The sequence below is a fragment of the Micromonospora noduli genome, assembly GCF_003264475.1.
Lineage (GTDB): Bacteria > Actinomycetota > Actinomycetes > Mycobacteriales > Micromonosporaceae > Micromonospora > Micromonospora noduli.
In genome coordinates this window covers 171,331-227,415 of sequence record NZ_PYAC01000008.1, presented here as the reverse complement: position 1 = coordinate 227,415, position 56,085 = coordinate 171,331, and the positions used below count along the sequence as shown (strand labels likewise).

Here is a 56,085-nt window from a genome sequence, read left to right as displayed (position 1 = left end):
TGACCGCAGCGAGCAGCGCGGTGCGCATCCGGTCGGCGGCGGCCAGGGGCCGGGCGGTGGCGGCCTCCTCGGCGAGCCGTTCCTGGCGCAGCGCGACGGCGGCCTGGGCGGCGAACGCCTCGACGATCCGACGGTCGGCGGCCTCCAACCGTCGGCCACAGAGCACGACGGTGATCCGGTCGTCGACCGGCACCGTCGTCTCACCACCTTCGGGGGTGCATGGCGGGCTCTCGCCGACGCTGGCCGCGACACGCCAGGCGTGCTCCTCGCGGGCCCGTTCGGGGCGCCCGCTGGCGTCCTCGGCCAGCTCCAGGACGCTCACCGCACGCAGCCCGAAGGTCTCCCGGAGCTGTTCCAGCAGTGCGGGAAGTGGTCGTTCGCCGCGCAGCACGCCACCGGCGAGAGCGGCGAGGGTCTGCGCGTCGGCGGTGGCGCGGGCGGCCTCCCGGGTACGCCGGGCGGCCACGTCGACGACCCAGCTCACCGCCAGCGCCACGGCGACGAAGACGGCCAGGGCGAGCAGGTTGTCGGCCTCCGCGATGGTCAGCGTGCGGTAGGGCGGGGTGAAGAACCAGTTGAGCAGCAGCGAGCCGCCGAGCGCGGCCACCAGGGCCGGCCACACCCCGCCGACCAGCGCGACCCCGACGACCCCGGCGAGGAACAGCAGGATGTCGTTTGTCAACGTCAGGTCGGGCAGGGTCTTCAGCAGCACTGTGAGCAGCGGCATGCCCAGCACCGCCAGGCCGAAGCCGAGCAGCCGGCGGCGTCGGGACAGCGCCGCCGGAACCGCCGCCGCCCGGCGGCCCTTGCCGGCCTGCTTGTGGGTGACCAGGTGCACGTCGATCGAGCCGGACAGCGCGGTGGTGGTCACCCCGACGCCCCGGGCGAAGATCTGCGCGAGGCGACCCCGCCGGCTGGCTCCCAGCACCAACTGGGTGGCGTTCACGCCCTGGGCGAAGTCCAGCAGCGCGGCCGGCACGTCGGTGCCGAGCACCTGGTGGTACGTGCCGCCCAGGCTCTCCACCAGCACTCGTTGCCGGGCCAGCTGGGCCGGGTCGGCACCGGCCAGGCCGTCGCTGCGGGCCACGTGCACGGCGAGCAGGTCGGCGCCCTTGCTGCGGGCCGCGACCCGGGCCGCCCGACGGATCAGCGTCTCACCCTCCGGGCCACCGGTCAGCGCGACCACCACCCGTTCCCGGGCCTCCCAGGTGGCCGCGATCCCCTGCTGGCTGCGGTAGCGGTCGAGTTGCTCGTCGACCTTGTCGGCCAGCCAGAGCAGCGCCAGCTCGCGCAGCGCGGTGAGGTTGCCGACCCGGAAGTAGTTGCCCAACGCGGCGTCGATCTTGTCGGGTCGGTAGATGTTGCCGTGCGCCATCCGCCGACGCAGCGCCTCCGGGGTCATGTCGACCAGCTCGACCTGCTCGGCGGCGCGGACGATCTCGTCCGGCACGGTCTCCCGCTGGGTGGTGCCGGTGATCTGCGCGACGACGTCGTTCACCGACTCCAGGTGCTGCACGTTGACGGTGGACAGCACGTCGATCCCCGCGTCGAGCAGCTCCTGGATGTCCTGCCAGCGCTTGTCGTGCCGGGAACCGGGCACGTTGCTGTGCGCCAACTCGTCGACCACCGCGATCTGTGGCCGGCGGGCCAGCACCGCGTCCAGGTCCATCTCGGTGAACGCCGCGCCCCGGTAGTTCATGGTCCGGCGGGGCACCTGCTCCAGGTCGCCGAGCATCGCGGCGGTGTGGTGACGGCCGTGGGTCTCCACGAAACCGATCACCACGTCGGTGCCGCGCGCGGCCCGCCGCTGGGCCTCCTCCAACATGGCGTACGTCTTGCCGACGCCGGGGGCAGCCCCGAGATAGATGCGCAGTTCTCCGCGTGGCACGGGGACCATCCTCCCTGCTCAGATCGGCGGGCGGGGCCGTGCCGGTCGGCACGGCCCCGCCCGCCAGGGTGCTCAGCGTGCGGCGAACTGCTTGTCGAGGGCGAGGTTGAGTTCCAGCACGTTGACACCGGGCGCACCCAGGAAGCCCAGCCCGCGCCCGTCGGTGTGCTCCTCGACCAGCTTGCGGACCGCCGCCGGGTCCGCGCCGCGCTCCCGCGCGACCCGGTTCACCTGCAACTCGGCGTACGCCGGGCTGATCTGCGGGTCGAGACCGCTGGCGCTGGCGGTGACCGCGTCGGCGGGCACCGCCGGCTCGGCGGGCGCGTCGCCCCGGATCGGGGTGACCACCCCGCCGGCGGCCACGTAGTCCTCGCCGGGCTGGGCCGGCTCCACCGCGACACCCTGGTACTCGCTGACGAACGGCGTCGCCGGGGCGGCCTGGTTGACGCTGACCACCCGGGTGACAGTGCCGGTCAGACCGTCGGCGCGGAAGACCGCGAGCACGGCGCCCACCCCGTCGTCGGTGCAGTACGGACGCCGACCGTCGACGCCGTTGAGCTCGCCGACCGACTTGCTGCGCCCGCACACCTGGGTGAGCAGGCTCTCGCTGGATTCCTCCGGGTCGGTGGCGATGGTGTCGACAACGCTCTCCGGGCCCAGGTTGCTGGCCGAGGTGGCCGTCGGGTCGTAGCCGTCGCCAGCGGCGGAGGGGCGGGACTGGAAGTACCGGGCGACGGGGTTGCCGTCCTCGTCGGTGAAGGACTGGCCGATCAGCGCGCTGCCGACTGTCGTCCCGCCCGACGAGATCAGCGAGCCGTCGGTCTTGTGGTTGAGGCCGGGTAGCTGACCGACCGCTACCAGGGCCAGCGGGTAGACCAGGCCGAGCAGCACGGTGAAGACGAGTACGGCGCGCAGCGCGGCGAGGTGTTGGGCGATCCAGGTGGGTAGGCGCATCACGAAATCCCCGGGATGAACTGGATGAGCAGGTCGATGAGCTTGATCCCGATGAACGGCACGATGATGCCGCCCAGCCCGTACACCAGCAGGTTGCGGCTGAGCAGCTTCGACGCGGCCGCCGGCCGGTACCGCACGCCCCGCAGGGCGAGCGGGATCAGCGCGATGATCACCAGGGCGTTGAAGATGACAGCGGACAGGATCGCCGACTCCGGGCTGGACAACCGCATGACGTTCAGCGCGTCCAGGCTCGGGTAGAGGCCGGCGAACATGGCCGGGATGATCGCGAAGTACTTCGCGATGTCGTTGGCGATGCTGAAGGTGGTCAGCGCGCCACGGGTGATCAGCAACTGCTTGCCGATCTCCACGATCTCGATCAGCTTGGTCGGGTCGGAGTCGAGGTCGACCATGTTGCCGGCCTCCTTGGCGGCCGACGTGCCGGTGTTCATCGCCACCCCGACGTCGGCCTGCGCGAGCGCCGGCGCGTCGTTGGTGCCGTCACCGGTCATCGCGACCAGCCGGCCACCCTCCTGCTCCCGCTTGATCAGCGCGAGCTTGTCCTCCGGTGTCGCCTCGGCCAGGAAGTCGTCCACCCCGGCCTCGTCGGCGATCGCCTTCGCGGTCCGCGGGTTGTCGCCGGTGATCATCACGGTTCGGATGCCCATCCGGCGCATCTCGTCGAACCGCTCCCGCATGCCGGACTTGACCACGTCCTTGAGGTGGATGACGCCCAGGGCGCGGGCGGGCGCACCGTCGACGTGCTCGGCGACGACCAGCGGGGTGCCGCCGGTGCCGCTGATCCCGTCCACGATCTCGCCGACCTGCTCGGTCGGGTGGCCGCCGTTCTCCCGTACCCACTTCATCACCGCGGCGGCGGCGCCCTTGCGGACCCGGCGGGCCGTGCCCACCGCGCCGGCGTCCACGCTGGCGTCCGGGGTGAGGTCGACGCCGCTCATCCGGGTCTGCGCGGTGAACGGTACGAAGGTGGCGTGCGGCATCACGCCGGGCTCGCGCTCGCGCAGCCCGAACTCGTTCTTGGCCAGGACGACCACCGAGCGCCCCTCCGGGGTCTCGTCGGCCAGGCTGGACAGCTGCGCGGCGTCGGCCAGCGCCGCGGGGTCGACCCCCTCGACCGGTACGAACTCGGCGGCCTGCCGGTTGCCCAGCGTGATGGTGCCGGTCTTGTCCAGCAGCAGGGTGTTGACGTCGCCGGCCGCCTCGACGGCCCGGCCGCTCATGGCCAGGACGTTGCGCTGCACCAGCCGGTCCATGCCGGCGATGCCGATGGCGGAGAGCAGCGCGCCGATGGTGGTGGGGATCAGGCAGACCAGCAGCGAGATCAGCACCACGCCGGTGACACCGGCGTCGGTGATCGCCCCGCTGTTCGGTGCGGCCGCCTGGTACGCCTTGGAGAAGATGGCCAGCGGCTGGAGGGTGACCACGGCCAGCAGGAAGATGACAGTGAGCGCGGCGAGCAGGATGTTCAGCGCGATCTCGTTCGGTGTCTTCTGCCGGTTGGCCCCCTCGACCAGGGCGATCATCCGGTCGATGAAGCTCTCCCCCGGCTTCTGGGTGATCTTCACGATGATCTGGTCGGAGAGCACCCTGGTGCCGCCGGTGACCGCGCTGCGGTCGCCGCCGGACTCCCGGATCACCGGGGCCGACTCGCCGGTGATGGCCGACTCGTCGACGCTGGCGATGCCCTCGACGATGTCGCCGTCGCCGGGGATGATGCCGCCCGCCTCGACGAGCACGACGTCGCCCTGACGCAGGTCCGGCGCCGGCACCGCCTCGTCGCGGTAGGTGTTGGCCCTCGCGCCCGGCTTCCAGTCGATCAGCCGGGTGGCGATGGTGTCCTTCTTCGCCTGCCGCAGGGTCGCGGCCTGGGCCTTGCCCCGACCCTCGGCGACCGCCTCGGCCAGGTTGGCGAAGACCACTGTCAGCCAGAGCCAGATGGTGATCGCCCAGGCGAACACCGACGGGTCGATCACCGCCAGGACGGTGGTAAAGGCCGCACCGACCTCCACGATCAGCATCACCGGGTTGCGCCACAGCGTGCTGGGGTTGAGCTTGCGTACCGCGTCCGGCAGGGACCGGATCAACTGCTTGGGGTCGAGCAGGCCCCCGCCGATCCGGTTGCCCTGGGTGGCGGGCGTGCCGGGGAGTTGCTCGGTTGGGGCGGACGTGACGGACATGTCCTCGTTCCTCATGATGGTCAGAGCCCCTCTGCCAGCGGACCGAGCGCGAGCGCGGGCAGGAAGGTCAGCGCGACGAGGACCACAGTGACGCCGACGACCATGCCGATGAACAGCGGTCGGTGGGTCGGCAGGGTGCCCTCGGACGCGGGGGTGGGTGCCTGGCGGGCCAGCGAGCCGGCCAACGCGAGCACGAAGATCAGCGGCAGGAACCGGCCCAGCAGCATGCACAACCCCAGCGCGGTGTCCCACCAGGTCGTGTTGACGGTGATGCCGCCGAAGGCCGAGCCGTTGTTGTTGCTGGCCGAGGTGAACGCGTACAGCACCTCGGAGAGGCCGTGCGGGCCGACGTTGAGCGCCGTGGAGTTGTTGCCGGTGGCGAACGCCGCCGCCGTACCGACGAGCACCAGGATCGGCGTGATCAGGAAGTAGAGCGAGGCGAACTTGATCTCGCGAGACCCGATCTTCTTGCCCAGGTACTCAGGGGTGCGGCCCACCATCAGCCCGGCCACGAAGACCGTGATCACCGCGAGGATGAGCAGGCCGTACAGCCCCGAGCCGGTGCCGCCCGGCGCGACCTCGCCGAGCATCATGTTGACCATCGTCATCATGCCGCCTAGCGAGGTGAACGAGTCGTGGAACGAGTTCACCGCACCTGTCGAGGTGAGCGTGGTGGCGGCGGCGAAGGTGGCCGAGTTCGACACGTCGAACCGCACCTCCTTGCCCTCCATCGCCGCGCCGACCGCCTGCGGCACCGTGCCGTGGCCGGCCAGCTCGAAGATGTTGGTGATGGCGACGCTGAGGAACGCGAGGATGCCCATCACCGCGGCGATGGCGTAGCCCTGCCGGTTCTGGCCGACCATCCGGCCGAAGACCCGGGGCAGACTGAACGGGATCAGGAAGATCAGGAAAATCTCCAGCCAGTTCGTCCAGGTGGTGGGGTTCTCGAACGGGTGCGCGCTGTTGACGTTGTAGAAGCCGCCACCGTTGGTGCCCAGCTCCTTGATCACTTCCTGGCTGGCGACCGGACCACCGGTGATGGTCTGGGTGCCGCCGGTCAGCGTGCTCACGTCGGTGCCGCCGGAAAGGTTCTGCACCACCCCGCCGATCATCAGCGCGATGGCGCCGAGCACCGCGATCGGCAGCAGGATCCGCAGCACGATCCGGGTCAGGTCGACCCAGAAGTTGCCGAGCTGCCCGGTGCGGCTGCGGGCGAAGCCGCGTACCAGCGCGACCGCCACCGCGATGCCGACCGCCGCCGAGACGAAGTTCTGCACGGCCAGACCGGCCATCTGCACCAGGTGGCCCATCGTCGACTCACCCGAGTACGACTGCCAGTTCGTGTTGGTCACGAACGACACTGCCGTGTTCCACGCGCCGTGCGGCACCACCGGGTCGAATCCCAGCGACAGCCACAGGTGGTTCTGCACCCGCTGGAACAGGTACAGGAACAGGATCGAGACCGCGGAGAACGCCAGCACGCTGCGGGCGTACACGCCCCAGGACTGCTCGGCCGCCGGGTTGACCCCGACCAGTCGGAAGATGCCCCGCTCGACCCGCGACTGCTTCGTGCCGGAGACCGCCCGGAACATGTGGTCGCCGAACGGCTTGTAGACGGCGACCAGGGCCGCCACCAGCGTCAACACGAAGATGACGCCCGCTGTTGTCATGGTCATCAGAAGCGCTCCGGAAACAGCAGGGCGAACACCAGGAACGCGCCCAGGACGACCGCGAGCACCAGACCGACGGCGTTGACCGCGTTCACAGCTTCTCCACCGCCCGGACCACCAGGGCGAGCACTGCGAACAGCACCACCGTCAGGACCACGAACACCACGTCAGACACGCTGACTCCTCAGCCGGAAAGGTTCGTCGCGACCGCCTTCCGGTCGCGCCGGGCAATCAAAGCCCCACCACCCGCCGAACGACATGGGTCATAACGCGACCATGACGGCGGCGAACCTTTTCTTGACGTGGTTTTCACACCGAGCGGCTGATCAGGTGAAACGCGGCACAGGGCCTCGGTGGTCCGCGAGGCCAAGACGAGAGAAACCATGCGCGACCCGGACGGGGTGGCTCATGGTGCGGTGCGGCGGGGCTAGGCCCTTCAGGCCGGGCGGCGGGCCACCAGCACGTCCCGCATGATCGACTGGTCCACCCGGTGCCGCAGCGCACGGTAGGGCTCGGCGTCGACCACTGTCAGGCCGGCGTCGGCCAACGCCGCCGCCGCGTCGTCCCGGCTGGCGACGTGGGTGTTCCAGGAGATCCCGAGCGCACCGCCGGGGCGCAACAACCGGGCCCAGACCGGCGCGGCGTCCGCGAGCAACGCCAGCGGGTCGCGGGTCAACCCCTGCCCAGCGGTACGACTACCGTGCTGCACGCCGTACGGCGCGTCGGCGACGACCAGGTCCACGGTCTCCGGGCGGAAGAACTCCGCCGAGCGGGCGGTGTCGGCGTTGACCACGTCCAGCAACTGCGTCTGGCCAGCCTTGTGCTCCTCGCGGGTCGGCGCCAACTCGATCCGCACCCGCCGGCCGACCACCTTGCGCTCCCGCCGCACCGGCCCCGACTCCAGCACCCGGTGCTTGACCCGCTTCTGCTTCAGCCAGGTGGTGATGAACGCCCGGTACGCCTCGACGTCCTTCTGGTCGCGCTCGATCCCGGCGGCGTCGAAGCCGTACATCAGCGCCTGGTTGAGGGTGGTGCCCCGACCGCAGAGCGGGTCGAGCACCCGGAACCGGCGGCTGGTCATCTCGGCGGCCCAGTCCGAGGCGAGCAGTGTGACGTTGAGCAGCAGCTTGGTGAACTGCTCATTGGTCTTGCCCGGGTACTTCTGGATGGTGAGCAGATCGTCGTCGTAGCGGTCCAGACGACTCCACTCGATCGGCCGCAACAGCTCACCGACGATCTCGAACAACGCGTACCCGGCGGAGAGGTTGCCCAGGACGGCAAGGTCACGCTCGGTCAGCCCGTCGCCTGTGAACGTGATGTAGGACGCCCCTCCGACAACCTCGGTGTCCAGCTCGCCGATCCGACCGTCCAGCGCCGAGCGGCCGAAGATCTCCAGCTCGGCTCGGGTGAGGTCGACGGCGGCGCGGGCGTACACCCGGTTGGTGGCGGGCAGGATCAGCAGGCCGTAACGCGTCATGATCCGGCGAGTATTCCACAACCAGTCACGGTCGCCGGGAACCGGAGCGGCTGCCGGAGCGACTACCGATACATGGGGTGTGAGCAGTGGCGGGAGGTCCTGTCCGCGCAGCTGGACGGGGAGGAGACCGCCGCCGAACTGACGGCGGTGCAGGGGCACCTCGACGGGTGTGCCGAGTGTCGGGCCTGGTTCACGGCGGCGGCCGCGGTGACCCGTCGGGTTCGTACCCGACTGGTGGTTGAGGTGCCCGACCGGACGGCGGCCATCCTTGCCGCCGCCAGCGCGGCCCCGGCCCGCCGGTCGCGGTGGCGGCGTTCGGACGGACGTGGCCCGCTGGTCGCCGGCCTGCGGAAGGTGCCCGGACAGGGCCGGCTCGCCGCCGGGTTGCGCGCGGCGTTCGGACGTGGCCCGCTCGTCGCCGGCCTGCGGTCGGCGCTCGGGTTGCTCGGCGCGGTGCAACTGGTGCTCGGCCTGGCCCAGGTGGGCCGGGGCGCGACCGCCGACCACCTGCACCCCACCGGCCAGCACCTGTGGCACGAGTCGGCGGCGTGGAACGTGGCCGTGGGCGCGGGCTTCCTCTTCGTGGCGCTGCGCCGCAGCCCACCCGCCGGGCTGCTGCCGATGCTCAGCGCGTTCGTCGGCACGTTGCTGCTGCTGTCGGTCAACGACCTGGCCACCGGCTCGGTGGGCGGGGAACGGCTGATCAGCCACGGCTTCCTGGTGGTCGGCTATCTGATCACCGTGCTGCTGTCCCGTCCCGGGCTGCGTCCCGGCGGCCCGGCACCACAGCGGCAGCCGACACCGTCACGCTGGCGGTTCGGGGCCGACGAGGTGGATCGCCCGCTGCGGGTGGTACGCCCCGAGTCCTATCCAGCACGAGCCGCCGACCGGTACGCCGCACCGGCAGCGCAGGGCGGGGATGCCACGCGTACCGACCAGGCCGGCGGGCGCCGCGCCGCCTGATCTCCGGCAGCCTCGACCAGCCGGCGTGCGCTCAGCTCGTGGGCCTGGTCGGGCCCTCGCTGTGGCGCGTTCCGGCGACGCCGACGCCACTGCTGGGTAGCAGCTCGGGATCCGGCGTCTCGTCGGTGTGGCACCGGGGATCATGGGCCGCGTAGAGCAGTGACAACTGTCGGTGCAGCTGGCGCTGGTCGTCCTCGCCGAGGGGAGCGAGGAAGTCGTCCTCGGTCAGGCGCATCGCCGTGAGGGCTTCCGACAAGATGGTGCGGCCGTCCGCGGTGACGTTGATGAACTGTTTACGGCGGTCGCTGGGGCTGCGCTCGCGCCGGACGTATCCGTTGCGCTCAATTTCGTCGATGACCGCGACCATCGTGGTGCGGTCGAGCCCGGTTCGCTCACACAGATCGCGCTGGGACAACTCCCCGTCCTCGACGAAGGCCAGCACCCGCAGGTCCCGGCCGCGCAGGCGGAAGGGCAGGAGCGCCTCTTCCATCCGGGTGCTGGCGAGGTTGGCCAACTTCAGCAGCAGGTATCCGGTGGCGGAGGCGATGGTTTCGGATGAGCGCATAGGCCACAGCCTAGTCTTCCGCTGAGCTGATTATCAGCTACGCTGACTGTCAGCGAGCCGGCCTCACTGGGAGAGTCGAATGAAGATGCGCGTCATCCTCACCATCGTCGGCGTGATCACCGCGACGCCCGCACTTGCCCTGTTCTGGCCACAACTGCTGACCAGCAGTTATGGATTGGCCGACCCCGACCGCATGACCGTTGCGCTGCTCCAGCACCGAGGGGTGCTGCAGGCGGCTCTTGGCGCGGCCATCATCTGGGGAGCCTTCCACCTTCCGGCGAGAGTGCCGGCGGCGGCGACCGCCATCATCACCAAGTCGGTGTTCCTCGCCCTGACCGTCGTCGACGTCGGCATGCGAGCCGACATGAACCTCATCTCGTTGGTGTTCGACCCGATCGCCATCGTCATCCTGACCATCGTGATCGTGCTCCACTTCCGCCAATCGGTCCCCACCGCCGCGCCAGCCTGAAAGCTCGGCACTGGTTGGCTCGGTGGCGGAGCGTGGGTTCCGTCAACGGCGGCGCGGCCGTGCGACCAGGGCAGGGCAGGGCAACTCAAGCGGGAGGCGCTGGCCGTGTCGAAACGTCGCCGTCGAGGACCTGCGGGATGACCTGTTCGACGATGGTCAGCAGGGTCGTGGTGAGCAGCAGGTGCACCTGGGCGCGGGTCAGGGCGCCACGCTGGAGCCATTCGCGGGCGGTCGAGGTGGCCAGACCCCCATACGCCCGGACCATCCCGCGCAACTCCTCGCGGTGCTCCGCCTCGCCGGCCAGCCCGACGGCGACCAGCATGCGGTCCGCGGCGACCTCCTCGGCCTCGGCGAGCACCCGCTCCACGTCGGCGTCGCCGCCCATCCCCCGGGCGGTGACCGCCGCCAGCCACGAGGTGCTGTGCCGGGAAACCACGTCGAGGAACCAGGTGACGCTGGCGTCGACCCGGGTCCGGAGATCACCCTTGGGCAGCCGCTCCAGAGCAACCTCGGGGATGGTCACCATGACCCGGACGACCTCCAGGTAGAGGTCCTTCTTCGCACCGAAGTAGTGGTTGACCAGGCCGCGAGCGACACCTGCCTCGCGGGCGACGTCGGTGGTCGACACGTCCGCGTACGAGCGCTCACCGAACAGCCGGACCGCGCAGGCCAGGATCTGCCCACGCCGGGCGTCCGGCTCCAAACGGCGGCGGCGCGGAGCCGTCTCGACACTCATCTGCCCGACCCTATCGACAGCTCACCGGTCGGCCGCCGTTCCGCACCTTGATCACTTGATGCTGATCAGTCGCAAGAGCCGCCTCATGAGCGCAAGGCTGCGCCAACCTGGTCAGCGGCCGAACTTCTCAATCGCGTCTGGGGTCACCGGGGTGAAGAAGTTGACCAGGTTGCCGTCGGGGTCGCGGAAGAGCAGAGCTCGGTTACCCCAGGGCATGGTCGTGGGCTCGTTCACGAAGTCCTCCACCAAATTCTTCAGCTTCTCGTAGAGCACGTCCACGTCTGTCACGAGGAACTCGATGATCACGGTGTGGTTGTCGGCCGGGCGGGCCGACCCTGGCGCGAACAGGGGGACCGTGCGGGTGCTGCCAATCGCCAGCGTGCCGTGGGCAGTGCGCAACTCGGCGAAGTCCTCGTTGCCCCAGGCCGCCTGCACGCCGGTGATCTTCTCGTAGAAGCCGACCAGGCGGTTGATGTCGCCAGTGATGATGCGGATCGAAACAAAATCCACTGTCTTCTCCCTGTTCTGTACGGTCGGGACCGGTCTGTCGTCAGGACGCTAACCCGAATACCGGACAGATCTGGTCCAGTATTCGGATTAGATTCAGACCATGGCACGACCGACAGCCCAGGTGCTCGCACTGCTGGGGCTCTTGCAGTCCGGCGGCGTCCGGACAATGGCCGAGCTTGCCGAGCGCCTCGGTGTCGAACCGCGCACGGTGCGGCGCTACGTGAGTCACCTGGTCGACCTCGACGTCCCAGTGGAGTCGGTGCGCGGTCGCTACGGCGGGTATCGGCTCGCCGCCGGCTATCGTCTGCCGCCGCTGATGTTCAGCGACGACGAAGCCTTGGCCGTCCTGCTCGGTCTGGTTGCCGGCCGCCGTGCCGGGCTGGCGACGGCTACAGGTACGGCGGGTGAGACTGCCGCCGCGAAAATCCGGCGCGTCCTGCCGTCGCGGATCGCGGACCGGCTGGATGCCGTACTCCAGTCCCTCGCCTTCACCACCGAACCCGACGACTTCCCTGCGCCGCAGGCAGATGTACTACTCACCGTCGCCGAGGCGGTCCGTCAGCACCGGCCGATTTCACTCCAGTACACCTCGCGCAACGGCAGGCGTAGCGTCCGCGCCCTGCATCCGTTCGGGCTGGTCAACCATGCGGGCCGGTGGTACGTCATCGGGGCCGACCCGGATATCGGTGAGGATAGAACCCTTCGGCTCGACCGCATCGCGGACGCGAGAACGCTGCCTGGCTCGTTCGAGCCGCCCGCCGGGAACGATCCCGCAGGGCACCTCCTCACCTCGATGGCACAGGCGCCCTACCGGCATGCGGTGTCGCTACGGATACAAGGAACACATGAGCAGATCCGCAGGCAGCTACCGGCCAGCATCGCCGAGGTGCGAGAGGGCGCGGACGAAGGCTGGCATGACGTGGAGATCCGGGCAGAGAGTCTCGACTGGTTGCCTACTGTGCTCGCCGCGCTCGACCTGCCGTTCGTCATCGAACGCCCGGACGAACTCCGCGATCGTGTCGTCGCACTCGCTGAGCGGTTGGCGGCCTCCGGACGACGCGGGTCGCCCCGCAGCTAGTTGCCCTATTGATAACTGGTGTCCCGTCCGCCGATCACGACTTATTGACATGCCGCCAACAGCGCGCGAGGGTGGTGCACATGCCGACCCCCCCGCCCGACGGCTCCTCCTCACAGTGGCGCGAGCCGGAGCACGACGACCTGGCCGAGCTGGCCCGCACCTTCTTCACCAAGGAGGTGTTGCCGCACGCCGACCGCCTTCAGGAGCAGGGTCACCCGGACCGCGAGCACTACCGGCGCGCCGGTGAGCTGGGGCTGCTCGGCCTGTCGGTCCCGGAGGAGTACGGCGGCGGGGGCGGCGGATTCACCCACGAGGCGGTGCTGCTGCACGAGCAGGCGTACGCCGGGGAGGGCAGCCTCGGCCTGGCCGTCCACAGTGGCATCGTCACGGGCTACCTGGTGGCGTACGGCAGCGAGGAGCAGAAGCGGCGCTGGCTGCCCGGTCTGTGCAGCGGTGAGCTGGTTGGCGCGATCGCGATGACCGAGCCGGACGGTGGCTCCGATCTTCAGGCGATGCGCACCCGGGCGGTCCGCGACGGCGACGACTACCTGGTGACCGGCGCGAAGACGTTCATCACCAACGGCGGCCTGGCCGACCTGATCATCGTGGCCGTAAAGACGGACCCCGAGCAGCGGGCCGCCGGCGTCTCACTGCTGATCTGCGAGGTGGGCGGCGACCCGGAGGGCTTCCGCCGGGGCCGGCTGCTGTCCAAGATCGGGCTGCACGCCAACGACACCGCTGAGTTGTTCTTCGACGAGTTCCGGGTGCCGGCGGCGAACCTGCTCGGCGGCGCCGAAGGGCTGGGCTTCATCCAGCTCATGCAGCAACTCCCGCAGGAACGGCTGGTCATCGGCGTCGGCGCGGTCGCGGCCATGGAACGGGCCGTCGCGCTGACCGTCGCGTACGCCAAGGAGCGCACCGCCTTCGGCAAGACCCTGATGGGCCACCAGAACACCCGGATGGTGCTCGCCGAGTGCGCGACCCGCGCCCGGGTCAGCCGGGTCTTCCTGGACGACTGCATCGTCCGACATACGCGTGGCGACCTGGACGTCTCCACCGCGGCGATGGCGAAGTCGTGGCTCACCGATGGGCAGTGCGAGGTCATCGACCGGTGCCTGCAACTGTTCGGCGGCTACGGCTACACGACGGAGTATCCGATCGCCCGGATGTACGCCGATGCCCGCGTCCAGAAGATCTACGGCGGCACCAACGAGATCATGAAGGAGTTGATCGCCCGTGCCCTCTGAGGCGTACGTCTATGACGCGGTCCGCACCCCGCGCGGACGCGGCCGGGACACCGGCGCGCTGCACGGGGTCAAGCCCATCTCCCTGGTGGTCGGCCTTATCGACGCGTTGCGGGAGCGCAACCCCGGCCTGGACGTCGGTCGGCTGGAGGATCTGCTGCTCGGCATCGTGACCCCGGTCGGCGAGCAGGGCGGCGACCTGGCCCGGGCGGCCGCGCTGTTGGCCGGGCTGCCCGACCAGGTGGGCGGGGTGCAGCTCAACCGGTTCTGCGCCTCCGGGTTGGAGGCGGTCAACTCCGCCGCCGCGCGGATCCGCTCCGGCTGGGAGCATCTGCTGCTCGCCGGCGGGGTCGAGTCGATGTCCCGGGTCGCGATGGGCTCCGACGGCGCGGCCTGGGCCACCGACCCGCAGACCGCACTGGCCACGTCGTTCGTGCCGCAGGGCGTCAGCGCCGACCTGATAGCCACACTGGAGGGCTTCACCCGCGACGACGTGGACGGCTACGCGCTGCGGTCGCAGGAGCGGGCCGCCAAGGCGTGGGCCGGCGGGTACTTCGCCCGCTCCGTGGTGCCGGTCCGCGACAGCAACGGGTTGGACATCCTCACCGTCGACGAGCACCCGCGCCCGGAGACCACCCGGGAGGCGCTGGCGAAGCTCACCCCGTCCTTCGCCACGATGGGCGAGGCGGCCGGCTTCGACGCTGTCGCGTTGCAGAAGTTCCACTGGCTGGAGGCCATTGAGCACGTCCACCACGCGGGCAACTCGTCCGGCATCGTGGACGGCGCGGCGCTGACGCTGATCGGTTCGGAGCAGGTTGGCCGGGATCTCGGCCTCATCCCGCGCGCCCGGATCGTCGGCGCGGCGGTCACCGGCGCGGACCCGACGCTGATGTTGACCGGCCCGATCCCGGCCACCCACAAGGCGCTCGCCGTCGCCGGACTGACCCTCGACGACATCGACCTGTTCGAGATCAACGAGGCGTTCGCCGCGGTGGTGCTCAAGTACGTCCGCGACCTGGGCCTCGACCCGGACCGGGTGAACGTCAACGGCGGCGCGATCGCGCTCGGCCATCCGCTCGGCGCGACCGGAGCGATGCTGCTCGGTACGGCGTTGGACGAGTTGGAGCGCCGCGACCTGCGCCGCGCCGTGGTGACCCTCTGCATCGGCGGCGGCATGGGCGTCGCCACCGTTCTCGAGCGCTGCTGACCCGGAGGACGACCATGACCAACACCATCCGGTACGACCGCGGCGCCGACGGCATCGTCACACTCACAGTGGACGACCCCACCCAGTCCGCCAACACCATGAACCGGGCGTACGCCGCCTCGATGAGCGCCGTGCTGGACCGGCTGGAGGCCGAGAGCGATCTCGTCGGCGTCATCGTGACCAGCGCGAAGTCGACCTTCTTCGCCGGCGGCGACCTGCCCGAGATGATCCGGGCCACCCGCGCCGACGCGCCCGACCTGGCCGACCTGCTCGGCACCATCAAGCGGGACCTGCGCCGCCTGGAGACGCTGGGCCGACCGGTGGTCGCCGCGGTCAACGGCTCCGCGCTCGGCGGTGGCCTGGAGATCGCACTCGCCTGCCACCACCGGATCGCACTGGACGCGCCCGGCAGCCGGCTCGGGCTGCCCGAGGTGACCCTGGGCCTGCTGCCCGGGGCGGGCGGCGTCACCCGGACCGTACGGATGCTCGGCCTGGCCGGCGCGCTGACCACGGTGCTGCTCACCGGCCGGCGGATGCGCCCGACCGAGGCGCTGTCCGTCGGGCTGGTCGACGAGGTGGTCGCCACGCCCGCCGAGCTGCTGGAGCGGGCGCGGGCCTGGATCGCGGCGAACCCGCGCCCGGCACAACCGTGGGACCGGCCGGACTATCGGATGCCCGGCGGCACCCCCGCCAGCCGCTCACTGGCCGCACAGCTGCCCGCCTTCCCAGCGACGCTGCGCAAGCAGCTCAAGGGTGCCCGGCTGCCCGCGCCCGAGGCGATCCTGGCCGCCGCCGTCGAGGGCGCACAGGTCGACCTGGAGACCGCCCTGACCGTGGAGACCCGGCACCTGATCGGGCTGCTCACCGGGCAGGTCGCCAAGAACATGATCGGGGCGTTCTTCTTCGACCTGAAGGCCGTCAACGGTGGCGCGGCCCGACCGGCCGATGTGGACGTCGATCCGGTACGCCGGGTGGCGGTGCTCGGGGCCGGCATGATGGGCGCGGGCATCGCGTACGCCTGCGCCGAAGCCGGGCTGGACGTCGTGGTCAAGGACGTCACGCCGGAGGCCGCCGGCCGGGCGCGGGAGCACGCAGAGCGGTTGCTGGCCCGCGCGGTACGCAAGGGTCGCACTACCGAGGCGGACGCCCGCGCCGTACTGGACCGGATCATCACCACCGACCAGGTGGACGCGCTGGCCGGCTGCGCCGCGGTCATCGAGGCCGTCTTCGAGGACCCGGCGCTGAAACAGCAGGTCTTCGCCGAGGTGCTGCCCGTACTGGCGCCCGACGCGCTGCTCGCCTCCAACACCTCCACCCTGCCGATCACCGGGCTGGCCACCGGCGTGGACCGGCCGGCGAACTTCATCGGCATGCACTTCTTCTCTCCGGTGGACCGGATGCCGTTGCTGGAGATCGTGGTGGGCGAGCGGACCGGGGACGTGGCGCTGGCCCGGGCGTTCGACCTGGGCCGGCGGATCGGCAAGACCCCGATCGTGGTCAACGACGGCCGGGGTTTCTTCACGAGCCGGGTGATCGGCAGGTTCATCGACGAGGCGGTCGGCATGGTCGCCGAGGGTGTCCCCGCCGCATCGGTGGAGCAGGCCGCCCTTCAGGCCGGCTACCCGACCGGGCCGCTGGCGCTGGCCGACGAGGTCAGTCTCACGTTGATCCAGCGGATTCGCCGCCAGTTCGAGGCGGCCAGCGAGGAGTTCCGCCCGCTGCCGGCGCACCGCCTGGTGGACGAGCTGGTCGACGCGTACGACCGGCCGGGGCGCGCCGCCGGACGCGGCTTCTACTCCTACGACGACGGCACCCGGGGCCGGCTGTGGTCCGGCCTCGCCGATCTGACCACCGACGCGGGTCGGGCGGTGCCGTTCACCGACCTCCAGGAGCGGATGCTCTTCGCGGAGGCGCTGGACGCGCTGCGCTGCCTCGACGAGGGGGTGCTGCGCACCGAGGCCGACGCCAACATCGGCTCGATCTTCGGCATCGGCTTCCCGGCGTGGACGGGCGGGGTGATCCGCTACGTCCGGCAGTACACGGGCGGCCCGGCCGGCTTCGCGGCCCGTGCCACCGAGTTGGCCGGCCGCTACGGCGACCGGTTCACACCCCCCGCCGACCTGGCCGACCGGCTCGCCGCCTCGGCCGACCGCCCCGCCGAGCCGGCTGGCGTCGCGTGACGGCGGCGCGCGGCGGGCCGCTGGCCGGGGTACGGGTCGTCGAACTGGCCAGCCTTGCGCCGGCGCCGTTCGGCTGCATGGTGCTCGCCGACCTCGGCGCGGACGTGGTGCGGGTGGACCGGCCGGGCGCACCGGGAGCGGGCCGGCTCGCCGCACCGACCAGCGGACCGTTGCAACGCGGCCGGCGGGTCACCGCACTGGACCTGAAGTCCCCGGCCGGGGTGGCGGACCTGCTGCGCCTCGCCGAGCGGACGGACGTGCTGGTCGAGGCGTACCGGCCGGGGGTGGCCGAGCGGCTCGGCTTCGGGCCGGAGGTGTGCCAGGCCCGCAACCCCCGACTGGTGTACGCGCGGATGACCGGTTGGGGTCAGGACGGCCCGCTGGCAGCCCGAGCCGGGCACGACATCGACTACATCGCGGTGGCCGGGGCGTTGGAACCGCTGGGACGGGCCGGCGAGCGGCCGTACGCGCCGATGAACCTGCTCGGCGACTTCGGCGGCGGGGGGATGCTGCTCGCCGTCGGGGTGCTGGCCGCGCTGCTGGAGCGGGAGCGCTCCGGCTTCGGCCAGGTGGTCGACGCGGCGATGGTGGACGGCTCGGCGCTGCTCACCTCGTTCCTGCACGGACTGCTCGGCACCGGCCTGTGGGCCGCCCCGCGTGGGCGCAACATGTTCGACGGCGGGGCGCCGTTCTACGACACGTACGCCACCGCCGACGGTGGATTCATGGCGGTCGGCGCGATGGAACCGGCCTTCTACGCCGTACTGCTCACCGGCCTGGGCCTCGCCGACGACCCGGACCTGCCCGCCCAGTACGACCCGAGCGGCTGGGACGAGCTGCGCCGCCGGTTCACCGAGCGGTTCGCCGAGCGCACCCGGGACGAGTGGACGGCGGTCTTCGCCGACCTGGACGCCTGCGTCGCGCCGGTGCTCGCCCCCGGCGAGGCGCACGCGCACCCGCACAACGCGGCCCGGGGCACGTTCGTCGAGGTGGGCGGCGAGATCCAGCCGGCCCCCGCACCCCGCTTCGACCGCACCCCGACCGACCAGCCAACCCCGGCACCGGACCCGGAGCAGGACGTCCTCCCGGTAGAGGAGATCCTCACCGGCTGGCCACAAGAGACCTGATCGACGGGCCCCCGCACTGCGTCACAGAATCGGTAGACGCAGTGCGGGGGGTTCCGTGCCCAGAGCAGCCGGCTCTGAGTCGACGATCAGCCGATGGTCAACACCTGGTCACAGCGGCGTCGATGACCACGTCACCGCACCGTCGCCGCCTCCACGATCGTGACGGTGGCCTGGCCGGTGTTGTCGGAGAGGTCGTCCTCCGGCGAGTTGGTCGTCGCTCGGGCGGTCACGGTCGCCACCTCACCCGGCACCGCGTCGGCGACCTTGGCCGTCAGCCAGAGCCCGGAGGGTGTGTACCCGTTGACCAGGCCGTAGGCCGTGCAGTCCCAGGTCGGCTGGCCGGAGGCGGGGTCGTCGCCGAACTCGCAGTACCAGGGGCTGCTGTACGGCTCCTCGACCCGACTGAAGCCGGTGGGCAGCGGAACGATGACGTGCACCTCGTCCGCCGTCATGTTCCCGGTGTTGTGCACCTGCACGTAGATGTTCACCGTGTCGCCGACGATCGCCTGAGCTGGGTCGGCCTGAACCGTGGTGACCTCCAGGTCGGTCACCCCTCGGATGTAGGTGATCGTGGCCTCGTCCACGTTGTTGGCCGTGGAGAACTCGGTGCTGGTCGTCTGCGCCGTGGCAGTCACCGCCGAAATGGTGCCGACCGGTGCGGGCGGGAAGGCGAAATCGAACCGCAGTCGCGGCGCGCTCGCCCCCGCGGCCAGCGCTCCGTACGTGCACCTGGCGGCTGCGCCGAAGTCACAGGCCCAGCCCTCGGGGGCGGCGTTGCCGTCCGTGAAGAAGGCACCTGCCGGCAGCCCGTACGTCAGAGTGACGTCCGACGCGGACTTCCTGCCTGCGTTGCGGGCCTCCACCTCGACGGTGACTCCACCGCCGACATCCACGACCTGGTCACGGGGTGCGATGGCGGTGGCGGTGACCACCAGATCCGCGGCGGGCGGCGCGGCGGCGGCAGGAGACGCGGGCAGTACAGCGGCCACCAGCGACACCAACACGCCGGTGCTGAGTGCCGCGGCCAGCCGGCGACGATGTGCGGGATTGGGTATGCGATGCATGGATCCTCGCCTGTCAGGGGAGTCGGCCGGAGCGAGTCCGACCGGGACGGGCTTCCGTACCTGTCCCAAGATCAGGCGTCGAAGGCGCCCGTCCCGTCACAGTGGTCGGTGCGTCCCGCCTCGACCCGATCCGGCGGTGGTACCAGGTGGCGAAGAGGGCTACGGCCAGCAGCAGTTCGGCCAGGTCGCCGCCGTAGTACATGAGTTGGGCGGCCGAGCGGAACGCTTCCGGTTCCCGGTCGGTGAGGCCGGGCGGGAGGGTTTCGGCCTGGGCGTACAGGTACTTGGCCAGCACGGCGTGGCCGGCCGACGCGGCCAGTAGCGCGCCGACCCGTACCGCCAGTCCGGGGCGATGCGGCGCCGGGTCCGGCCCGGCCAACGACCAGGCGAAGAGGTACCCGGCGGCCAGGTAGTGCAGGTGCACGGCGTGGTGCAGGACGGGGTGACGTTCGGCCACCGCGTACAGCGGGGTGAGCAGCACCAGCGCCAACCCGCCGGTGGTCAGCAGCGCGGCGGTGAACGGGTGGGCGAGCAGGTGCAGCGGGCGGGCGCGCAGCGGCCGTCCCACCAGCCGGCGCATCGGCGGAGGCGCGATCCGCAGCAGCAGCGTCACCGGGGCGGCGAGCACCAGCCCCAGCGGGGCCAGCATGCCGAGCAGCAGGTGCTGCGCCATGTGCCCGCTCGGGTTGTCGGGGAGTTGGGCCAGCGGCCCGACGGCGACCGCCAGCAGGGCGCAGCCGACCAGCCAGGCAGCGGTACGTCGGTGGTCCCAACCCCGCGGGTCTCGGACGGCGGCCAGCACGTAGCAGACCGCCAACAACGCGACCGGGAACAGCGGGAACCAACTCGGCCCGGCCGCACCGTGCCCAGCGTGCGCCAGCGGCCCGGCCACCGTCATCGGGGGCGGGAGTCGGGCCGCCGGGACCGGGCCCACCACACCACCCCGGCACCGGCCAGCAGCAGCACCGCGCCGGACGCGATCCACAGCACGTCGTACGGCAGCAGGTGTACGCCGTAGCGGATCTGGTGCAGCCGGAGCACCTTGTGGTCGACCACCCCGTCGAAGACCTGGAACCCTCCGGCACCGAGCAGGAAGCCACCCCACGCCAGCCGGTTCGACAGGGCACGTCGTCGACGCAGGTCGGCGAACCAGAAGAACCCGCCGACCAGGATGATCAGTTCGGCGGCGTGCAGCAGCCCGTCGGAGAGCAGCGCCACCGATGGGGTGGACCGGTCGTAGAAGTGGTGCCATGCCAGCAACTGGTGGAAGACGATCTCGTCCACCGCAGCCATGATCGCGATGCCGATCAGGACGCCGACGAGGGTGGAGGAGCGTACGTCGGCGGAACGGGGCCTCGGCAGGCTCGAATCGACCACCACACACCTCGCAGTCAGCTGGATCGGGTCGGAAATACCCCGAACCGCATGAAACATGCCGGGCCAGAGCTGTGGGAAGGGCCAATGGGCCGGTGGCACATCCCCGTTTCGTGACTCCCGGGCGACGGGCGGCATGATCATGGAGCCTGGAGGGGCAGCGACAGCCAGATCCCGAGAAGGAGGTGCCCGTGCCGGACGCTGACGAACTCGTCGCCAACGCGCTCGCGGCGGTGCGCGGCACTGACGTACGGCAGGCCGAACGGCAGCTGGACCAACTGATGGTCGGCACCGGCGCCGCGGACGGCACCACGGCGGTGGACGCCGCTCTGCTGCGTCGCCTGGTCCGCGGCCTGGGTCGGCTGTGGCCCCGCGGCTGGCAGCCGGTCGACGTGGACCGGATCACCAGTCGACGGCTCGACGCCCGCGCTGCCCGGCTGGTCCGTGCCGCGATGGCCGCCCAGCGGCGCGATCAGGCCGAGCCGGTCCCGGCCTGGTGGGACGACCAGCTGAGCGAACTGGGGGCCACCGAGGGCGGTGGCAGCGTGTTGGCCGGCTGGGCCAGCCGGGAGGGTCTGGACCGGGCCGACGCGCTCCGCGCGGCCGTGGACACTCTCGCGCTGGTGGAGAGCCTGCCGCCCATCGCGGTGCTGCGCCCACCGCCGGGCACCAGCGGCGCGGCACTGCCCCGCTCGGGCGGCTCGGCTCGCAGCGGGTCGCCGATGCTGGATCGGGTACGGGCGCTGCTGGCGAAGGCCGAGTCGACCACCTTCCCTGCGGAGGCGGAGGCGCTGACCGGGAAGGCCCAGGAGCTGATCGCCCGGCACAGCATCGACGAGGCGCTGCTGGCGGCCGGGTCGGAGCGCGGGGACCTGCCCGGCGGCGTCCGCCTGAGCACCGACACCCCGTACGCGGGCGCGAAGGCGCTGCTGGTGCAGGAGGTGGCGGCGGCGAACCGGTGCGAGGCGGTCTGGTCCGACGATCTCGGCTTCGCCACAGTGCTGGGTTGGCCGGCCGATCTGGTGGCGGTGGAGTTGCTCTACACGTCGCTGCTGGTTCAGGCCACGGCGGCGATGCTGCGTGGGCGTGCCGAGCGCCGGCAGGGGTCGGGGCGACGGACGAAGGTCTGGGACGAGTCTTTCCTCAACGCGTTCGCGCTGCGGATCGGCGAGCGGCTGCGGACGGCCACCGAGGCGGCGACCGACGCGGCGGACCAGGCGGCGGCCGAGACGGCCGGGGCGGAACGGCTGTTGCCGGTGCTCGCGGCGCGGGGTGAGGCGGTCCGGGAACGGTTGGACACGCTCTTCCCCGGCGTCACCCGGCACCGGCTCAGCGTGCGCGACGCCGAGGGCTGGTCGTCCGGCACCTCGGCCGCCGACCGGGCGTCGCTGGACGTCGGCGGCGCCCGGAAGCCCCGACAGGTGCCCGGCCGACCCGATCCGCGCTGAACCATCCGGCGTGGGAACGCCCCCGGCGGATGTTTCTGCGATTTTCTTCGGTACGCGGTAGGGATCGGGGGAACGGCTCCGACCCTCCGGTGAGTCGCGCCCCGATCGGGGTGCGACCAGAGCCTGAGGAGCATTGCCGTGAAGTACATGCTGCTGATCTGGAACCGGCCCGGCTTCACCGAGGAGCTGAGCGAGCAGGATCGCACCGCCCTCTTCGGTGAGGTCGACGAAATCATGAAGGAGCTGACCGAGACCGGCGAGCTGATCGGCGGCCAGGCGTTGGCCAATCCGTCGCGGACGTTGACGGTCCGGCTCGTGGACGGCAGCCCCGAGGTCCTCGACGGCCCGTTCATGGAGAGCAAGGAGCAGTTCGCCGGTTACCTGGCCGTTGACTGCGACAGCCCGCAGCGGGCTGCCGAGATCGCCGCCCGCTGGCCGGACGTCCGGTACGGCGGCGCGATGGAGGTCCGCCCGATCATGGACGAGGCCGGGACGGAGATGTGACCGAGGACCGGACGGTCGAGGATCTGCTGCGCACGTTCGCGCCGCAGGTCCTCGGCCTGCTGGTCCGTCGGCACGGACAGTTCGACAGGTGCGAGGACGCGGTCCAGGAGGCGCTGCTCGCCGCCGCGACGCAGTGGCCCGGGCAGGGCGTACCGGACAATCCGCGCGCCTGGTTGCTCACCGTGGCCACCCGCCGCCTCACCGACGAGTGGCGCAGCGAGAGTGCGCGCCGGGACCGCGAGGTGGCGGTGGCGCGACGCGAGCCGGCGTACGCCGGGGTGGCGCCTGCGGCGGACGCGGAGCCCGCCGTTCCGGCCGACGACGACACCCTCACGCTGCTGTTCCTCTGCTGCCACCCGGCGCTGCCCGGATCGGCGCAGGTGGCGCTCACCCTGCGGGCGGTCGGCGGTCTCAGCACCGCCCAGATCGCCAGGGCGCACCTGGTGCCCGAGGCGACGATGAGTCAACGGATCCGGCGGGCCAAGCAGCGGATCGAGGCTGCCGGGGCACGGTTCACCATGCCCGGGCCGGCCGAGCGGGGCGAGCGGCTTACAACGGTGCTGCGGGTGCTCTACCTGATCTTCAACGAGGGCTACACGGCGTCCAGTGGCCCGGATCTGCGCCGGGCCGAACTGACCGGCGAGGCGATCCGGCTGGCCCGCGTCCTGCGCGGGCTGCTGCCGGACGACGGCGAGGTGACCGGGCTGCTGGCGCTCATGCTGCTGACCGACGCGCACCGGGCGGCGAGGGTGGGACCGGACGGGGAGTTGGTGCCGCTGGCCGAGCAGGACCGTTCCCGATGGGACGCCGCCGCCATCGCCGAGGGCGTCGCCCTGATCACCGAGGCGCTGACCTGGTCGCCGCCCGGCCCGTACCAGCTCCAGGCGGCGATCGCCGCTGTGCACGCCGAGGCGTCGACGGCGGCGGAGACGGACTGGCGGCAGATCGTCGCGCTCTACCGACTGCTGGCCCGGATCGCGCCGAATCCGATGGTCACCCTCAACCAGGCGGTGGCGGTGGCCATGGTCGACGGGCCCCGGGCCGGGCTCGCCCTGCTCACGCCGTTGGACGTCGACGAACGCACGGCCGGACACCACCGGCTGGCCGCCGTCCGGGCGCACCTGTTGGAGCTGGCCGGGGAGGTCGGTGCGGCGCGGGAGGCGTACCTGATGGCGGCGCGGGGCACCACGAGCCGGCCCGAGCAGCGCTACCTGGAGGTGCGGGCGGCCCGGCTGACCGGGCAGGGGTGAGGACCATCTTCTTGCCGTTTTGGCAACAATCTTTGCGCATCGCCCGTTCGCCGGTCACAGTCGTGGCCGACGCGCGAAGGAGCAGGCACAGATGACCGAGCAGCACGAGTTCGACAAGGACTACTGGGAGCGGCACTGGCACCAGACGCACCACGACCGTCCCGGCGCCATGAGCACGAGTCCCGCGCACCCGTACCTGGCCCGGGAGATCGGCGCTCTGGTGCCGGGCTCGGCGCTGGACGCCGGGTGCGGCGCGGGCGCCGAGGCCATCTCGCTCGCCGCCCACGGCTGGCAGGTCACCGCCGTCGACATCGCACCCGTTGCCCTCGCTCGGGCCGCCGAACGCGCGACGGAGAGCGGCGTCTCCGAACGCGTGCGGTGGGTGGAGGCGGACCTGACGGCCTGGGCCCCGGAGACGCCGTTCGACCTGGTCACGACGCACTACGCGCACCCCGCGATGCCGCAGTTGGCCTTCTACGACCGCATCGCCGGTTGGGTGGCCCCCGGCGGCACCCTCCTGATCGTCGGGCATCTGCACACCTCGGAGGCAGGTGAGCAGGGGCACGGGCACGGGCACGGGCACGGGCACGGGCACGGAGACGGGCCTGGGCACCACCCGCCCGACGAGGCATCGGTGACCCTCGCGGACATCACCGCCGGCCTGGACAGCAGCACCTGGGAGATCGTCACTGCCGAGGAGCACCGCCGCACGGTGCCCGGCCGGGAGGTCCCGCTGTACGACGTGGTCGTACGCGCCACCCGACGCCACTGAGCACACCGCTGCCGACCGCCGGGCGAACCGACGGCCGGCAGTGGCGGTCACACCTCAGGTTCGACGGCCGGGCAGCTGGCGCCCCGGGCGGGCACCACCTGATCGATCAGGTACGAGTCGACGGCTCGTTGCACACACGGGCTCGTGGTGTAGCTGCCGTGCCCCCAGCCCTGGTAGGTGAGCAGCGCGCCGTGCCGACCCAACTGCCGCGCCACGGTGCGCGCCCAGCCGTAGCCGCTGGCCGGGTCGTGCACTGTGGCGGCGAGCAGCAGCGGCACGTCGGTGTGGACCCGTAGCCGATGCTGCGGATTGGCCACCGGCGTCGGGGTGCCCAGACAGGTGACCAGCGCGAACAGCGCCGGCGGGTAGCGCAGGTCCGGCGCGAGCCGGGCCGCCCGGCGCAGATGTCCGACGTACTCGCTGTAGTCGCGGACCGGCAGGCTCCAGTCCTGACAGAAAACCGCGAAGGGGTACGGAGCCACGGCCTGGTCCGCCAACGGACGGACGCTCGGCGTGGTGGCGGTGCCCTCCAGTCGGACGATCCACTGGGCGAGCTCCGGCCACCGCCAGGTGTCGTAGAGCTTCTTGTGGGCGAGGCGGCTCAACTCGAACGGGGCGAGCGCCGCTCCGGCCCGGTCCGGGTCGGTCAGCGAGCCACGCTCGGCCCGGGCTTGCAGCCCGGCCCAGCTGGCCCGGACGTCGCGACCATGCAAAACGCAGTCGGCCGAGCGGGCGCACCAGGCCAGGAACTCGTCGAACGCACCCTCCGCGGTGACGGCCTGACTGTCGAGGAAGGCGCGGGTGTCAACGCTGTGGTCCATCGCTGCCTCCAGCACCATGGCCCGGACCCGGTCGGGGTACAGCTCGGCGTACCGCTGCCCGAGCAGGGTGCCGTACGAGCTGCCGTGGAAGGTCAACTGCCGTTCGCCGAGCGCGGCGCGGACCGCGTCCAGGTCGCGGGCGGCGCTGGTGGTGTCCACGTGGTCGTAGAGCGACCCGGTGCGGGCGCGGCAGTCGGCGCGCAGCAGCGCGTTGTTGGCCAGGACGGCGTCGAACTGCGCCTGATCGGCGATCAGCTGTGGTTGCCGGGCGAGCAGGTCCCGGGCACAGACCACCGGGTGGCTGCCGCCGGTGCCGCGTGGGTCGAAGCTGACGATGTCGAACCGGGCACGCAGGTCGGCGCTGAACCGGGAGCTGCCGTTCACCACCCGGTCGACACCGCTGTCGCCCGGCCCGCCGGGGCCGAAGATCAGCGCGCCTTCCCGGGTGGCTGGCTTGGCGACCCGGCGGGCCAGCGACAGGTCGAAGCGCTCACCCTGGGGTCGGTTCCAGTCCACCGGCAGCGACAGGGTGCCGCACTCGGCGCTGGTGTCCGCGGCGCAGGGCCGCCAGTCGATCGTCGGGGCGGGCTGTGGTCGGGCGGCGGCCGGGCTCGCTGGGGCCAGGCCGGCGGCCGTGAGAGCCAGGGCGACCGCCCAGCCGACTGCGGATTTGCGTACGCGCAGCATGAGGTGCTGTCCTCTCCTCGAGGGAGCGTTGCCGGTGAAACTCGCCCACTGGGCGAGGTGATGCTGCTTCCACCCGGGCCGTCGAGTAGCCGCTCGACGGCCCGGGGCCGCTCTCGTCCGCCGGGTCAGTCGACCTCGCGCAGGACGCGTTCGAGCGTGGTCATCCGGGTCTCCATCCCGCCCAGCCGACCGTCCATCGCCGCGAGCAGTCGGGCGTTCTCCGCCTGGGCCTGAGCTGCCGTCTCGGCGAGCTGGCGGTAGTTGTCCGCCCGGTCCGCCTCGTACCGGGCCCGCCGGGTCTTGGCGAGCTGCACGACTGTCACCGTGACCACGCTGATCAGGAAGGCGAAGATGCCGATCGCGCCGACCACCTCGGTCCAGTCGTGCTCGCTCATCGCTGTGCTCCCGGCTGCTCGCCCGAGTCGGGCACTGTCAGCGTCTCGACCGCGGTCGCGATGACCGCGGGGCTGAGTGTGAGCACGAACGGCTCCACCTCGTAGTAGTTCATGGCCTTCCCGTCCTCCGACAACTCCAGGCGGGCGGTGACCAGCCCGGCCGCCGCCAGCTTCCGTAGGTGGACCTGCAACAGCGCTCGGCTGATGCCCAGTTGCCGGGCCAGCCCGCTGACGTACGCACGCTCGCGGGCCAACGCGGCGACGACCCGCAGCCGGTGCGGATTGGCCAGGGTGGCCAGCACCCGGACCAGGTCGTCGCCGGTCGGCGGTGGAGCGCTGCTCATAACCAGCCCTTGCACATGCCAAGGAAAGTTAGCAGGTGCCGGCGTGCTGCGGTGCGGAACGAAAACGGAATCAGGGGGATCTCAGGGTCGGCAAAAGAGGCGGACACACAGCACGCCGGGCCGGTGATGATCACCGGCCCGGCGTGCGGGTTACGTCGTACGTCAGCTCTTGAAAGCGTCCTTGATCTTCTCGCCCGCCTGCTTGAGCTTGGCGGTGGACTGGTCAGCGCGACCCTCCGCCTCCAGCTGCTCGTTGTCGGTGGCCCGACCGGCGCCTTCCTTCAGCTTGCCGGTCGCGTCCTCGGTGGCGTTGTTGATCTTGTCGTCGATACCCATTGCCAACCTCCATTGCAAGCATTGCAAGCGTCGCTACAACCACAGAGGTACCCCCGTCGTCACCGGCCCAACCATTACCGTCGTCACAGATCGGCAGCGGCCGGACGGAACCGACGCAGCCGCAGACTGTTGGCCACCACGAAGACCGAGGACAGCGCCATCGTGGCGCCGGCGATCATCGGGTTGAGCAGCCCGGCGGCGGCCAACGGCAGGGCCGCCACGTTGTAGCCGAACGCCCAGAACAGGTTGCCCCGGATGATGCCGAGCGTGCGTCGGGACAACCGGATGGCGTCCACCGCCGCGTCCAGGTCGCCCCGGACGAGGGTGAGGTCGGCCGCCTCGATCGCCACGTCGGTGCCGGTGCCCATGGCCAGCCCCAGGTCGGCCTGGGCCAGCGCCGGGGCGTCGTTGACCCCGTCACCGACCATGGCCACCGACCGCCCCTCGGCCTGGAGCCGCTTGATCACGTCGACCTTCCCGGCCGGCAGCACCTCGGCGATCACCTCGTCGACGCCCACCTCGGCGGCGACCGCGCGAGCCACTGTGGTGTTGTCCCCGGTCAGCAGGACCGGAGTCAGCCCCAGCCCACGCAGCCGCGCCACCGCCGCCCGGCTGGTCGGCCGGACCACGTCGGCGACAGTGAGCACGCCCCGGGCCCGTCCGTCCCAGCCGGCGACGATCGCCGTACGGCCGGCGGCCTCCGCGTCGCGCACGGCCCACTCGACCTCCGGCGGTACGTCGATCTCGCGCTCGCGCAGCAGCCGGACCCGGCCGACCAGCACGGCCCGTCCGTCGACAGTGCCGGTCACCCCCAGCCCTTCGAGGTTGCCGAAGGCGGTCACCGGGGGCAGCGCGCCCTCATCGGTGGCAGCGGCCGCGACCGCGCGGGCGATCGGGTGCTCGGAGGCGGCCTCCACCGCCCCGGCGAGCCGGAGCAGCTCGGCCCGGTCCACACCGCTCGCCGGCACCACGTCCACCAGTGTCATCCGGCCGGTCGTCACGGTGCCGGTCTTGTCGAGCACCACGGTGTCCACCCGGCGGGTCGACTCCAGCACCTCCGGGCCCTTGATCAGCACGCCGAGCTGGGCGCCCCGACCGGTGCCGACCAGCAGCGCGGTCGGGGTGGCCAGGCCGAGCGCGCACGGACAGGCGATGATCAGCACGGCCACGGCGGCGGTGAACGCGGCGGTCGGGCCGGCCCCGGTGCCGAGCCACCAGCCGAGCGTGCCGACGGCGAGGGTGATGACGATCGGCACGAAGACCCCGGAGATCCGGTCCGCCAGCCGCTGCACGGCCGCCTTGCCGCTCTGCGCCTGCTCCACCAGGTCGGCCATCCGGGAGAGCTGGGTGTCCGCGCCGACCCGGGTGGCGGTGACGATCAACCGCCCACCCGCGTTGATCGTGGCGCCGACCACGCCGTCACCCGGGGCGACCTCGACCGGCACCGACTCACCGGTGAGCATGCTGGCGTCGACAGCGGAGGTACCCTCGTCGACCACCCCGTCGGTGGCGATCTTCTCCCCGGGGCGGACCACGAACCGGTCACCGACGGCGAGCCGGTCCACGGGGATCAGGGTCTCCACGCCGTCACGCAGCACCGTCACGTCCTTGGCGCCGAGGTCGAGCAGGGCGCGCAGGGCGGCGCCGGCCGTCCGCTTGGACCGGGCCTCGAAGTAGCGACCAGCCAGGATGAACACGGTGACCCCGGCGGCCGCCTCCAGGTAGATGTTGCCGGCGCCGTCGGTCCGGGTGATGTCGAAGCGGAACGGGTGCGTCATCCCGGGCATCCCCGCGTCACCGAGGAAGAGCGCCCAGAGCGACCAGCCGAACGCGGCCAGGGTGCCGAGCGACACCAGGGTGTCCATGGTCGCCGCGCCGTGCCGCAGGTTGGTCCAGGCGGCCCGGTGGAACGGCAGCCCACCCCAGACCACCACCGGGGCGGCCAGGGTCAGCGACAACCACTGCCAGTAGTCGAACTGCCAGGCCGGGACCATCGCCAGCAGGACCACCGGCACGCTCAGGACCACCGACGCCCAGAGCCGGGTACGCGGTCCCCGCAACGGGTCCACCGGGGGTTCCGCGCTGGGCGGGGCCGGCAGCGCCGCCGTGTAACCGGTCTTCTGCACGGTCCCGATCAGGTCGTCCGGCGTCACGCCGTCGGCGTACCGGACGGTCGCCTTCTCGGTGGCGTAGTTGACGGTGGCGCTCACCCCGTCCATCCGGTTGAGCTTCTTCTCGATCCGGGCGGCGCACGCGGCGCAGGTCATCCCGCCGATCGCCAGTTCGATCCGGTTCGGCGCCTCAGGTAGCGGTCTGCTGGTGGTGGTCATCGTCTGGTCCCGTCAGTTGTGTCCGTGCCCGGGGGTGCCGTGGTCGGTCCCGCCGGTCGGTGCGGGTCCGCTCGGAGTGGGGACGTCTCCGGTCGGGGCGGCGCCGGCGACCACTGTGAACTCGGCGGTGTGCACCCTCCCGCCGTGTTGGAAGTCGAGGTAGAGCCGGTAGCTGCCGGCCGAGGGCACCTCGGCGAGGAAGGTGACGGCCGGACCGGGCCGGGTGCGGCCATCGCCGGGCGTCCCGTCCGGGTGCACGTGCAGGTACGCCAGATCACCCCGACGTAGTGCCACCAGGTGCCCGTACGCGCCCAGGTAGGGCTCCAGGTCGGTGACCGGCTGCCCGTCCCGGCTGACGGTCAGGGTCAGCGACGACGTGCGGCCGGGCTGCGGCGCACCGGTCAGGGTGACCGTGTAGCCGTCGACGGTGGTGCTGGTCGCCGGGGCGGGCAACGGCCGTTCGGTCAACTCGCCGGGGACGGTCACGTCCACGCCGAGGGTCAGCGACTCACCCCCGGTCGGGGTGAAGTCGGCGAACGCCCGCCACTGCCCGGGGCCGGCCAGCGGGGTGTCGACACGCCAGGTGCCGTCCGGGGCAAGCTCGGGGTGGACGTGACGGAAGCCGGAGAGGTCCCGACGGGCGACGATCAGGTGCATCTGCTTGTCGTGCGCCACGTCGTACCGGGTGACCGGGCGGCCGTCCGGGCCGGCGATCCGGAAGGCGAACTCGCCGGCCGGGGCGGCGACCGGTTGGAGGGTGTAGCCCCGGTCGGAGACGAGCAGGCCGCCGGGGAGCCGATCGGCCGCCTCGTCGTGCTCGCCCGTCGCATGGGCGGCGTCGCCGTCGTGCCGGCCCTCGATCACCGGGGCGCTGTCGACCACCCGGCCGACCCCGTACGTCGCGCCGAAGATCGCCGCCAGGCCGACGGCGAACCCGGCCAGTCTCGTCACGGTGCGCATGCCCGCCCTCCGATCACGCGTCGACGAGGTCGTAGCCGGCCTCGTCGACGGCAGCCCGGACAACTGCCGGGTCGAGGGGCTGATCGCTGCTGACGGTGACCCAGCCGGCCGCGAGGTCGACCTGGACGTCGCGCACGCCCGGGATGGCGCCGACCTCGGCACTCACCGCGCTGACGCAGTGGCCGCAGGTCATGCCCTGGACCTGGTACGTGGTGTTGACCATTGGACCGTCTCCTTCGTGGTACCGGTACCCGGTGGGGGTATCTCAACAGAACCGACCGTACCATACCCCCTGGGGGTACGCTATCCTGGTGGACATGACCGCACCCACCCCGATCCGCGGATACACCGCCAGCAAGGACCAGCTGCTCGCGCGGCTCCGCCGCGTCGAGGGGCAGGTCAGGGGCATCGAGAAGATGGTCGACGACGACCGCTACTGCATCGACGTGCTCACCCAGATCTCCGCCATCCAGGCCGCCCTCGACAAGGTGGCCCTCGGGCTGCTCGACGGGCACGCCCGGCACTGCATGCACGAGGGCGCCGCCGAGGGTCGGGCCGACGAGATGGCCACCGAGATGATGGCGGCGGTCGGCCGGCTCATGAAGCGCGGCTGACCGCCCGAGGTCCGACGCGCGGGCGGTTCGGCCGCCCGACACTCCGCCACGACCTGCAGGCCCCGGGAGGGCTGGCTAGCATCTCCCACGATGGCCCTCCGAATGCCGCTGCACAGTCGGGCACCCGCGCCGCCACGTCGTGGCGGCGCCCCCGGCCGACCGGGCCGAGCACTGACCGTCCGTGATCAAGCGGTCGTCAGGCAGCGATCCGCCCCGCCGTCCGCCGCGTTTCCACCGCAACGGTGAACCGCCAGGCCCGCTGACCCGTATCCCGCACCGGATCGTTGGGAGTCTCGCTTTGGGTTCCGACCACACTCACACTGCTCCGTCCGCCCCACCAAGGGTGCGACGGATCCTCGTCGTGACTGTGGTACCCCTCTTCGTCGCCACCGTGCTGGCAGCAGCGCTGCTCTGGCCGCGCGGCGGGTCACCGCAGACCGATGGTGGCGCGGACGTGCCGCGCTACCCCGGCACCGTCACCCGGGTGGTGAGCGAGCCGTGCCCGCCGGCGCCGTCGGTTCCCGAGGGCACACCGAGGGTCGGCGACGGGCGGTGCGGCACCGTCGACGTGCGGGTGGACGACGGGCCGACCGCCGGCCAGCAGGTACGGACACCGGTGCCCGACGGGCCCGGCGCACCCCGGGTCGAGGTCGGCGACGAGGTCATCCTGGTCGAGCTGGCTGACCCGACCGATCCCACCACCAGCAACTGGAACATCGCCGAGCACCAACGCGGCACCCCGATGGTGTGGCTGGCGGTGATCTTCGCGGCCGCGATCGTCGCGTTCGGTCGGTGGCGAGGTCTGGCAGCGCTCGCCGGACTGGCCGCCAGCTTCGCCATCCTGCTCACCTTCGTGCTGCCGGGCATCAGCGCCGGCGGGTCACCGCTGCTGGTGGCGGTGGTCGGCGCGGCCCTGATCATGTTCGTGGTGCTCTATCTGACCCACGGGGTCACCGCACAGACCTCGGTCGCGGTGCTCGGCACCCTGGGCAGCCTGGTGCTGACCGGCGTGCTCGCCACCATCGCCACGGCCGCGACCCACCTCACCGGCTTCGGCAGCGAGGACGCCACCACCCTGTCAATGTTCCAGGGCGACGTGGACCTGCACGGCCTGCTGCTCGCCGGGATCATCATCGGATCGCTCGGGGTGCTCGACGACGTGACGGTCACCCAGGCGGCCACCGTCACCGAACTGGCGAACGCCAACCCCGGGCTGACCCGGTTGCAGCTGTACCGTGCCGCCACCCGGGTCGGCCGCGCGCACATCGCCTCCACTGTCAACACCATCGTGCTGGCGTACGCAGGCGCGTCACTGCCCCTGCTGCTCCTGCTCACCGCCGACTCGCGACCGATCGGGCAGATCCTCACCAGTGAGTTCCTCGCGCAGGAGATCGTCCGCAGCGCGGTCGCCACCCTCGGTCTGATCGCCGCCGTGCCGCTGACCACCGGGCTGGCCGCGGTGGTGACCGCCGCCGGGCGTACCGCTGCCACGGCGTCCACCGACGCTTCCGCGCCCCGGCCCCAGCCGGACCGCAGCGAGGCACTGGCCGCACTCAGCTCACCGCGAACGGCCGGCTCCGACGAGCCGGCCCGGACGCGGACCGCACCCCCATCCGAGGCCACCGACCGGTGGCCGGAGTCGAACAGGAGCACGGATACGGCATGGTGACACTCCTCAGCGTGACCAGATCGGGCATCCACCCTGAGAACCGCGTCACTGGTCACTCAACGCTATGGCGAAATGACGCTTTTGGTCGGCATCCAGGCGTAGCTCACCCGGTCGACTCTCGGGTAACCTCGCTGCCGGTTACCGATGAAGGCGCGAAGCGGCGCCTGCGGTGCCACCGCCCAATCGCCAACCGGCGAGCCGGGGACCCAGGTGCCTGGGGTGAGTCCGCGTCAGCGGTAGGGGCCACTTCCGCCCCGAACCCGTCAGCTAACCCGGTCGGCGGTCGACGGAAGGGAACATTGTGACGGCACCCCTACACCGCTGGTTGAGTCCCGTGGTGGCCGTGATCGCCGCACTGACCGTGCTCGCCGGGCCGCTCCCTGCGCACGCCGCCCCGACGAACCCCACACCCTCCGGGCACGAGGAGGACGGCGAGCCCAAGCTGCTCAACGACGTCATCGAGCAGGCCAACCGCGACTACTCCGCCGCAAAGTCCAAGCTGGACAAATCCAAGAAGCGGCAGGGCGAGTTGGCCGCAGAGGTCAACCGGGCCAAGGCCGACCTGGACGCGTTGGCCCCGCAGGTCGGGCAGATCGCCGCCCAGGCGTACCGGACCGGCCGGATCGGTGCGGTCGCGATGCTGCTGGAGAGCGATGCGCCCGACTCGTTCGTCCAGCGCGCCGGGATGCTCGACGAGATAAACATGGTCAACGAGAAGAAGCTCTCCGAGGTCAACGAGGTGAAGGCCCGCGCCGAGCAGGCCAAGCTGGCCCTCGACACCGAGGTCCGCGAGCAGCAGAAGCAGACCGCCCTGATGGCGAAGCGCAAGAGCGAGGCTGACAAGGCGCTCTCCCTCGTCGGCGGCAAGGGTTTCACCGGCGGCCTGGTGGATGCCACCTCCAAGGTCGCGAAGATCGGCCCGGGTCGCACGGCCGACGGTGACTGGAAGCCCCAGTCGTGCAGCGAGAACGACCCCACCACGTCCGGTTGCGTCACGCCGCGCACGCTGCACGCGTACAAGGAGGTCAAGGCGGCCGGCTTCAACCGGTTCGTCGGCTGCTACCGCCCCGGCGGGCCGTGGGAGCACCCGAAGGGCCGCGCCTGCGACTGGTCGCTACAAAAGAGCGGGTTCTCCCCGTGGCACAACAACGACACCCGGACGTACGGCAACAACGTCGCCGCGTTCCTCATCCGTAACGCCGACCGGCTGGGCATCTACTACGTGATCTGGAACCGGCAGATCTGGTTCCCGGCCACCGGCTGGAGTTCGTACAGCGGGCCGTCGAACCACACCGACCACGTCCACATGTCGCTGCTCTGACCCGCACGATCCCGGTCGAGGGCCGTTCCGCGTGACGCGGAGCGGCCCTCGTCGCGTCAGACGGTGGCAGGCGCGGCCGGGTCGGTCGACTCGGGTGATCCGGCCGGGGTCTCCAACGTCGCGAGGCCGGCCGGTACGACGGCCACCGGGCGCACCGCTCCGGCGGCCAGCCGGTAGGACATTCCCACCACCGCGCACCGTCCCCGCGCCACCTCGCCGGCGAGCACGGGCGACTGCCCGAGCAACGTCTCGACGGTCTGGGCGATGTGGATGTCGACGATGCCGTCGATGTCGTCCACGCCCTCGGACGTGGCCCGGCGCAGGCTGGGCAGAACGGCGTCGACCACCGCGCCCAGATGGCCACTCGGCGCGGTACCGGTCGCGGCGGACTCCCGGGCGGCCTGCACCGCACCGCACGAGTCGTGGCCGAGCACCACCACCAGCGGGACGCCGAGGACGGTCACCGCGTACTCGACGCTGCCGAGCACCTCGGGGCCGGCGGTGTGCCCGGCGGTGCGAACCACGAACAGGTCGCCCAGCCCCCGGTCGAAGATGATCTCGGCGGCCAGCCGCGAGTCGGAGCAGCCGACGATCACCGCGAACGGGTGTTGCCCGTCGGCCACGGCGGCCCGGTGCCCGGCATCCTGGTTGGGGTGGCGTGGGGCGCCATCGACGAAGCGCCGGTTGCCGGCAACCAACTCGGCGTACGCCCGGGTCGGCTCGCTGGGCGCGGTGGCCCGGTCGGTGGTCCGCTGCGGACCCGGCTGACCGCCGGAGCTCCCGGTATGACTCATCCCGCACCTCGTCTCGACGCATCTGACCTGGTCAAACCGGCTTTCCGCCGGCCGGGCGGCAGGCGCTGGCTCGTGCTCCACCGTCACACGCACCGTAAGATGCGTCAAGGTATGCGTGATTTAGATTTCATACGTTGACTCCGGCCACCCCCTGGGCAACCTTCCCGGGGCAGGGCGGACCAGACTCTCGCGAGGGCAGGCGGACATCCGGAAAGGCGGTCGCACGATGGCGAGCACGGTGACGGACGACACCGGCGGCGGGCGGAACTGGACGTTCCTCACCAATCACGGGCACGTCCTGCTGGCCATCGCCCGCGACCCGACCGCCCGGCTACGCGACGTCGCCGCCGAGGTCGGAGTGACCGAACGAGCCGCGCAGGCGATCGTCGCCGACCTGGAGGCGGGCGGTTACCTGCACCGCACCCGGGTCGGACGACGCAACGAATACACCCTCAACCCGGCCGGCCGGTTCCGGCACCCCGCCGAGGCCGACCGGCAGGTCGGCGACCTGCTCGCGCTGTTCGCCGACGTTCCCACCGCGAAGGCAGAGCCCCAGGCCTGACCCCGGTCACCGGGGGCCGCTGACCGACGGTCGCGGCGGTAACCTTTGCGGGTGCGCGAATGCCCGCCGTTGAGCGCGACCCCGTCCCGCCGTGCCCTTCACGGTGTCCTCAGTGGAACGCTGGCGGTCCTGCTCGGCGCCGGCCTGGTGGCACCCTCCCCCGCGACCGCCGCGCCGCCCCTCTGCGGTCCCACCGGCACCGACAGCCTGACCCAGATGCCGTGGGCGCTCCGCCGGCTGGAGCCGGCCTCGGCGTGGCCGCTGTCCCGGGGCGCCGGGATCACGGTGGCCGTGATCGATTCCGGAGTCTCCGCCGCCCACCCGCTCCTCAAGGGGCAGGTGCTCGAGGGTCGCGACTTCAACGGGCTGCCGGCCCGGCAGGGCCAGTGCGACGAGGCCGGGCACGGCACGCTGATCGCCGGCATCATCGCGGGCCGGGAGGGCGCTGTCGTCCCCTTCAGCGGCATCGCCCCGGCCGCCCGCATCCTGCCGATCCGGGTTCTGCCGCAGCTCGGCGCGGTCAACAACCCGCAACTCCCCGCGCAGATCGCCGCAGCCATCGACTGGGCGGTCGCGCAGGGCGCCGATGTGATCAACCTGTCCCTGACCACGATTCCCCGCCCCGAACTGACGGAAGCCGTCGAGCGCGCGCTGGCCAAAGGGGTGGTGCTGGTCGCCGCCGCTGGCAACCGGTCGGAAGATTCGCAGAACCTGCCGGGTTACCCGGCCGCGTACCCCGGGGTGATCGCGGTCGGCGGGGTGGACGAGCAGGGCGGCCACGTCGGCACCTCGATCAGCGGCGACTACGTCGACATCGCCGCGCCCGGGATGAACATCGTCGGGCCGGCGCCCGGAAACAGCGGCTACCGCACCGTGCCGGAGGGCGGCACCAGCTACGCCGCCGCGTACGTGTCGGGAGTAGCCGCGCTGGTCCGGGCCGCCTACCCCGGTCTCGACCCGCAGCAGGTCGCGGATCGGCTGAAACGCACCGCGGACAACCCACCCGAGGGCCAGAACGCCGACATCGGGCACGGGATGGTCAACCCGTACCGGGCGGTGTCGAGCCTGCTCGGCACCCGGGCGAACCCGCCGGCCGGCGCGCTCCCGGCGCCCGCCGTGCGGGACGACCCGCTGAGCTGGCAGCGCCCCATCGCGATCTGGGCGGCGGTCATCGGCGGGCTACTCGCCGGGCTGCTGCTGGTCGCGCGACCGATCATGGCCCTTGGCCGCCGACGCGACTGGCGCCCCGGCCGACGCACCGACGCACCAACTGCCGGCTGAGCGGGGCGCACCGCGGCCCGACGCCTACGCCCGCCAACGTCAGACACAGAGCGGCTCCGGGCCGGGCGAACCGGACCGGAGCCGCTCGTGCGAATGCCTCAGCTCCACACCTTGGAGTTGCTCATCTCCGTGGTGAGGTAGTTTTCGCGGGCGATGCCCACGGCACCGCCGATCTCGTTCAGGATCCGGTTGATGTCCCGGACCGCCGCGTCCCACTTCGCCTGGTGCTGCTCGTAGGCAACCCGGTCCTCGCCGTCCCAGTGCAGCTTGGTCAGCATCGACCGCAGCGTGTCAAGCTTTTCCTCGAGGGTCTTCGAGATGGCCTGCATCTGCTGGTTGCTGCTCTCGAGGACCGCATAGTCAACTTTGATCGTCACGTTTTCCTCCTCTGCCGGCTACGGATCACGGGTTGAGAGCAGAGTGGAACTTGTCCAGCATCTGCTGCTGCTCTTCGTCGTTGACCTGGTGCGTCGTACCCGACTTGTCGAGCAGGTCAGCGATGCTGTCCATCGCCGTCAGCAGTTTGACGGTGTCCTCGTTCCAGCGCGTCATCAGCGACTGGAAGCCCGTGGACGCCTGACCCTTCCACGCGATGGCCAGGTCGTCGACCACGTTCCACAGCTTCTTCAGCTCGCCGTCGACCTCGCTGCGCGTGGACCGCACGTCACTCGCGGCGGTATGCAGAGTCGCAGCTTCGACCTCGAACGCCATGCTTCACACCCTTCCGTCTGTTGTGGTGGCGGCTTCGCCGCATCCTCCCCCGCGGCAAGGCAGCAACACCCCACCGACGGACACTCCTGTGAAGACCGTACTGGAACGTGTCCAGCCCTCGCAGCCCTGACCGGTCACGTTCGATGGATGGTGGTGAATCGGGCCGGATCGGCCCACCACCCCCTACCGAACGACCGACAGCGCTCAGGTTGGCTCGGACCAGGCGGTCTGAATCAGCTGCTGGCCATCGCGGCGGCGAACCAGGGTGCCCCGGCCGGGCGGTTGCGGGCTCGGCCGCAGCGTGCCGAAGACCGCCCCCTCCTCCCGGTTTCCGGACATCAGCAGGCCTGGCGAGTCCAACTCGCGAAGCCGTTGCAGCACCGGCTCGTAGAGCGCCCTGGACACACCACCGACGCGGCGCGTGACGATCAGGTGCAGACCGATGTCGCGGGCCTGCGGCAACAGCTCGTGCAGGGCGCTCAGCGGGTTGCTGCCGCCCGAGGCCACCAGGTCGTAGTCGTCCACCAGGATGTACAGGTCCGGACCCTTCCACCAGCTCCGATCACGCAGCTGGGCGGTGGTCACGTCCGGGCCGGGCAGACGGTTGGACAGCGCGCTGCGGATCGACGCGAGCCCCTGAGCGAACGCCTGGTTCGACGGGGCGTAGTCGAGCAGGTGGTCACCCTCTACCGCGCCCAGCAGGCCACGCCGGTAGTCAGCGATCACCAGCCGGGCCTGCGCCGGCGTGTACCGCTCGGTGATCCCCCGGGCGATCAGGCGCAGCAGGTTGGTCTTGCCGCACTCCGCGTCGCCGAAGACCGTCAGGTGCGGCTCGTTGGCCAGATCCAGGTAGACCGGCGCGAGTGCCGACTCGTTGACACCGACCGGAAGACCGGGTGCCGAGCGGTCGATGATCCGGGCCAGCTCCGCCACCGGCAGCCGGCGCGGCAGCAACCGCACCTTCGGCGCCGGGCGACCCGGCCAGTTCGCCGCCACGTGCCCGGCCAGGGACAGCGAGGCCTCACTCAGATCGTCGATGTCACGGCGGCCGTCGATCCGCGAGATGGCGGTGAGGAAGTGCAGCTTGTCCCGGGTCAGGCCACGACCGGGCGACTTCTCCGGCACGTTGTTCGCCGCCCGACGATCGATCTCTGACTCCGACGCGTCACCGAGACGCAGCTCCAACTTGGTGCCGAGCAGATCCCGCATGTTGATCCGGATCTCCGCCCACCGGACGGCGGTGAGCACCACGTGCACACCGAAGCCGAGGCCCCGGTTGGCCAACGTGGTGATCGTCTGCTCCAGCTCCTCGTACTCCTGACGCAGGGTGTTCCACCCGTCCACCACCAGGAACACGTCGCCGAACGGATCATCGGCGAACTCGCCGGCGGCACGGCGACGGCGGTAACTCGCCACCGAGTCGATGCCATGCTGGGCGAAACGAGCCTCCCGCTCGTCCAGCACGGCCACCACCTCGGCCACCGTCCGACGGACCGCCTCAACGTCGCGCCGACCCGCCACCCCCGCCACGTGCGGCAACCGCTCCATACTGCGCAGCGCGCCCCCGCCGAAGTCCAGACAGAAAAACTGCACCTCCCGCGGCGTGTGCGTCAGCGCCAGCGAGGCCAGCAGCGTACGCAGCATCGTGCTCTTGCCACTCATCGACCGACCGACGATGACCACGTTGCCGCCCGCGCCGGCCAGCTCGACCATCATCGGGTCCCGACGCTGCTCGTAGGGCCGGTCCACCACACCGACCGGCACTGTCAGTCGCCCACGCCCAGGCCAGGAGGCGGTGCACAGCCCGTAGGTCGGGTCGACCGCCAGCGGGCCGAGCAGCTCACCCAGACCCGGCGGATCGGCAAGCGGCGGCAGCCACACCTGGTGCGCCGGCCGGCCCCGACCCTTGAGCTGGTCGATCAGCACGTCGAGCATCGCCACGGCCTTGCCGTCGGCCGGCTGCTCCGGCTCCGGGGCGGTGGCCACCGGCGCCTGCGGGACCTGCACCGGAACGAAGTCGAGGCCGTACGGCACGATCCGCCGCTGCACCAGCGCCTGCGAGGCGGAGGCCTGCTGCCCCGGCGCCCGGTACGCCCCCGACACGTACGCGGCCCGGAACCGCAGCATGGTGCTGGTGTCCGTCTTCAGGTAGCCGTGGCCCGGCGCGTTCGGCAGCTCGTACGCGTCCGGTACGCCGAGCACGATCCGGCTCTCCACAGCGGAGAACGTCCGCAGACCGATCCGGTACGACAGGTGCGTGTCGAGGCCCCGCAGCTTGCCCTCTTCGAGGCGCTGGCTGGCCAGCAGCAGGTGCACGCCGAGGGACCGACCCAACCGGCCGATCATCACGAACAGGTCGATGAAGTCCGGTTTGGCGGCGAGCAGTTCGCTGAACTCGTCACAGATGATCAACAAGCTGGGCATCGGCGCCAGCGGCTCACCGGCCGAGCGCGCCTTCTCGTACTCGAACCGGGAGACGTAGTTGCCGGCCGCCCGCAACAGCTCCTGCCGGCGCACCATCTCGCCGGCGAGCGCGTCGCGCATCCGGTCGACCAACGGCAGCTCGTCGGCCAGGTTGGTGATCACCGCGCTGGTGTGCGGCAGCGCCTCCAGCGAGGCGAAGGTCGCGCCGCCCTTGAAGTCGACAAGGACGAAGTTCAGTTCCTCCGACGAGTGGGTCACCGCCAACGCGGCCACCACCGTACGCAGCAGCTCGCTCTTGCCGGAGCCGGTCGCACCGATCACCAGACCGTGCGGGCCCATGCCCTCGTGCGCCGACTCCTTGAAGTCGAGCTCGACCACGTTGCCGTCCGGGCCGACGCCGAGCGGGATGCGCAGCCGGTCGCGGTGCCCACGCGGGCGCCAGGTGTTCTGCACGTCCACCGCCGCGGCGTCACCGACGCCGAGCAGGTCCGGCAGCTCCGTGCTGCGGGCCAGCGGCTCGTCGCCGCCGGTCTGCTGCTGGGAGAGCCGGAAGGGGGCGATCTGTCGGGCCAGCCCCTCGGCGGCCTCGGCGCTGAGCCGGTCGGGCCGACCCAGCGTCGACGACGAACTGCCCCGGACCAGGTCGAGTGAGCTTCCGTCATTCACGTCGAGGCAGAGCAGCCAGCGGCCGGCGTCGCGCGGCACCGTCCCGGAGAGGTCGATCACTGTGGCGCCGAGCAGCCCCGGGCCGATCAGCTGACAGGTCGGCGAGATCTCTCCGCCGTCGATCACCACGACCAGGTGCGGGGCGGTGGTCAGCGGTTTGGCCTCCGGCGCGAACCGGGGCCGCCCGCCCAGCTCGGCGGCGAGCGCGGCCTCGGCCTCGGCCAGGCTGGCGAAGACCAACCGGCGCGCGCCGGCCGCGTCCGTACGACCGCTGTGGTGGGCGTGTGGCAGCCACTTCACCCAGCCCCAGGACGACTGCCGGTCGGGTGCGGCGACCACCGCGATCACCAGGTCGTCCGGTGCGTGGAAGGTGGCCAGCTGCCCCAGCGCCGCCCGGGTCAGGTCGAGCACCGGCTCGCGGTCGCCGCGCAGCACCACCCGGCTGAACGCGCGCACCGACAGCGCCGTCGGCAGGTCGGGCACAGTGGAGTGTGCCCGGACGAACCGGCGAAGCGCGATGGCGCTCATCGGCTCCAGGTCCTCCACCGGCTTCGTCTCCGGTGGGACGATCTCCACGGCGAGCCGCTGCGGGCCGAGGGCGATCCGGGTCTCGCCGAAGTCGTCCTCGGTGATCCGTCGCTCCCAGAGCCGCCGGGACGCGGCGATCGACCAGAGCGCGTCGGGCTCCGGGTGCCGCCAGGCCATCGCGGCCCGCTGCTGCTCGGCGGCACGCCGGGTGCGCTTGCGCATCTGCGCCAGGTAGCGCATGTAGTCGCGGCGATCGGCGTTCAGCTCGGCCTTGTCCTTGCCGCCGCTGTTCGCCAGCGAGCCGATCGCCATGCCGAGCATCGAGACACCGAACAGACCACCGGCGACGTAGGTCATCATGCCGCCGCCCTTGCCGGCGTAGAGGAACGCCATCGCACCGACCCCGCAGAACATCGGCAGGATCATGAGCAGCTGCCCCATCCCGCGGGGCGTCGGCTCGGGCAGCTCGGGAGGCGACTCCAGCAGCACCTCGCCGCGCGGTAAGGCCGGCCCCGGCTGACGCGGGAGCCGGCGGAACACCACAGTGCTCACGGCTGTCTCCTCCCCAGAAGCGGCCCTGATGACGTGCGGCCCGCGGAACACCGCCCGCGGGTGGGCATCGTACGTGCCGTCATCGTAGGTAATCTGCCGTGTGCGCGGTGGACCCGGACCGCAGCATTCCAGCCAGCCGATCACAGACGCACACCTGGAGGCCACTGTGGCGACGAAGACGGCGACCGGTGGTCTCAGCCGGATCACCATCGTGGCTCCGCGTACCCGGATGGATCTGGCGCTGCCGTCGGACGTGCCGTTGGCCGATCTGCTCCCCACCCTGCTGCGCTACGCCGGTGAGGACATGGCCGACGAGGGTGCGCGGCACGGCGGCTGGGCACTGTCCCGGTTGGGCGGTGCGCCCCTCGACGGTGGTCGTACCGCCGCGCAGCTCAGCGTCCGGGACGGTGAGGTGCTGTACTTCAACCCCCGGTCCGATGCCGCGCCGGAGATCGTCTTCGACGACGTGGTGGACGCGGTCGCCACCGCGACCAACCAGCGCCCCGGCGCCTGGCAGGTCGGCGCGACCCGCTCCTTTGCTGTGGTCTTCGCGGCGGCGGCACTCGGCGCCGGCGCGCTGGCCGCTCTCTTCGCCGGTCCGCCGCACCTGCCCGGCGCGCTGGCCGCGCTGCTGGTCGCGGTGGCGCTGCTGGTGGGCGCGGCGGTGCTGTCCAGGGCCGCCGGTGACAGCGGCATCGGCTCGGTGCTGGCCCTGGTCGGCCTGGTGCACGCCGCCATCGGCGGCCTGCTGCTGCTCGCCGGCAATCGATCGCTGACCGACCTGGCCAGTCCACATGTCCTGCTCGCGGCGACCGCCGCGGTGGTGGCCGGCGCGGTGGCCGTGCTGGCGGTCGGCGACCGGTACCCCCTGTTCTTCGCCGCGATCGGGGTCGCGGCCGCGACCGGCCTGGGCGCGGTGCTCTGCCTGGTCCTCAGCCTCGACGCGGCGGCCTCCGCCGCGGTGGTCGCGGCGGTCGCGTTCGGCGTGGTGCCGGCGCTGCCGATGATGGCCTACCGGCTGGCCCGGCTGCCGGTGCCGTCGATTCCGACCGGCCCGGAGGACCTGAAGACCGACAGCGAGTCGGTGGACGGCCGGCAGGTGCTCCAGCAGAGTGAGCGCGCCGACCAGTTCCTGACCGGTCTGCTGTGGACGGTCTCGCTGCTGGTGCTGGGCGCACAACTCGTGCTGGCCCTGGACAGCCGCCTGCCCGCGGTCCTGCTGTGCCTGGTGCTGGCCCTGCTGGCGCTGCTGCGGGCCCGCCCCCTCCTGGGCCGGGCCCAGCGCACCCCGGTGCTGCTGGCCGGCACCGTGGGCCTGGGCCTGGCCGCCGCGACCACCTTCGCCGGTGGGTCGCTGCCGGTCCGGCTCGGCCTGATCCTGGGCGGTCTGGTGCTCGCCGCGGTGATCAGCCTGATCTACGGTCTGACCGTCGCCGGTAAGCGCATCTCGCCGGTCTGGGGCCGCCTGCTCGACATCGCCGAGATCCTGCTCATCATCTCGTTGGTGCCGCTCGCCTTCTGGGTCTGCGGCCTCTACGGCTGGATCGTCAACCTCCGACCCTGACCGCGTGCCGTCGCCGCACCGGTCAGCGCGACCGCGGACCGGTGGCGACGCCCAGCGCCGAGGCGACCGGAGCGGTGGCGTAGACGCCCGGAGCATGCTGACCGTCCATCGGCCGGGTCGACGCGCCCACCCGGCCGGCGACCTCACGAACCACCTTGACCAGAGCCTCGACGTGGTTGTCCATCGCCGCGACCCGCAGCAGCGGCGCCGCCACCCGACCGTCCGACGAGACGGTCACGGCCACCGTGTGCGACGGCGCCGAGGTCGCGGTGATCGCGTCCACGAGCGGACCGAGCGGCGCGTCGAAGCGGCCCCGCAGAGCCATGCAGCGGTGCGTCCAGCCGCCGCCGCGCAGCCCACGCCAACTCTCCGCCGGCGCCTCGGGCACCAGGTCCAGACCGGCGGCCGAGACGATGGCCGCACGTAGCTCCTCCCGGCCCAGCGGGCGATGAGCCAGGCCCGCCGACGTCAGCGCCTTGCCGAGCCGGCCGATCCCGGCCGCCACCGTCCGGTGTACGCCGGTCAGCCCGCCGCCGCGGCTCACCGCCTCGACCCGGGCGTCCCGGACGGTGAGCCGCAGCGCCACCCACACGGTCCGGTGGGCCGCCGGCGGCGCACCGGGTGCCGGGTACCAGACCAACGTGTGCGCGACGACCTGGGCCCGGGAGACCGGGGCGCTGAAGTCCGCGAGCACCTGCAGCGCGCGGTCCACCGCGGCGGCGTCGACGGAGCCGACCGCCGCACCGGTCGCGGACTGCAGGGCGACGGCGGCGAACCAGCCCTGGTCGTCACGCCCGATGCCGAGCCGGGTGCCTCGGTCGGTCAGCTCGATGACGCTCAGCTCAGGGGCGAGCGCAGCCAACCTCGGGTCGGTCGCCGTACCACTGGCCAGCGCGGCCGACGCCCGCTCACCGCGTCGCCGCAACCGTCGGCGCAGCAGCAGGTCCTCGAACCACCAGCGGCCACCCCGACGGGCGAAGGCCGCCAGGACGACCAGCAGCGCCGCGGCGCCCGCCGCAGCGAGCACCCAGGTGGGTCCGGCCGTGGCGGCCCAGACGCCGACCACGCACAACTCCAGTACGACGAGCTGCCCGACCAGCACGGGGCCGACCCGCCCGCGGCCGGGCCGCTCGGCCGGGGGCACCGGCCGGGTCGGAACGTCGACAGGGTCCGTGACCGCTCGGGCGGGTGGCGCCTGAACCTGCGTCATCGCTGACTGTCCCTCCTGCACGGTACGACTCTGCGCCGGGTCTCCTCCGGTGCCGGCCACGAGCGGTGGTCCCAAGGAACCACCGTCGGCCCCTTATCGTAGGGAAGCCCGCGACGGCACCCCGACCCTGATCGTCGCGGATCCACCCCGCCGGAGGTAAGTCATGCGGACCCGCCGCGATCAGGTGCAGGCGTACCGCTTCGTCACCCGCCGCATCGTCTCCGCCTTGCTGTCTGGCGATCCGGAGACCACCAACCTGCCGATGCGGCGGCTCGGCATGGCCGTCTTCGGCAGTGTCCTCACCGCGGCCATCGTGCTCGGCGGGGTGGGTGCCTACGGCCAGTTGACCGGCGGCGCGGCGCCGCTGGACGACCAGACCCTGGTCATCGAACGGGAGACCGGCGCGACGTACGTGTTCATCGAGGGCAAGCTGCACCCGACGCTCAACTACACCTCGGCGCGCCTCATCGTGAACGACGCGAGTGCCCAGGTGCGGACGATGTCCCAGGCGTCGCTGCGGGACCGGCCCCGCGGCGTCACCGTCGGCATCGTCGGGGCACCGGACGCCCTGCCGGACCGCAAGTCGCTGACCGGGCTGCCCTGGTCGGTCTGCGACGTGCCCGACCCGGTCGACCGGCAGCGGTCCAGCACCCGACTGGTGATCGACCGGGCGCTGCCCGGCGGCACGCCGCTGGGTGACCGGGCGGTGCTGGTCTCGGTGAACGACCAGCGGTACCTGGTCACCAACAACACCCGGCTCCAGCTACTCGACCCGTCCCGCACGATCACGGCGCTGCGGATGGCCGGCACCGAGCGACTCCAGGTCGGGCAGCAACTGCTCAACGCCGTGCCGGCCGGGCCACCGCTGCGCCGACCGTCGCTGCCCGGTGAGGGCGAGGCCAGCAGTCGCAAGGTGGCCGGGCAGTTGCACGACGTCGGTTCCGTGTTCAAGGCCGCCGGGCGGCACTACGTGCTGACCCGGGACGCTCTCGTCTCGATCAGTGAGATCACCGCTCTGCTGCTCGTCAGCAACGGCGGTCGGATCACCGACATCACGCCGAACCAGGCCAGCGAGGCGTTCGAGGAGCGGCGGATCGAGGAGGAGGGGGTGCCCCCGACGATGCCCGCCCTCTACCCGGCCCAGCCCGGTCAGACCACGCTGTGCGCGACGTACCGCAAGGACAGCTCGGGCGGCCCGCCGACCACCACCCTGGAGGTCTTCGACCGGGTGCCGACCGAGTTGACCGACAGCGATCCGGGCCTGGTGCCGGTGCGCCAGACCAGGCGCGACGCCGTACGCACCGCTGAGGCGGTGCTGCTGCCCGGCGGTAAGGGTGTCATCGCGCAGGCTTCGCCCGGCGCCGGGACCAGCGGGACCGGCGCCGCCGGGTCGACGATCTACCTGATCAGCCCGCAGGGCATCCGGTATCCGCTCGGCTCGGCGGCGACACTGGACGTGCTCGGCTACGGCGGGATCACCCCGCTGGCGGTGCCCGGCTCCCTGCTCGCGCTGATCCCGACCGGGCCGACCCTGGACCGCGAGGACGCCTTCGCCGTCTTCGCTCCCGACGGGCCGGCACCGTCCGCACCACCGTCGGCCGCGCCGAGGTCGGGCTCACCATCCGCGGCGCCGCCCTCGGGCACGCCGTCCGCGGCGCCGCCGTCGGGGTCGTCGTCCGCCGCGCCACCGTCGGGGTCCACACCCTCGGGTCCGGCCGGTGGCACCCCGTCGAGCGGCGGGACCGGCGGGGGGTCCACGGAATCGACCGGCGCCGACGGCTGAGCAGCTTCGGCGGGTCGCCCGGAGTCGCACTGGTGGACTAACCTGGATGTCGCTGACGGTTGTCAACCAGAACGACGGGGATGTTGCCATGGCCGGGCGTACGGAAGTCGACCTGTTGTCCCTTGAGGACTTCCACGAGCACCTGGCGTCGCGGTTGAGCCAGGCCGAGTCGGTGCTGCGCAAGCTCAACACCGAGATGCAGTGCCGTCCTCCGGCGCTGGGCTCGTTCTTCGACGCCACCGACAAGGCGCGTCGCTACAGCGAGGTGCACCAGTCCTATGTCGACCAGGCCGAACGGATCCGGCAGGCGGTGCTGGCGGCGCAGCAGGCGACCAGCACGATCCTGAGCAACTACCGCACAGCCGAGGCGCGTAACGCGGCCAACGCCGACGATGTCACCGCCGCGCTGAACCCGGTCGACCGGGCGTTTCAGCCGAAGGAGGACCGGCGTGTCTGAATACACCCAGCGCTACCAGGGCAACAGCCACCAGCAGCTGTACGACGGCCTGATGGCGGGCAAGCCGGAGCAGATCGAGGGCGTGGCCACCCAGTGGGCCGAGCTCAAGGGCGTCCTCGACGGCCTCGGCCGGGATCTGAGCGGCGACCTCGACAAGCTCGCCAACACGTGGACGGGTTCGGCGGGTCGGGAGTTCCATCGGCGACTCAGCCTGATCGTCGCCCACACCGACGCGTTGGGCGAAGGGATGGCCGGCATCAAGCAGGGGTTGACCATGATGGCCGACCATCTGCGCGCCGCCCACAAGCAGGCCGAGAGCCCGGAGGAGACCGACGACAACGACAAGGCGATCGGCGGCGCGATCAAGGGTGGCGCGGCCTTCGGCCTGACCGGTCTGATCGTCGGGGGCATCGCAGGTCACCAGCAGGACAAGGCTGAGCAGGAGAAGGCCCACCAGCGGATGGTGAACCTGGTGGCCGGCCTGGCCAACAGTTACGAGATCTCCGCCTACGACCGGGTGGTCGAACCGCCCCCGCCCGACCCGGATACTCCGAGCACCGCCCGCAAGGATCCGACGACGCCACAGAGTGTCTCGGCAATCGCCAGGGTGTCCGGCGGCCCCAACACCGGCGCTGGCACCGGGCACACTGGCGACGCGACCATCTCGTCGCCCGACCGGGTTGCCCAACTGCCGGGCGACGGTTCGACGCCGGGCGAGGTCGGCTCGGGCACCGGTGGCAGCCCGGCTGTCGGCGCCGCTCCGATCGGCGTTGGCAGCGACCTCGCCGACCGCGGCACCTCCCTCGCCGGAGCCGACCCACTGGTCGGCGGCGCGCTGCTCGGCGGGGGTGCCGCCGGGCTGGTCGGGCTGTCCGGGCCGGCCGGCGCGCCCGCTGCGGCGAGCACTGGTCCCGGCCTGCTCTATGGAGCACAGGGCGGGTCACCGGCCGGCGGGGTGTTGCGCAGCGGCGCGCTCGCGGGCTCGGGCAACGCGGCCCCCGCCTCGGCTCGACCGACCGGTGGTGGTGCGGCCCCGGCGGAGACCCGCGCCGCCAACGGGGTCGGGCGCAGCATCGACGGCCAGCGCGGTGGGAGCGGCGGACGCCCGGCCATGACCGGCGGCAACGCCCGACCGGGCTCCGGCGGCGGCCGTCCTGGTGTGCTCGGCGGGCAGGGTCGAGCGCAGGACGACGACTCCGACGAGCGGCTGACCTGGTTGACCGAGGACGAGATGGTGTGGCAGGGCGACGAGAAGGCGGCGCCCCGGGTGCTCGGCACCGGCGACTGACCACGGCCCGCCGCCGGCACGCCCACCCCGCCAGCGGTGCCACCCCCAACGATGCACGGTGCCCCCGATCGGACCCGATCCGGTCGGGGGCACCGCCGTTCCCGGCCCCCGATCGACACCGTCCACAGTGCGCATGGTGGTGGCGGTCACGCCCGTCCGGTCCCTCGCCGTGCTGCGGTGGGCCAGGACGAGCGATAGGTTGGTTGGGTGTCGTCCGCAGCTTCTGTCCGCCCAGCCAGGTGGGCTGTGCTGCGGTCACTGCGGGAACTGACCCGTCTGGCGGTCACCGCGCTGGTGCTCGCGGTCGGCCTCGGTGCCGCTCTCGCCGCGACCCCACCGCCCGCCCCCACGCAGCTGCGGCCCAGTGCTGTGAGCAGCCGGGTGGCAAGTGTCCGCCCCGACGCCGCCCCGGCCAACCAGCGGGCCGCCCAGCCCGCTGAAGCCCCGCCGGCTGGCACGCTCGATACCGCCACGGCGACCGGTCCGGTCGTGACGCGCCCGGTGCACGTCCCGGCCATCGATCCCGGCCGTGGCTCTCCTGCACGACGCGGCCCGCCCGCCCGCTGAGCCAGGCCCGGCGATCCCCGGGGCCCGATCCCGGCTGATCCTCCCGCACGGCACCTGAGTTCGCCGTCGACGGGACCATCCCGCCACCGGGCCGACCGGTGCTGCCGCGCCTTACTCCCGCCCGTCGATACCCGCCTTCGACCGCGAGGTGCTGATCATGCAAACCATCCTCTCCGCCGTCCTGCCAGACCTTTCCCGGGCCGCCGTCATCTGGCTGAGCCTGCTCGGGGTGGTAGCCGTCGCTGTCTCCGCTCTCCTGCTGCGGCCCGGCCGGTTCCGCTTCGACCCGGGCTCCCGGATCCGCCGCGCCGCGATGCCGAGCCAACTTGAGCAGGCGCAGGAGGAGCGGGAGCAGAGCCGCTACGCGCAGGAGGTCGCGGTGGCCGCGGAGCGGGCGACCACCACCGTGCGGCGCCGTCGGGCGGAGTGGGTGGCCGCACAGGAGGCGGTCGAGGCGGCCTGGCTGGCGTACGAGGCGGCCGAGGCTGGCGTACGGCGGCTCGACGCGGCGGCCGCGATGCCGCTGCCGCACACCGCACGGACCCCCGCCGAGTACGCGGACCGCGAGCGCTACCTGCACCGGGCGGCGCTGGATGCGTACTGGCGGCGGGAGCTGTCGGTGGAGCAGCTCAGCGACGTCTTCGCGCACCGCGACGGCTGGGACCCGCGACTGCACCCGGTCGAGCAGGAGCTGGTGCTCCAGCGGGCGATCCGGGACAACCTGGCGGCCCGGCACGCCGCAGCCCGCGAGCGGGAGCAGGCCGCGTGGCGGGCGGCGGAGTTGGCGGTGGCCGCGGCTCGCAGTCTGCGCGAGGAGGCGCACGCCGCGACCGGACGGCGGGTCGCCGAGTCGGCGTCGGTGCTGCCGCTGAGCGAGGTTGCCCGACCTGTGGGCGCGCAGCCCCGGGAGAACGTCGAGCAGACCCGGGAGAACAAGGTGACCGCACGCGGCCGTGCGACGGTGCCCGCGTTCTGAGCCGCACGGGCTCGGGTGGGTTAGCGTGACGGCATGTCCCGACAGGCGTGGGTCCTCGTGGTGATCGCCAGCATCCTGGCGCTCGCCACACTGGTCGGTGCCGTGGTGCTGGCAGTGCGGGTGGTGCGTACCCGGAGGCTGCTGACCGGGCTGGGCGCGGGCGGCAAGGTCGCCTTCTACGGGGCACTGATCTACACGATCTTCCCGGTGGACGTTCTGCCGGATCCGATCTACCTGGACGACATGGGAGTCCTGGCCGCCGCGCTGATCTACCTGACCCGGCTGGTGCACCAACGTCGGGCGGCGGGTCGCCAGCTGCCCGGTCAGCCGGACGCCCCGCCGGATCGGGGCCAGGTGCGTCGCCGCGTGCCATGATCGGGGTCGGTTCGGCGGACAGGGGACGGGGCATGACGGGCGATCATCGGTTGGACGTGCACGATGAGCGGGTTGTCGCCTTCTGCGCCGAACGACACCTGGCGACGCTGACCACAGTGCGGGCGGACGGCACCCCGCACGTCGTACCGGTCGGGGTGACTCTCGACCCGGCGGCCGGCCTGGCCCGGGTCATCACCTCCGGCGCCTCCCGAAAGGCCCGTCAGGTGGCGGCTGCCGGCGCGGCGGGCGCGGCGGTGGCCGTGTGCCACGTGGATGGCCGCCGTTGGTTGACCATCGAGGGCCGCGCGGTGCTGCGGTCGGATCCGGCCGCCGTGGCGGAGGCGGAGCGGCGGTACGCCGAGCGGTATCGGACACCGCGCCCGAATCCGGAACGGGTGGTCATCGAGATCAGCGTGACCAGGCTGTTGGGCAGCCTCTGAGCTGACGTTTGTCCCCGATGGCCGGTTCGGGTCAGGCAGGGATGCCGCGCGGGTGACGGTGCCCGCAGCCGACGGAATTCTCCGTGGAGCAGAGCGGTTACGCCCTCGGTACGCCCAGGGCCGAGACCACCGATGGTCGGCCCCCTGTTGCGCCGAGCGCCATTCCCGGTGCTGCCGCCCTCCGCTGGCCGGAGGCGCCAACCCCCGAACGGAGACTCGACCATGAACCCGATCGTCCAGAAGAGCGGTCTGTCCGTCGTCGGCCTGCTGGTCGCCGGCGGCTGCGCCCTCGGCCCGGCGGTGGCCGCGCAGGCCGCCCCGGCGCAGGCCGCCCCGGCCTCGTCGAGCCAGAACGACCGGCACGCCGAGCGGATCCTCGGCGTCGACTACCAGGCCCAGCCGAACTTCTACTACTGCGGCCCGGCCGCGACCCGGATCGCGTTGTCCGCGCAGGGCAAGGCGCTGTCCCAGGACGAGGTGGCCCGGCTGCTCGGCACCACCGAGGCGGGTACCCCCTCGGCCCTGGACACCACCCGCGTGCTGAACGAGCTGACCGGTGGCAAGTACCGGACCACCGAGATCCGTGATTCGGTGGCCCGCCCCGACCAGGTCGAGCAGCTGCGCCGTGACGTGCTGGCCGCGGTGGACGCCGGCCGACCGGTCGTGGCCAACATCAAGGGCACGACAGTGGACACCGACGGCAACCCGCACTCGTACGAGGGTGGCCACTACCTGACCCTGGTCGGCTACCGCGACGGTGGTGACACGATCCGGGTCGCCGACCCGGCCGACCCGGCGTTGGGCGAGTACTGGATGAGCCTGCCGAAGGTCGCCAACTGGATCGCGGAGCGCGGTTACTCCTCCTGATCCGAACGGTTCACCGGGCCGGCCTCTCCCGTGCGGGGAGGCCGGCCCGACCGTCGTTACGGGCCCGGGCGGCGAGGTGGGCGCGTCGACGGGCTCGGGCGGCCCGCGTCGGTTGGGCCCGGTGCAGTTGTCGGCGGACCGGCGGGTGGATCTCCGCCTCGCCTGCTCCGGCCGCCCGGCGCACGATCCGGTTGGCGTCTTCGGGTTCGGAGCCGGCGGCCCGGAGCAGGTCGCTGGCCGCGGTACGCAGTCCGGTGACGAGGGATTCGCCGAACGACTTGACGCCGGTCGCGGAGGCCCGCCCGGCCAATTCTGCGCACTCCTCGACCAACCGGCGGGTACGCCGGGGGTCGTCACCGACCCTGCACTCCACCCGCATCTCCGCCACCGCCTGACCCAACCGGCCCATCGCACCCGGCAGCTCCGGCGGAATCGGCTCGTCGTACTGCAACGCGGTGGTCGACCAACGGGCCATGGCGCGGGTGTCCAGCAGCAGCCGTTCCAGGTGGCCGGCGCTGCGGGCGTAACGGTGGTACTGCTGCCGACGGTGCCAGCGCACCGGGGCGATCGTCACCACCTCCTCGGCGCCGCTGAGCGCGTCGTGCAACCGGCCCAGGTCGTCCTCGGTGCCGCGGAGCCGCTCCAGGACGGCCATGGTCCCGGCGCCGTCGCGCTCGCGCAGCGCCCGCGCCAGCTCGGCGAGTTGCTCGCAGAGGATCGTGAAGATCGGTGCCGCGGCACGGTCCAGCACCCGCATCGGGTTGATCGGCAACAACAGCGCGACCACCACCAGGCCGACCGCCCCACCGACGAGCGCGTCGAAGATCCGGGGCACCTCCAGGCCACGTTCCATCGGGGCCAGCGTTGCGATCAGCACGGCGGTACCACCGGCCTGACCGACCAGCGGGCCACCCTTCCCGGCAACCAGCAACGCGGCGGCGATTGCCAGCGCGACCACCACGCCGGTCTGCCACGGGCCCGAGCCGAGCAGGAATCGCAGCGTGTCCCCGATGATGATGCCCAGGGCCACGCCGCCCAACAGTTCGAAGGTCCGGCGGGCCCGCTGCCCGATGGCGGTGGCGATCGTACCGACGGCGGCGGCGGGTGCGAAGACGTGCGATCCCTGGCCGAGCAGATTCTTGGCGAGCAGGGCGGCGATGGCCGCGGCCAGCCCGGCCTGGATGGAGATCACCAGGGTGACCTCCCACTGCCGGGCCCTGATCCGGCCGGCCTGCCCACCACGGTGCCGCACCCGCCGGACCGTCCGCTCGGCGGTCTCGTCGAGCCGCGACTGATCGCGGTCGGCGGGTGGGCGGTCGTCGGCCATGGCGGCGGTTACCCCGGCGGCGGCCGGGCAATCGCCGAGGCTCGGCAGCAGCGCCACCGCAGGCACCACAGGCCCCATGGAACACATCGTCAACCATGGGTTCGTGCAGCCCCGTGGGGGTACCAGAGCCACACACCTCCCACCGATCCGCAACCGGTAAGGGGCCGTGACATGACCAATCCACCGACCGATGACGACCACGATGCCGTCGACATCCTGGTCTCCGATCATCGTGAGATCGAGGCAGTTCTCGTCGAGTTGGCGACCCGGCAGGGCACCCCCGAGCACCGCCGGCGCCTCGCCGACGTGGTGATCGCCGAACTCGTCCGCCACTCGGTGGCCGAGGAGGCGTACGTGTATCCGATCGCCCGAAAGGTGCTGCCCGACGGCGACGAGATCGCCGACCGGGAGATCGCGGAGCACGCCGACGCCGAGCGGACCATGAAGGCGTTGGAGTCAGCCGACCCGTCCGACCCCCGCTTCGACAAGCTGCTCGCCCAGCTGACCAGCACCGTCCGACACCACGTGGCGGAAGAGGAGAAGGAGCTCTTTCCCCGGCTGCGCGCGGCGACGGCCCGGGAGGAGCTGGTCGAGGCGGCCGCCCGGGTGACGGCGATCAAGAAGATCGGGCCGACCCGTCCGCATCCGGGAAGCCCGGAGCATCCGCCGATGAACAAGCTGCTCGCCCCCGGCATCGGTCTGGTCGACCGGTTGCGCGACGCGTTGAGCGGCCGACCCACCTCAGTGGACGAGCTACGCGACAAGCGCTGATCCGCGCATCATCGGCGACCCGGCACTCCCGGGTCGCCGACGGCGCGGCGGCCCGGGAGGAGCACGCTGGGTCAGCGGACCTGGTCGCCCTCACCGGTGCGCGCCTGGGCCTGGTCCACGCCCTTGTCGATCTGATCGCCGTACTTGCCGCCGGTGCGCTTGTCGGCCATGTCGCCGGCCTTCTCCGCACCCTGGTCGACCTGCTTGTCATGCTTGTCCGCGAAGTCCTTGGCCTTGTCCATGAAGTCACCCACGGCGTTCCTCCTCAGTCCGGTCCGTCCCCTTCGCGTTCCCTCGGCCGGACCACGCAAACGCCGCCGCTTCGGATGTGATTCGCGAACACCCACCCACGTCACTCCGGCCGACGTACGATCCGCGCGGGCAACGGCCAGCGATTCGGGTGTCGGGGCACGACCGACCGGGTACCGACCTCGTCGACATCGAGGAGGACCGACATGGCCACAGAGGAACCCGGACCGACAGCCAGCCCCGGGCCGCGCCAGACCTGGGCGGCGCTGCCGTGGCTGGTCCGAACCGCTGTGTTGTGGAGCGCCTGCCTGGTGGTGATCGCCGCGGGGCTCTACCTGCTCGGCCGGATCGCCGTCCTGTTGGCGCCGCTGGCCATCGCGCTGGCCGCCACCATCTTCCTCACCGCGCTGCTCGACCCGGTCCTGCTGCTGCTGCGCCGGTTGCGCCTGCCGGCGGCGCTGGCCGCGCTCTGCACCGTACTGCTGCTGCTCGGCATCCTGGTCGGCGTCGGCGCCCTGGTGTGGAATCTGACCGCCAGCCAGTTCGATCAGCTCAGCCAGGAGCTGACGCAGGGCGTCGAACGCAGCCGGGACTTCGTGACGTCCACCCTGCCGGTCAGCGAGGCACAGCTGGACCGGCTGGTCGACCAGGCCCGGGAGGGGCTCAGTGGCAGCTCTCCGGACCCGGTGGCCGGTGCCCGGACCGCCACCGAGGTGTTCGGCTCCGCGCTGCTGGCTCTGGTGCTGCTCTTCTTCCTGCTCAAGGACGGCCGGTCCATGTGGCACTGGGTGCTGTCCCGGGTCTCCGGCCCGAACCAACCAGTGCTGGCCGAGGCCGGCCGCAACGGTTGGCAGACGTTGGGCGCGTACAGCCGGGGCACCATGTTCATCGCCGCGATCGACGCGCTGGGCATCGGGCTGGCTCTCGTGGTGCTGAGGGTGCCACTCGCACTGCCGCTGGCGTTGATCACGTTCCTCGGCGGGTTCGTGCCGATCATCGGGGCGACGGTGGCCGGCGCGGTGGCGGTGCTGGTGGCGCTGGCCGCGAACGGTCCCACCACCGCGCTGCTCACCCTCGCGGCGGTGATCGCCGTGCAGCAGATTGAAGGCAACCTGCTGGAGCCGCTGGTCATGAAGCGTCAGGTCCGACTGCATCCGGCGGTGATCCTGGTGGCGGTCACCGCGGGCACGCTGATCGCGGGCATCGCTGGCGCCTTCGTCAGCGTCCCGATCACCGCCGTCCTCTGGCGCGTCATCGACACCGTCCAGCAGCGCCGCTCGGCCTCGGCTCTCCTGCCCTCAGAATGATCACCGACCGAGGTGCGTGGTGAACCAGGTGCCGGCCTGATCGGCGACCTGCTCCAGGGTGCCGGGCTCCTCGAAGAGGTGGGTGGCGCCGGGGATCACCCGCAGCTCGCCGACCTCCCCCAGCTCGGCCAGCGCCCGCTCGTTGAGGGTGATCACCTCTTCGTCCAGCCCGCCGACCAGGAGCAACGTCGGGGTACGCACCTGGGCCAGGGCGTTCCCGGCCAGGTCCGGCCGACCACCCCGGCTGACCACGGCGGCCACCCGATCGGCGCGGGACGACGCCGCGACCAGGGCGGCGGCAGCACCCGTGCTGGCCCCGAACAGACCGATCGGCACATCGCCGGCAGGACGCTCGACGGCCAGCCAGTCGACGATCCCGGCCAGCCGGCTGGCCAGCAGCCCGATGTCGAAGCGCAGTTCGGCTGTTCGGGCGTCCACCTCGTCCTCGGCCGGGGTGAGCAGGTCCGCCAGCACCGTGCCCAGCCCACGGCCGTTCAGCGTCCGGGCCACCGCCACGTTGCGCGGGCTGTGCCGGGAACTGCCGCTGCCGTGCGCGAACAGCACCACGCCGACCGGCTGGGCGGGCAACGTCAGGTCGGCGGGGAGTTGGGCGTCCCCGATCGGAATGGTCACGCTGCGCTGCTCGTCCATACCTCACCTCCGGTTACTCGCCGGTGGTCCGGGTACCCCGCCCGCCGCCGGGCACGCACGCCGCGACGGCGTCACCCCGGGCCGTGGGCCCGCCGCCGGGCCGCGTTTGCCCGCTGGGGCGCCGGGTACGCGACGAGCGACCGCAGACCGTGTCGGCGCAGCCGCGCCCCGACGGATCGCGAGGATCGCCATGGCCAAGCAGCAGATTTCCCGGCAGCAGCAGCTGACCGAGCGAACCCAGCGTGAACAGGACGCCGAGCGCAACCAGGACGTCGGGGACCAGGATTTCGGAGACCAGGCCGCTTCGGCCCGGCTGCCCGACGACCCGAAGGCGGCGGCGCCCCGGGACGCGATCGGGCGTCCGTCGACCGGCGAGCCGGTCTGACAAACTCGGACCGGCGAGCCGGTCTGACGAACTCCGACCGGCGAGCCGGTCTGACCCACAGGCGCGGGACGGGGGGGCGGGAAGATTCCCGCCCCGCCCGTCACTGTTCGCGCTCGGGCAACCGCAGCAGCGGAGACCGGCCGGGTGGTTGCTCGGGCGGTGGACCGGACGGCTCGGCCGGCGGCACCGGCACCGTCA

56 protein-coding genes and 1 riboswitch (2 of these 57 cut by a window edge) are annotated in these 56,085 nt (G+C 71.9%); of the genes, 28 read left to right on the top strand and 28 right to left on the bottom strand.

The annotated features are described in order from the left end of the window. The 6 genes from MED15_RS11475 to MED15_RS11445 all read right to left on the bottom strand — a co-directional run. Positions 1-1,888, bottom strand: partial view of a sensor histidine kinase gene (locus MED15_RS11475; protein WP_112735568.1) — the 5' portion only. Its footprint begins 662 nt before the window's first position; 1,888 of the gene's 2,550 nt are visible here — the first part of the coding sequence; it begins with the start codon at positions 1,886-1,888; its stop codon lies off the left edge, out of view. Between the two features lie 72 nt (positions 1,889-1,960). Further along, a complete protein-coding gene (locus tag MED15_RS11470; RefSeq protein ID WP_112735566.1) occupies positions 1,961-2,842 on the bottom strand; it encodes a potassium-transporting ATPase subunit C in 882 nt (293 codons plus the stop codon). Continuing rightward, a complete protein-coding gene (gene kdpB / locus MED15_RS11465; protein ID WP_112735564.1) occupies positions 2,842-5,037 on the bottom strand; it encodes a potassium-transporting ATPase subunit KdpB in 2,196 nt (731 codons plus the stop codon). Before kdpB ends, MED15_RS11470 begins: the two co-directional genes overlap by 1 nt. 20 nt (positions 5,038-5,057) lie before the next feature. Further along, on the bottom strand, positions 5,058-6,713 hold the full coding sequence (gene kdpA / locus MED15_RS11460) for a potassium-transporting ATPase subunit KdpA (RefSeq protein ID WP_112735562.1): 1,656 nt from the start codon (positions 6,711-6,713) through the stop codon (positions 5,058-5,060). After that, complete coding sequence (gene kdpF, locus MED15_RS11455; RefSeq protein ID WP_036410889.1) at positions 6,713-6,802, bottom strand: K(+)-transporting ATPase subunit F; 90 nt, start codon at positions 6,800-6,802, stop codon at positions 6,713-6,715. The genes kdpA and kdpF overlap by 1 nt, the downstream gene beginning before the upstream one ends. 341 nt (positions 6,803-7,143) lie before the next feature. After that, the gene (locus MED15_RS11445) at positions 7,144-8,184 is read right to left on the bottom strand and encodes a TRM11 family SAM-dependent methyltransferase (protein WP_112603623.1); all 1,041 of its coding nucleotides are present in this window, start codon (positions 8,182-8,184) and stop codon (positions 7,144-7,146) included. Between the two features lie 72 nt (positions 8,185-8,256). Here MED15_RS11445 and MED15_RS11440 point away from each other — a divergent pair, with 72 nt between their 5' ends. Next, positions 8,257-9,147 carry a zf-HC2 domain-containing protein gene (locus tag MED15_RS11440; protein ID WP_112603621.1) on the top strand — a complete coding sequence of 297 codons (891 nt, stop codon included), beginning with the start codon at positions 8,257-8,259 and terminating at the stop codon, positions 9,145-9,147. Positions 9,148-9,178: 31 nt separating this feature from the next. On the opposite strand, the gene MED15_RS11435 is transcribed toward MED15_RS11440, so the two are convergent. After that, on the bottom strand, positions 9,179-9,712 hold the full coding sequence (locus MED15_RS11435) for a MarR family winged helix-turn-helix transcriptional regulator (protein WP_112735560.1): 534 nt from the start codon (positions 9,710-9,712) through the stop codon (positions 9,179-9,181). Between the two features lie 112 nt (positions 9,713-9,824). Between MED15_RS11435 and MED15_RS11430 the strand changes: the two genes are divergently transcribed. Further along, the gene (locus MED15_RS11430) at positions 9,825-10,181 is read left to right on the top strand and encodes a hypothetical protein (RefSeq protein ID WP_208646613.1); all 357 of its coding nucleotides are present in this window, start codon (positions 9,825-9,827) and stop codon (positions 10,179-10,181) included. 85 nt (positions 10,182-10,266) lie between these two features. Here the strand turns inward: MED15_RS11430 and MED15_RS11425 are convergent, their stop codons facing one another. Both MED15_RS11425 and MED15_RS11420 read right to left on the bottom strand, forming a co-directional pair. Further along, positions 10,267-10,917 carry a TetR/AcrR family transcriptional regulator gene (locus MED15_RS11425; protein WP_112603615.1) on the bottom strand — a complete coding sequence of 217 codons (651 nt, stop codon included), beginning with the start codon at positions 10,915-10,917 and terminating at the stop codon, positions 10,267-10,269. A 111-nt stretch (positions 10,918-11,028) separates the two neighbouring features. Next, on the bottom strand, positions 11,029-11,427 hold the full coding sequence (locus MED15_RS11420; protein WP_112603613.1) for a VOC family protein: 399 nt from the start codon (positions 11,425-11,427) through the stop codon (positions 11,029-11,031). A gap of 121 nt (positions 11,428-11,548) precedes the next feature. Between MED15_RS11420 and MED15_RS11415 the strand changes: the two genes are divergently transcribed. The 5 genes from MED15_RS11415 (at position 11,549) to MED15_RS11395 (ending at position 18,263) form a co-directional block, all read left to right on the top strand. Next, positions 11,549-12,505 carry a helix-turn-helix transcriptional regulator gene (locus MED15_RS11415; protein ID WP_309251745.1) on the top strand — a complete coding sequence of 319 codons (957 nt, stop codon included), beginning with the start codon at positions 11,549-11,551 and terminating at the stop codon, positions 12,503-12,505. Positions 12,506-12,585: 80 nt separating this feature from the next. Then, positions 12,586-13,752: an acyl-CoA dehydrogenase family protein gene (locus MED15_RS11410; RefSeq protein ID WP_112581770.1), complete on the top strand. Its 1,167-nt coding sequence runs from the start codon at positions 12,586-12,588 to the stop codon at positions 13,750-13,752. Continuing rightward, the gene (locus MED15_RS11405; RefSeq protein ID WP_112735558.1) at positions 13,742-14,956 is read left to right on the top strand and encodes an acetyl-CoA C-acetyltransferase; all 1,215 of its coding nucleotides are present in this window, start codon (positions 13,742-13,744) and stop codon (positions 14,954-14,956) included. The genes MED15_RS11410 and MED15_RS11405 overlap by 11 nt, the downstream gene beginning before the upstream one ends. A gap of 14 nt (positions 14,957-14,970) precedes the next feature. Further along, positions 14,971-17,136, top strand: coding sequence for a 3-hydroxyacyl-CoA dehydrogenase NAD-binding domain-containing protein (locus tag MED15_RS11400; RefSeq protein ID WP_112735556.1), 2,166 nt, complete (start codon positions 14,971-14,973; stop codon positions 17,134-17,136). Beyond that, positions 17,133-18,263, top strand: coding sequence for a CaiB/BaiF CoA transferase family protein (locus MED15_RS11395; protein WP_112581773.1), 1,131 nt, complete (start codon positions 17,133-17,135; stop codon positions 18,261-18,263). Before MED15_RS11400 ends, MED15_RS11395 begins: the two co-directional genes overlap by 4 nt. A 131-nt stretch (positions 18,264-18,394) precedes the next feature. Here MED15_RS11395 and MED15_RS11390 read toward each other — a convergent pair whose 3' ends face one another. The 3 genes from MED15_RS11390 to MED15_RS11380 are packed head-to-tail and all read right to left on the bottom strand — an operon-like array spanning position 18,395 to position 20,704. Continuing rightward, a complete protein-coding gene (locus MED15_RS11390) occupies positions 18,395-19,327 on the bottom strand; it encodes a DUF11 domain-containing protein (RefSeq protein ID WP_112581774.1) in 933 nt (310 codons plus the stop codon). A 13-nt stretch (positions 19,328-19,340) separates the two neighbouring features. Beyond that, positions 19,341-20,261 carry a cytochrome c oxidase assembly protein gene (locus MED15_RS11385; protein ID WP_112735554.1) on the bottom strand — a complete coding sequence of 307 codons (921 nt, stop codon included), beginning with the start codon at positions 20,259-20,261 and terminating at the stop codon, positions 19,341-19,343. Continuing rightward, positions 20,222-20,704: a DUF2243 domain-containing protein gene (locus tag MED15_RS11380; RefSeq protein ID WP_208646612.1), complete on the bottom strand. Its 483-nt coding sequence runs from the start codon at positions 20,702-20,704 to the stop codon at positions 20,222-20,224. The genes MED15_RS11385 and MED15_RS11380 overlap by 40 nt, the downstream gene beginning before the upstream one ends. Before the next feature lie 188 nt (positions 20,705-20,892). Between MED15_RS11380 and MED15_RS11375 the strand changes: the two genes are divergently transcribed. The 4 genes from MED15_RS11375 to MED15_RS11360 all read left to right on the top strand — a co-directional run bounded on the left by MED15_RS11375 (position 20,893) and on the right by MED15_RS11360 (position 24,675). Continuing rightward, on the top strand, positions 20,893-22,149 hold the full coding sequence (locus tag MED15_RS11375) for a DUF2786 domain-containing protein (protein ID WP_112581776.1): 1,257 nt from the start codon (positions 20,893-20,895) through the stop codon (positions 22,147-22,149). A 147-nt stretch (positions 22,150-22,296) separates the two neighbouring features. Next, the gene (locus MED15_RS11370) at positions 22,297-22,653 is read left to right on the top strand and encodes a YciI family protein (RefSeq protein WP_244220445.1); all 357 of its coding nucleotides are present in this window, start codon (positions 22,297-22,299) and stop codon (positions 22,651-22,653) included. After that, on the top strand, positions 22,650-23,903 hold the full coding sequence (locus MED15_RS11365; protein ID WP_112581778.1) for an RNA polymerase sigma factor: 1,254 nt from the start codon (positions 22,650-22,652) through the stop codon (positions 23,901-23,903). Before MED15_RS11370 ends, MED15_RS11365 begins: the two co-directional genes overlap by 4 nt. 91 nt (positions 23,904-23,994) lie before the next feature. Then, positions 23,995-24,675, top strand: coding sequence for a class I SAM-dependent methyltransferase (locus tag MED15_RS11360; RefSeq protein WP_112735553.1), 681 nt, complete (start codon positions 23,995-23,997; stop codon positions 24,673-24,675). Between the two features lie 47 nt (positions 24,676-24,722). Here the strand turns inward: MED15_RS11360 and MED15_RS11355 are convergent, their stop codons facing one another. The 7 genes from MED15_RS11355 to MED15_RS11325 form a co-directional block, all read right to left on the bottom strand. Beyond that, a complete protein-coding gene (locus MED15_RS11355; RefSeq protein ID WP_112603595.1) occupies positions 24,723-26,183 on the bottom strand; it encodes an alpha/beta hydrolase in 1,461 nt (486 codons plus the stop codon). 125 nt (positions 26,184-26,308) lie between these two features. Further along, on the bottom strand, positions 26,309-26,578 hold the full coding sequence (locus tag MED15_RS11350) for a hypothetical protein (RefSeq protein WP_112603593.1): 270 nt from the start codon (positions 26,576-26,578) through the stop codon (positions 26,309-26,311). Next, positions 26,575-26,922 carry an ArsR/SmtB family transcription factor gene (locus MED15_RS11345; protein WP_112603591.1) on the bottom strand — a complete coding sequence of 116 codons (348 nt, stop codon included), beginning with the start codon at positions 26,920-26,922 and terminating at the stop codon, positions 26,575-26,577. The genes MED15_RS11350 and MED15_RS11345 overlap by 4 nt, the downstream gene beginning before the upstream one ends. Positions 26,923-27,084: 162 nt before the next feature. Further along, positions 27,085-27,258 (bottom strand): CsbD family protein, encoded by a 174-nt coding sequence (locus tag MED15_RS11340; RefSeq protein ID WP_036390803.1) that lies wholly within the window; start codon positions 27,256-27,258, stop codon positions 27,085-27,087. An 83-nt stretch (positions 27,259-27,341) separates the two neighbouring features. Next, positions 27,342-29,588, bottom strand: coding sequence for a heavy metal translocating P-type ATPase (locus tag MED15_RS11335; protein WP_112735551.1), 2,247 nt, complete (start codon positions 29,586-29,588; stop codon positions 27,342-27,344). A gap of 12 nt (positions 29,589-29,600) precedes the next feature. Further along, positions 29,601-30,548, bottom strand: a complete 948-nt coding sequence (locus MED15_RS11330; RefSeq protein ID WP_112603587.1) for a hypothetical protein — start codon at positions 30,546-30,548, stop codon at positions 29,601-29,603. A gap of 13 nt (positions 30,549-30,561) precedes the next feature. After that, a complete protein-coding gene (locus MED15_RS11325; protein ID WP_112735549.1) occupies positions 30,562-30,771 on the bottom strand; it encodes a heavy-metal-associated domain-containing protein in 210 nt (69 codons plus the stop codon). A 94-nt stretch (positions 30,772-30,865) separates the two neighbouring features. Here MED15_RS11325 and MED15_RS11320 point away from each other — a divergent pair, with 94 nt between their 5' ends. The 3 genes from MED15_RS11320 to MED15_RS11310 all read left to right on the top strand — a co-directional run bounded on the left by MED15_RS11320 (position 30,866) and on the right by MED15_RS11310 (position 34,152). Next, positions 30,866-31,162 (top strand): metal-sensitive transcriptional regulator, encoded by a 297-nt coding sequence (locus MED15_RS11320; protein WP_030329541.1) that lies wholly within the window; start codon positions 30,866-30,868, stop codon positions 31,160-31,162. 298 nt (positions 31,163-31,460) lie between these two features. Continuing rightward, a complete protein-coding gene (locus MED15_RS11315) occupies positions 31,461-32,831 on the top strand; it encodes a YibE/F family protein (RefSeq protein ID WP_112735547.1) in 1,371 nt (456 codons plus the stop codon). A gap of 166 nt (positions 32,832-32,997) precedes the next feature. Beyond that, positions 32,998-33,128, top strand: a riboswitch (cyclic di-AMP (ydaO/yuaA leader). Between the two features lie 4 nt (positions 33,129-33,132). Then, positions 33,133-34,152, top strand: a complete 1,020-nt coding sequence (locus tag MED15_RS11310; RefSeq protein ID WP_112603581.1) for a coiled-coil domain-containing protein — start codon at positions 33,133-33,135, stop codon at positions 34,150-34,152. 56 nt (positions 34,153-34,208) lie between these two features. On the opposite strand, the gene MED15_RS11305 is transcribed toward MED15_RS11310, so the two are convergent. Further along, positions 34,209-34,946, bottom strand: coding sequence for a carbonic anhydrase (locus tag MED15_RS11305; RefSeq protein WP_112581788.1), 738 nt, complete (start codon positions 34,944-34,946; stop codon positions 34,209-34,211). Positions 34,947-35,172: 226 nt separating this feature from the next. On the opposite strand from MED15_RS11305, the gene MED15_RS11300 reads away from it, so the two are divergent. Beyond that, positions 35,173-35,508: a helix-turn-helix transcriptional regulator gene (locus tag MED15_RS11300; RefSeq protein WP_112581789.1), complete on the top strand. Its 336-nt coding sequence runs from the start codon at positions 35,173-35,175 to the stop codon at positions 35,506-35,508. A 51-nt stretch (positions 35,509-35,559) separates the two neighbouring features. After that, positions 35,560-36,789 carry a type VII secretion-associated serine protease mycosin gene (mycP, locus tag MED15_RS11295; RefSeq protein WP_244220433.1) on the top strand — a complete coding sequence of 410 codons (1,230 nt, stop codon included), beginning with the start codon at positions 35,560-35,562 and terminating at the stop codon, positions 36,787-36,789. A gap of 98 nt (positions 36,790-36,887) precedes the next feature. Here mycP and MED15_RS11290 read toward each other — a convergent pair whose 3' ends face one another. The 3 genes from MED15_RS11290 to eccCa form a co-directional block, all read right to left on the bottom strand. Next, positions 36,888-37,166: a WXG100 family type VII secretion target gene (locus MED15_RS11290; RefSeq protein ID WP_030329555.1), complete on the bottom strand. Its 279-nt coding sequence runs from the start codon at positions 37,164-37,166 to the stop codon at positions 36,888-36,890. Positions 37,167-37,191: 25 nt separating this feature from the next. After that, positions 37,192-37,500: a WXG100 family type VII secretion target gene (locus MED15_RS11285; RefSeq protein ID WP_030329557.1), complete on the bottom strand. Its 309-nt coding sequence runs from the start codon at positions 37,498-37,500 to the stop codon at positions 37,192-37,194. A gap of 204 nt (positions 37,501-37,704) precedes the next feature. After that, positions 37,705-41,670, bottom strand: a complete 3,966-nt coding sequence (gene eccCa, locus MED15_RS11280) for a type VII secretion protein EccCa (RefSeq protein WP_112735545.1) — start codon at positions 41,668-41,670, stop codon at positions 37,705-37,707. A 166-nt stretch (positions 41,671-41,836) separates the two neighbouring features. Here eccCa and eccD point away from each other — a divergent pair, with 166 nt between their 5' ends. Then, positions 41,837-43,234 carry a type VII secretion integral membrane protein EccD gene (gene eccD, locus MED15_RS11275; RefSeq protein WP_112735543.1) on the top strand — a complete coding sequence of 466 codons (1,398 nt, stop codon included), beginning with the start codon at positions 41,837-41,839 and terminating at the stop codon, positions 43,232-43,234. A 22-nt stretch (positions 43,235-43,256) separates the two neighbouring features. Here eccD and MED15_RS11270 read toward each other — a convergent pair whose 3' ends face one another. Next, a complete protein-coding gene (locus MED15_RS11270; protein WP_112581792.1) occupies positions 43,257-44,444 on the bottom strand; it encodes a type VII secretion protein EccE in 1,188 nt (395 codons plus the stop codon). A 163-nt stretch (positions 44,445-44,607) separates the two neighbouring features. Between MED15_RS11270 and eccB the strand changes: the two genes are divergently transcribed. From eccB to MED15_RS11230, 8 genes are all read left to right on the top strand, one after another. Next, positions 44,608-46,227 carry a type VII secretion protein EccB gene (gene eccB, locus MED15_RS11265; RefSeq protein ID WP_112603575.1) on the top strand — a complete coding sequence of 540 codons (1,620 nt, stop codon included), beginning with the start codon at positions 44,608-44,610 and terminating at the stop codon, positions 46,225-46,227. 46 nt (positions 46,228-46,273) lie between these two features. After that, positions 46,274-46,684, top strand: a complete 411-nt coding sequence (locus tag MED15_RS11260; RefSeq protein ID WP_244220432.1) for a hypothetical protein — start codon at positions 46,274-46,276, stop codon at positions 46,682-46,684. Continuing rightward, positions 46,677-47,972 (top strand): WXG100 family type VII secretion target, encoded by a 1,296-nt coding sequence (locus MED15_RS11255; RefSeq protein WP_112735541.1) that lies wholly within the window; start codon positions 46,677-46,679, stop codon positions 47,970-47,972. The genes MED15_RS11260 and MED15_RS11255 overlap by 8 nt, the downstream gene beginning before the upstream one ends. 246 nt (positions 47,973-48,218) lie before the next feature. Beyond that, positions 48,219-48,539 carry a hypothetical protein gene (locus tag MED15_RS11250; RefSeq protein WP_112603955.1) on the top strand — a complete coding sequence of 107 codons (321 nt, stop codon included), beginning with the start codon at positions 48,219-48,221 and terminating at the stop codon, positions 48,537-48,539. A gap of 157 nt (positions 48,540-48,696) precedes the next feature. After that, positions 48,697-49,515, top strand: coding sequence for a hypothetical protein (locus tag MED15_RS11245; RefSeq protein WP_112735693.1), 819 nt, complete (start codon positions 48,697-48,699; stop codon positions 49,513-49,515). 33 nt (positions 49,516-49,548) lie between these two features. Further along, a complete protein-coding gene (locus tag MED15_RS11240; protein WP_112581796.1) occupies positions 49,549-49,890 on the top strand; it encodes a YkvA family protein in 342 nt (113 codons plus the stop codon). A 32-nt stretch (positions 49,891-49,922) separates the two neighbouring features. Continuing rightward, entirely contained in the window at positions 49,923-50,330 is a 408-nt protein-coding gene (locus MED15_RS11235; RefSeq protein ID WP_112581797.1) for a pyridoxamine 5'-phosphate oxidase family protein, read from the top strand. A 222-nt stretch (positions 50,331-50,552) separates the two neighbouring features. Continuing rightward, positions 50,553-51,197: a C39 family peptidase gene (locus MED15_RS11230; RefSeq protein WP_091395184.1), complete on the top strand. Its 645-nt coding sequence runs from the start codon at positions 50,553-50,555 to the stop codon at positions 51,195-51,197. 10 nt (positions 51,198-51,207) lie between these two features. Here the strand turns inward: MED15_RS11230 and MED15_RS11225 are convergent, their stop codons facing one another. Then, on the bottom strand, positions 51,208-52,602 hold the full coding sequence (locus MED15_RS11225; RefSeq protein ID WP_225855045.1) for an FUSC family protein: 1,395 nt from the start codon (positions 52,600-52,602) through the stop codon (positions 51,208-51,210). 93 nt (positions 52,603-52,695) lie between these two features. Between MED15_RS11225 and MED15_RS11220 the strand changes: the two genes are divergently transcribed. After that, positions 52,696-53,295 (top strand): hemerythrin domain-containing protein, encoded by a 600-nt coding sequence (locus MED15_RS11220; protein WP_112735539.1) that lies wholly within the window; start codon positions 52,696-52,698, stop codon positions 53,293-53,295. 71 nt (positions 53,296-53,366) lie between these two features. On the opposite strand, the gene MED15_RS11215 is transcribed toward MED15_RS11220, so the two are convergent. Beyond that, entirely contained in the window at positions 53,367-53,537 is a 171-nt protein-coding gene (locus MED15_RS11215) for an antitoxin (protein WP_231393380.1), read from the bottom strand. A gap of 213 nt (positions 53,538-53,750) precedes the next feature. Between MED15_RS11215 and MED15_RS11210 the strand changes: the two genes are divergently transcribed. Continuing rightward, positions 53,751-54,851, top strand: coding sequence for an AI-2E family transporter (locus tag MED15_RS11210; RefSeq protein ID WP_112581799.1), 1,101 nt, complete (start codon positions 53,751-53,753; stop codon positions 54,849-54,851). On the opposite strand, the gene MED15_RS11205 is transcribed toward MED15_RS11210, so the two are convergent. Then, positions 54,852-55,502, bottom strand: coding sequence for a dienelactone hydrolase family protein (locus MED15_RS11205; protein WP_112581800.1), 651 nt, complete (start codon positions 55,500-55,502; stop codon positions 54,852-54,854). It abuts the gene before it with no gap. A gap of 190 nt (positions 55,503-55,692) precedes the next feature. Between MED15_RS11205 and MED15_RS11200 the strand changes: the two genes are divergently transcribed. Then, the gene (locus MED15_RS11200; RefSeq protein ID WP_091395197.1) at positions 55,693-55,887 is read left to right on the top strand and encodes a hypothetical protein; all 195 of its coding nucleotides are present in this window, start codon (positions 55,693-55,695) and stop codon (positions 55,885-55,887) included. Between the two features lie 100 nt (positions 55,888-55,987). Here the strand turns inward: MED15_RS11200 and MED15_RS11195 are convergent, their stop codons facing one another. Next, positions 55,988-56,085: the 3' end of a glycoside hydrolase family 65 protein gene (locus MED15_RS11195; protein WP_112581802.1), read on the bottom strand. The gene runs 2,275 nt beyond the window's last position; only the last 98 of its 2,373 coding nucleotides appear in the window; its start codon lies off the right edge, out of view; the stop codon is at positions 55,988-55,990.

Bases quoted from the DNA above. Each gene is read 5' to 3' on its own strand.
- MED15_RS11470 (WP_112735566.1), bottom strand. From the start codon at position 2,842: ATGCGCCTACCCACCTGGATCGCCCAACACCTCGCCGCGCTGCGCGCC.
- kdpB (WP_112735564.1), bottom strand. From the start codon at position 5,037: ATGTCCGTCACGTCCGCCCCAACCGAGCAACTCCCCGGCACGCCCGCC.
- kdpA (WP_112735562.1), bottom strand. From the start codon at position 6,713: ATGACCATGACAACAGCGGGCGTCATCTTCGTGTTGACGCTGGTGGCG.
- MED15_RS11445 (WP_112603623.1), bottom strand. From the start codon at position 8,184: ATGACGCGTTACGGCCTGCTGATCCTGCCCGCCACCAACCGGGTGTAC.
- MED15_RS11440 (WP_112603621.1), top strand. From the start codon at position 8,257: ATGGGGTGTGAGCAGTGGCGGGAGGTCCTGTCCGCGCAGCTGGACGGG.
- MED15_RS11435 (WP_112735560.1), bottom strand. From the start codon at position 9,712: ATGCGCTCATCCGAAACCATCGCCTCCGCCACCGGATACCTGCTGCTG.
- MED15_RS11425 (WP_112603615.1), bottom strand. From the start codon at position 10,917: ATGAGTGTCGAGACGGCTCCGCGCCGCCGCCGTTTGGAGCCGGACGCC.
- MED15_RS11410 (WP_112581770.1), top strand. From the start codon at position 12,586: ATGCCGACCCCCCCGCCCGACGGCTCCTCCTCACAGTGGCGCGAGCCG.
- MED15_RS11400 (WP_112735556.1), top strand. From the start codon at position 14,971: ATGACCAACACCATCCGGTACGACCGCGGCGCCGACGGCATCGTCACA.
- MED15_RS11390 (WP_112581774.1), bottom strand. From the start codon at position 19,327: ATGCATCGCATACCCAATCCCGCACATCGTCGCCGGCTGGCCGCGGCA.
- MED15_RS11370 (WP_244220445.1), top strand. From the start codon at position 22,297: ATGCTGCTGATCTGGAACCGGCCCGGCTTCACCGAGGAGCTGAGCGAG.
- MED15_RS11360 (WP_112735553.1), top strand. From the start codon at position 23,995: ATGACCGAGCAGCACGAGTTCGACAAGGACTACTGGGAGCGGCACTGG.
- MED15_RS11355 (WP_112603595.1), bottom strand. From the start codon at position 26,183: ATGCTGCGCGTACGCAAATCCGCAGTCGGCTGGGCGGTCGCCCTGGCT.
- MED15_RS11350 (WP_112603593.1), bottom strand. From the start codon at position 26,578: ATGAGCGAGCACGACTGGACCGAGGTGGTCGGCGCGATCGGCATCTTC.
- MED15_RS11345 (WP_112603591.1), bottom strand. From the start codon at position 26,922: ATGAGCAGCGCTCCACCGCCGACCGGCGACGACCTGGTCCGGGTGCTG.
- MED15_RS11340 (WP_036390803.1), bottom strand. From the start codon at position 27,258: ATGGGTATCGACGACAAGATCAACAACGCCACCGAGGACGCGACCGGC.
- MED15_RS11335 (WP_112735551.1), bottom strand. From the start codon at position 29,588: ATGACCACCACCAGCAGACCGCTACCTGAGGCGCCGAACCGGATCGAA.
- MED15_RS11330 (WP_112603587.1), bottom strand. From the start codon at position 30,548: ATGCGCACCGTGACGAGACTGGCCGGGTTCGCCGTCGGCCTGGCGGCG.
- MED15_RS11325 (WP_112735549.1), bottom strand. From the start codon at position 30,771: ATGGTCAACACCACGTACCAGGTCCAGGGCATGACCTGCGGCCACTGC.
- MED15_RS11320 (WP_030329541.1), top strand. From the start codon at position 30,866: ATGACCGCACCCACCCCGATCCGCGGATACACCGCCAGCAAGGACCAG.
- MED15_RS11305 (WP_112581788.1), bottom strand. From the start codon at position 34,946: ATGAGTCATACCGGGAGCTCCGGCGGTCAGCCGGGTCCGCAGCGGACC.
- MED15_RS11300 (WP_112581789.1), top strand. From the start codon at position 35,173: ATGGCGAGCACGGTGACGGACGACACCGGCGGCGGGCGGAACTGGACG.
- MED15_RS11285 (WP_030329557.1), bottom strand. From the start codon at position 37,500: ATGGCGTTCGAGGTCGAAGCTGCGACTCTGCATACCGCCGCGAGTGAC.
- MED15_RS11270 (WP_112581792.1), bottom strand. From the start codon at position 44,444: ATGACGCAGGTTCAGGCGCCACCCGCCCGAGCGGTCACGGACCCTGTC.
- eccB (WP_112603575.1), top strand. From the start codon at position 44,608: ATGCGGACCCGCCGCGATCAGGTGCAGGCGTACCGCTTCGTCACCCGC.
- MED15_RS11260 (WP_244220432.1), top strand. From the start codon at position 46,274: ATGTCGCTGACGGTTGTCAACCAGAACGACGGGGATGTTGCCATGGCC.
- MED15_RS11245 (WP_112735693.1), top strand. From the start codon at position 48,697: ATGCAAACCATCCTCTCCGCCGTCCTGCCAGACCTTTCCCGGGCCGCC.
- MED15_RS11240 (WP_112581796.1), top strand. From the start codon at position 49,549: ATGTCCCGACAGGCGTGGGTCCTCGTGGTGATCGCCAGCATCCTGGCG.
- MED15_RS11235 (WP_112581797.1), top strand. From the start codon at position 49,923: ATGACGGGCGATCATCGGTTGGACGTGCACGATGAGCGGGTTGTCGCC.
- MED15_RS11230 (WP_091395184.1), top strand. From the start codon at position 50,553: ATGAACCCGATCGTCCAGAAGAGCGGTCTGTCCGTCGTCGGCCTGCTG.
- MED15_RS11225 (WP_225855045.1), bottom strand. From the start codon at position 52,602: ATGGGGCCTGTGGTGCCTGCGGTGGCGCTGCTGCCGAGCCTCGGCGAT.
- MED15_RS11220 (WP_112735539.1), top strand. From the start codon at position 52,696: ATGACCAATCCACCGACCGATGACGACCACGATGCCGTCGACATCCTG.
- MED15_RS11215 (WP_231393380.1), bottom strand. From the start codon at position 53,537: ATGGACAAGGCCAAGGACTTCGCGGACAAGCATGACAAGCAGGTCGAC.
- MED15_RS11210 (WP_112581799.1), top strand. From the start codon at position 53,751: ATGGCCACAGAGGAACCCGGACCGACAGCCAGCCCCGGGCCGCGCCAG.
- MED15_RS11205 (WP_112581800.1), bottom strand. From the start codon at position 55,502: ATGGACGAGCAGCGCAGCGTGACCATTCCGATCGGGGACGCCCAACTC.
- MED15_RS11200 (WP_091395197.1), top strand. From the start codon at position 55,693: ATGGCCAAGCAGCAGATTTCCCGGCAGCAGCAGCTGACCGAGCGAACC.